This window comes from Kiloniella litopenaei (assembly GCF_000982415.1).
GTDB lineage: Bacteria > Pseudomonadota > Alphaproteobacteria > Kiloniellales > Kiloniellaceae > Kiloniella > Kiloniella litopenaei.
In genome coordinates, this window is the sequence record NZ_LANI01000034.1 from 1 (window position 1) to 42,230 (window position 42,230).

43 protein-coding genes are annotated in these 42,230 nt (G+C 45.9%); 26 read left to right on the forward strand and 17 right to left on the reverse strand.

The window, feature by feature from the left end:
* From WH95_RS21815 to WH95_RS18940, 5 genes are all read right to left on the reverse strand, one after another.
* Positions 1–1,305, reverse strand: a 1,305-nt coding sequence (locus WH95_RS21815) for a nitrate- and nitrite sensing domain-containing protein (protein WP_157846022.1), incomplete at its 3' end; no start/stop codon positions are given.
* Positions 1,306–1,486: 181 nt separating this feature from the next.
* Entirely contained in the window at positions 1,487–2,059 is a 573-nt protein-coding gene (locus WH95_RS18925; protein ID WP_052742159.1) for a chemotaxis protein CheW, read from the reverse strand.
* Between the two features lie 6 nt (positions 2,060–2,065).
* On the reverse strand, positions 2,066–4,336 hold the full coding sequence (locus tag WH95_RS18930) for a chemotaxis protein CheA (protein ID WP_046509974.1): 2,271 nt from the start codon (positions 4,334–4,336) through the stop codon (positions 2,066–2,068).
* 113 nt (positions 4,337–4,449) lie between these two features.
* Complete coding sequence (locus WH95_RS18935) at positions 4,450–4,815, reverse strand: response regulator (RefSeq protein ID WP_046509975.1); 366 nt, start codon at positions 4,813–4,815, stop codon at positions 4,450–4,452.
* A gap of 3 nt (positions 4,816–4,818) precedes the next feature.
* Positions 4,819–5,115 (reverse strand): STAS domain-containing protein, encoded by a 297-nt coding sequence (locus WH95_RS18940; protein WP_046509976.1) that lies wholly within the window; start codon positions 5,113–5,115, stop codon positions 4,819–4,821.
* Between the two features lie 693 nt (positions 5,116–5,808).
* Between WH95_RS18940 and phnD the strand changes: the two genes are divergently transcribed.
* The 4 genes from phnD (at position 5,809) to phnE (WH95_RS18960) (ending at position 9,293) form a co-directional block, all read left to right on the forward strand.
* On the forward strand, positions 5,809–6,786 hold the full coding sequence (gene phnD / locus WH95_RS18945; protein ID WP_046509977.1) for a phosphate/phosphite/phosphonate ABC transporter substrate-binding protein: 978 nt from the start codon (positions 5,809–5,811) through the stop codon (positions 6,784–6,786).
* 79 nt (positions 6,787–6,865) lie between these two features.
* The gene (gene phnC, locus WH95_RS18950; RefSeq protein ID WP_046509978.1) at positions 6,866–7,672 is read left to right on the forward strand and encodes a phosphonate ABC transporter ATP-binding protein; all 807 of its coding nucleotides are present in this window, start codon (positions 6,866–6,868) and stop codon (positions 7,670–7,672) included.
* Positions 7,669–8,475 (forward strand): phosphonate ABC transporter, permease protein PhnE, encoded by an 807-nt coding sequence (gene phnE, locus WH95_RS18955; RefSeq protein ID WP_046509979.1) that lies wholly within the window; start codon positions 7,669–7,671, stop codon positions 8,473–8,475. Before phnC ends, phnE (WH95_RS18955) begins: the two co-directional genes overlap by 4 nt.
* Positions 8,475–9,293, forward strand: coding sequence for a phosphonate ABC transporter, permease protein PhnE (gene phnE / locus WH95_RS18960; protein WP_046509980.1), 819 nt, complete (start codon positions 8,475–8,477; stop codon positions 9,291–9,293). The genes phnE (WH95_RS18955) and phnE (WH95_RS18960) overlap by 1 nt, the downstream gene beginning before the upstream one ends.
* Positions 9,294–9,386: 93 nt before the next feature.
* Here phnE (WH95_RS18960) and WH95_RS18965 read toward each other — a convergent pair whose 3' ends face one another.
* Entirely contained in the window at positions 9,387–10,100 is a 714-nt protein-coding gene (locus tag WH95_RS18965) for an SDR family NAD(P)-dependent oxidoreductase (protein WP_052742160.1), read from the reverse strand.
* A gap of 102 nt (positions 10,101–10,202) precedes the next feature.
* On the opposite strand from WH95_RS18965, the gene WH95_RS18970 reads away from it, so the two are divergent.
* Positions 10,203–10,670 carry a flavodoxin family protein gene (locus WH95_RS18970; protein ID WP_046509981.1) on the forward strand — a complete coding sequence of 156 codons (468 nt, stop codon included), beginning with the start codon at positions 10,203–10,205 and terminating at the stop codon, positions 10,668–10,670.
* 46 nt (positions 10,671–10,716) lie between these two features.
* Here the strand turns inward: WH95_RS18970 and WH95_RS18975 are convergent, their stop codons facing one another.
* A complete protein-coding gene (locus WH95_RS18975) occupies positions 10,717–11,640 on the reverse strand; it encodes an NAD(P)-dependent oxidoreductase (protein ID WP_046509982.1) in 924 nt (307 codons plus the stop codon).
* 87 nt (positions 11,641–11,727) lie between these two features.
* Positions 11,728–12,912 carry a mandelate racemase/muconate lactonizing enzyme family protein gene (locus WH95_RS18980; protein WP_046509983.1) on the reverse strand — a complete coding sequence of 395 codons (1,185 nt, stop codon included), beginning with the start codon at positions 12,910–12,912 and terminating at the stop codon, positions 11,728–11,730.
* A gap of 170 nt (positions 12,913–13,082) precedes the next feature.
* On the opposite strand from WH95_RS18980, the gene WH95_RS18985 reads away from it, so the two are divergent.
* A complete protein-coding gene (locus WH95_RS18985; protein ID WP_052742161.1) occupies positions 13,083–13,991 on the forward strand; it encodes a LysR substrate-binding domain-containing protein in 909 nt (302 codons plus the stop codon).
* A 15-nt stretch (positions 13,992–14,006) separates the two neighbouring features.
* On the opposite strand, the gene WH95_RS18990 is transcribed toward WH95_RS18985, so the two are convergent.
* Positions 14,007–14,900, reverse strand: coding sequence for a DMT family transporter (locus WH95_RS18990; RefSeq protein ID WP_046509984.1), 894 nt, complete (start codon positions 14,898–14,900; stop codon positions 14,007–14,009).
* Positions 14,901–14,956: 56 nt separating this feature from the next.
* A complete protein-coding gene (locus WH95_RS18995) occupies positions 14,957–15,454 on the reverse strand; it encodes an Lrp/AsnC family transcriptional regulator (RefSeq protein ID WP_046509986.1) in 498 nt (165 codons plus the stop codon).
* 170 nt (positions 15,455–15,624) lie between these two features.
* Between WH95_RS18995 and WH95_RS19000 the strand changes: the two genes are divergently transcribed.
* Complete coding sequence (locus tag WH95_RS19000) at positions 15,625–15,939, forward strand: hypothetical protein (RefSeq protein ID WP_157846023.1); 315 nt, start codon at positions 15,625–15,627, stop codon at positions 15,937–15,939.
* An 8-nt stretch (positions 15,940–15,947) separates the two neighbouring features.
* Here WH95_RS19000 and WH95_RS19005 read toward each other — a convergent pair whose 3' ends face one another.
* Positions 15,948–18,026: an oxidoreductase gene (locus tag WH95_RS19005; RefSeq protein WP_046509989.1), complete on the reverse strand. Its 2,079-nt coding sequence runs from the start codon at positions 18,024–18,026 to the stop codon at positions 15,948–15,950.
* 248 nt (positions 18,027–18,274) lie between these two features.
* Between WH95_RS19005 and WH95_RS19010 the strand changes: the two genes are divergently transcribed.
* The 7 genes from WH95_RS19010 to speB all read left to right on the forward strand — a co-directional run bounded on the left by WH95_RS19010 (position 18,275) and on the right by speB (position 25,095).
* Positions 18,275–19,288: an ArsJ-associated glyceraldehyde-3-phosphate dehydrogenase gene (locus WH95_RS19010; RefSeq protein ID WP_046509990.1), complete on the forward strand. Its 1,014-nt coding sequence runs from the start codon at positions 18,275–18,277 to the stop codon at positions 19,286–19,288.
* Between the two features lie 69 nt (positions 19,289–19,357).
* Positions 19,358–20,590, forward strand: a complete 1,233-nt coding sequence (gene arsJ / locus WH95_RS19015; RefSeq protein WP_046509991.1) for an organoarsenical effux MFS transporter ArsJ — start codon at positions 19,358–19,360, stop codon at positions 20,588–20,590.
* A gap of 125 nt (positions 20,591–20,715) precedes the next feature.
* On the forward strand, positions 20,716–21,858 hold the full coding sequence (locus WH95_RS19020) for a TRAP transporter substrate-binding protein (RefSeq protein WP_082114251.1): 1,143 nt from the start codon (positions 20,716–20,718) through the stop codon (positions 21,856–21,858).
* Between the two features lie 217 nt (positions 21,859–22,075).
* Entirely contained in the window at positions 22,076–22,693 is a 618-nt protein-coding gene (locus WH95_RS19025; protein ID WP_157846024.1) for a DUF1007 family protein, read from the forward strand.
* Complete coding sequence (locus tag WH95_RS19030; protein WP_046509993.1) at positions 22,687–23,673, forward strand: nickel/cobalt transporter; 987 nt, start codon at positions 22,687–22,689, stop codon at positions 23,671–23,673. Before WH95_RS19025 ends, WH95_RS19030 begins: the two co-directional genes overlap by 7 nt.
* A gap of 119 nt (positions 23,674–23,792) precedes the next feature.
* A complete protein-coding gene (locus WH95_RS19035; protein ID WP_046509994.1) occupies positions 23,793–24,110 on the forward strand; it encodes a hypothetical protein in 318 nt (105 codons plus the stop codon).
* Positions 24,111–24,276: 166 nt separating this feature from the next.
* Positions 24,277–25,095 (forward strand): agmatinase, encoded by an 819-nt coding sequence (speB, locus tag WH95_RS19040; protein WP_046509995.1) that lies wholly within the window; start codon positions 24,277–24,279, stop codon positions 25,093–25,095.
* 72 nt (positions 25,096–25,167) lie between these two features.
* Here the strand turns inward: speB and WH95_RS19045 are convergent, their stop codons facing one another.
* Positions 25,168–27,246, reverse strand: coding sequence for a methyl-accepting chemotaxis protein (locus WH95_RS19045; protein ID WP_046509996.1), 2,079 nt, complete (start codon positions 27,244–27,246; stop codon positions 25,168–25,170).
* Between the two features lie 448 nt (positions 27,247–27,694).
* Entirely contained in the window at positions 27,695–28,615 is a 921-nt protein-coding gene (locus tag WH95_RS19050; protein WP_046509997.1) for an NADP-dependent oxidoreductase, read from the reverse strand.
* 98 nt (positions 28,616–28,713) lie between these two features.
* Between WH95_RS19050 and WH95_RS20830 the strand changes: the two genes are divergently transcribed.
* Complete coding sequence (locus WH95_RS20830) at positions 28,714–29,295, forward strand: TetR/AcrR family transcriptional regulator (protein ID WP_052742162.1); 582 nt, start codon at positions 28,714–28,716, stop codon at positions 29,293–29,295.
* A 27-nt stretch (positions 29,296–29,322) separates the two neighbouring features.
* Here WH95_RS20830 and WH95_RS21755 read toward each other — a convergent pair whose 3' ends face one another.
* Positions 29,323–29,574 carry a DUF1289 domain-containing protein gene (locus tag WH95_RS21755; RefSeq protein ID WP_113772060.1) on the reverse strand — a complete coding sequence of 84 codons (252 nt, stop codon included), beginning with the start codon at positions 29,572–29,574 and terminating at the stop codon, positions 29,323–29,325.
* Between the two features lie 210 nt (positions 29,575–29,784).
* Between WH95_RS21755 and WH95_RS19065 the strand changes: the two genes are divergently transcribed.
* The gene (locus tag WH95_RS19065; protein WP_046509999.1) at positions 29,785–31,446 is read left to right on the forward strand and encodes an adenylate/guanylate cyclase domain-containing protein; all 1,662 of its coding nucleotides are present in this window, start codon (positions 29,785–29,787) and stop codon (positions 31,444–31,446) included.
* A 25-nt stretch (positions 31,447–31,471) separates the two neighbouring features.
* Here the strand turns inward: WH95_RS19065 and WH95_RS19070 are convergent, their stop codons facing one another.
* Positions 31,472–31,936, reverse strand: a complete 465-nt coding sequence (locus WH95_RS19070; protein ID WP_046510000.1) for a tetratricopeptide repeat protein — start codon at positions 31,934–31,936, stop codon at positions 31,472–31,474.
* 259 nt (positions 31,937–32,195) lie between these two features.
* Between WH95_RS19070 and WH95_RS19075 the strand changes: the two genes are divergently transcribed.
* Positions 32,196–32,993, forward strand: a complete 798-nt coding sequence (locus WH95_RS19075) for a class I SAM-dependent methyltransferase (protein ID WP_046510001.1) — start codon at positions 32,196–32,198, stop codon at positions 32,991–32,993.
* 32 nt (positions 32,994–33,025) lie between these two features.
* Here WH95_RS19075 and WH95_RS19080 read toward each other — a convergent pair whose 3' ends face one another.
* A complete protein-coding gene (locus WH95_RS19080) occupies positions 33,026–33,628 on the reverse strand; it encodes a regulatory protein RecX (RefSeq protein WP_204247842.1) in 603 nt (200 codons plus the stop codon).
* Between the two features lie 50 nt (positions 33,629–33,678).
* Between WH95_RS19080 and WH95_RS19085 the strand changes: the two genes are divergently transcribed.
* From WH95_RS19085 to WH95_RS19125, 9 genes are all read left to right on the forward strand, one after another.
* A complete protein-coding gene (locus WH95_RS19085) occupies positions 33,679–33,960 on the forward strand; it encodes a TfoX/Sxy family DNA transformation protein (protein ID WP_046510003.1) in 282 nt (93 codons plus the stop codon).
* Positions 33,961–34,061: 101 nt separating this feature from the next.
* Positions 34,062–34,886, forward strand: a complete 825-nt coding sequence (locus WH95_RS19090) for an ABC transporter permease (protein WP_046510004.1) — start codon at positions 34,062–34,064, stop codon at positions 34,884–34,886.
* 4 nt (positions 34,887–34,890) lie between these two features.
* Complete coding sequence (locus tag WH95_RS19095; RefSeq protein WP_052742164.1) at positions 34,891–35,718, forward strand: ABC transporter permease; 828 nt, start codon at positions 34,891–34,893, stop codon at positions 35,716–35,718.
* A gap of 122 nt (positions 35,719–35,840) precedes the next feature.
* Positions 35,841–36,809 (forward strand): TraB/GumN family protein, encoded by a 969-nt coding sequence (locus WH95_RS19100; protein ID WP_046510005.1) that lies wholly within the window; start codon positions 35,841–35,843, stop codon positions 36,807–36,809.
* A gap of 71 nt (positions 36,810–36,880) precedes the next feature.
* On the forward strand, positions 36,881–37,828 hold the full coding sequence (locus WH95_RS19105) for a TraB/GumN family protein (RefSeq protein ID WP_046510006.1): 948 nt from the start codon (positions 36,881–36,883) through the stop codon (positions 37,826–37,828).
* Positions 37,829–37,966: 138 nt separating this feature from the next.
* On the forward strand, positions 37,967–39,145 hold the full coding sequence (locus WH95_RS19110) for an aspartate aminotransferase family protein (protein WP_046510007.1): 1,179 nt from the start codon (positions 37,967–37,969) through the stop codon (positions 39,143–39,145).
* A 30-nt stretch (positions 39,146–39,175) separates the two neighbouring features.
* A complete protein-coding gene (gene argF, locus WH95_RS19115) occupies positions 39,176–40,084 on the forward strand; it encodes an ornithine carbamoyltransferase (RefSeq protein WP_046510008.1) in 909 nt (302 codons plus the stop codon).
* Between the two features lie 18 nt (positions 40,085–40,102).
* A complete protein-coding gene (hslO, locus tag WH95_RS19120; protein WP_046510009.1) occupies positions 40,103–41,065 on the forward strand; it encodes an Hsp33 family molecular chaperone HslO in 963 nt (320 codons plus the stop codon).
* A gap of 132 nt (positions 41,066–41,197) precedes the next feature.
* Positions 41,198–41,791: a hypothetical protein gene (locus WH95_RS19125; protein ID WP_046510010.1), complete on the forward strand. Its 594-nt coding sequence runs from the start codon at positions 41,198–41,200 to the stop codon at positions 41,789–41,791.
* Between the two features lie 93 nt (positions 41,792–41,884).
* Here the strand turns inward: WH95_RS19125 and WH95_RS19130 are convergent.
* The coding region (locus tag WH95_RS19130; RefSeq protein WP_157846026.1) for a TRAP transporter large permease subunit at positions 41,885–42,230 on the reverse strand (346 nt) is incomplete at its 5' end.

The following is a 42,230-nucleotide window of genomic DNA, read 5'->3' on the forward strand; positions in this document are numbered from 1 at the left end:
ATCCTTGCGGATATCGGCTTCTCCTGCGCGCATCATGTCTAGAACAGCATCGTTCATATAGATGATGTCAAAGTCATTGTCCGCCACCATCACATTGGCCTTACAATTGTCCAGGGCTGATTTTATCCGAAGATTTTCAGTCGCTATCAGTGCGCTTTTTTTGGCTTCTTCAGTGAAAGCAACGAGCGCATTGCTTAAGATACCGATTTCATCTTTGCGGCTTGGATCAATCTTGACTTGGGCGTCCTGATCTACAACGATTTCAACAAGATTGGCCAAAGAGCGGCTGATGCCGATAACGATGATGGTGCCTAGACCAATGGCAAAGGTCAGTAATAAAATAGTACTAATCAAAAAGACTAGTTCGATATTGTAGGCGTCATCTCTAATGTGGGTAATATCTTCGATAAGAGAGTCTTCAGCTTTGATTTCAATTTCTCTTAATATGTTAATGCGAGAAGAGGTTACGTCGAAGAATTCTTGCCCACTGATACCCCTTAGGTCAAAAGTGTCGGGATATTGCGCGATAACGTCTCGCATATCTGATAATCTCTGGGATACAGGGTTTGCAAGAAGATCATTATATCGTGAGTTTTGTTTGTCAGAAGCATAGTTTTGAAAGATCCAGAAATAGCTTTGTTGTTTGCTGATCAGACTTGATATTTGTCTGTATTGATCGGTGTCAAAAGATCCCGATGTAAAGCTGGCAGTACCTATGGCGCGTTCAATACCGGCATTTTCTTTTGCCTGTAGCAAGGCAATCAAAGCTGTGATTTCATTGGATATGCCACCATCTTTGCTTTGATGAGGCATTTCTGCGATCAGATCAATCAAGCTTGCGATCGTTCTGGAATAATAACTGGCCATCTCTTTGGCCGATAATTCTATATTGATAACAGATGACCGATACTTTTCTAGTTCACGTGCTGTCGTCTGAACCTTATCAAGTTTGCTGATAAAACGGTCATTATCTGCGTGGGCGATAAGGTTTGTGAGTTGTGTTTGAAAAGCTTTTTGTGATTCATTTGTCCGGCGATGGCTATCGTCAAGCTGATTTTTGAGGGCACTTGAGCCATTTGCGCCAATGTAGCTTGCTGAGGCTCCTCTCTCTGCTTGTAGATTGTGAATATAAGCGCTCAGATCTGGGGCGGATTCTGCAATATTGAGAATCTTTTCCATAGAATTCACCGTCGCATTCTTTTCGAGCAAGGTGTAGGTGGAGTAGAATAGTAGGCCAAGCACTGGTGCGAGTAGCGCTATCCCAAATTTAAACTTTACTGGTAAGTTGTTTAAAAAAGTGACCATTGTATCTCCGTCCTTATTTTGGCTTGGTCTTAAGGACCAATTTATTTTTCGTTTCTCGATTACGACGAAGGCTTCTTGGGCAAAACCATTTGATTAAAGGTTTAGTGGTTTGCTGCTAGATCCTTCTTTGGTTGTATTTTTTGTTAAAAAAATTGTTTCAATTTGTGTTGTTTGTTCGTCGTTATGTTTCATCCATTTTGCTCATCGCTATACCGCTATCAATCATCTTGGCATCAAAGAGGCGTTCTTGATTAAGCAGGGCAACCATTCGTTCTTCGATAGTGACCAAACCGGATAGGTATTCTTCTTCGATAAGCGTTTCCATTTTTGGAACATCGCGAATGTCAGAGTTGGAAACGGTGAGGATGTCAGAAACTGTGTCGACAAGAATACCGACCATTCTGTTTTTTACGGCAATAATGACGATGACATGCAGGTTTGTGGCTTCTGTTTTTCCAAGGCCAAAACGACATCTAAGATCAAATATCGGAACAATGACACCACGAAGGTTTAAGACACCGCGCATATATTCGGGTGTATTGGGTAAAAGTGTAGTTTCTACCCACCCCTTAATTTCGCGTACCGACATGATATCAACGCCATATTCCTGATCACCAACGGTAAAGGTGATGAACTGGTGGTGACTATTATCTTCCGCCATAGCAGCTTCACCCGGGGGATGGCCTTGTGAATTAGGTTCGCCCTGTGCAGGTAAGTTATTTTTTTCCTGTGTTACGAGGCTATTACTTTCCATCCGCGCTTACTCCATTACTTCGTATTTTCGCGTTTCGTCTTCCGAGTGATCGTCAGCAGGAAGTGCTGATTTGTTATCTGTCAAAGAGGCCTTAAGCTGGTTCGGGGGATCTATCTTTTGTGGCGCTTTTTCTGTGTCTAATAAGCCAGTTTGTTCTGGGGGCTCATGTTTGTGGCTTGCTTGTCGGGCCATTGCGTCCAGGCCATCTACATCAAGGATGAGGGCAACCATCCCGTTTCCGAGGATCGTTGCTGCCGAGATCCCTGCGACAGGGTCGTAGTTTTCCTCCAGGCTTTTAATCACAACCTGTTGCTGCCCAAGAAGTTCATCAACCAAAATGCCAACTTGTTTTCCGCCTTCAATCTCAACAACGACAACAAGGGCTTGGCTTGGATCTCTTTGAGCATCGGGAATGTTGAAAAGACGATGTAATTTGACAAGTCGAATGTATTCACCACGCAAAGCGACAACTTCGGCACCATTCGAAAGCTTGTGAAGTTCTGTTTTTGTCGGGCGTAAGCTTTCGATAATCGCGGTTAAAGAGATAATGAATTTTTCTTTTCCGACGGCAACGACCATTCCATCTAACACAGCGAGTGTCAGAGGAAGTGACATAATAAACTTGGTTCCTTTTCCCGGTGTGGACTGAACGGAAATTCGCCCCCCAAGGTTACTGATGTTTCGTCGAACAACATCCATGCCAACACCCCGGCCGGAAACATCTGTGACTTCTTCCGCGGTTGAAAAACCGGGACTGAAAATCAAGTCATCTATTGCTTCGTCAGAAAGGTTTTCATCGGGGCTAATTATACCTTTTTCAATGGCTTTGGCCTTTACACGTTCGCGGTTAATGCCACGGCCATCATCTGTAACGATGATATGAATGCGACCTGACCGATGCTCTGCGGATAACGTGACCGTGGCGAGTTCGGGCTTCCCTGCCTTCACACGATCGGCTGGTGTTTCCTCAATCCCGTGATCCAGGGAATTTCGTATCATATGGGTCAGTGGATCAGAAAGTTGTTCGATGACAGTTTTATCAACTTCTGTGTGTTCGCCGGATGTCTCTAGCTCAACTTTCTTGCCAAGCTTTGTTGCCAGCTCTCTTACTAGGCGTGGGATGCGCGCGAAAACGGACTTAACCGGCTGCATGCGCACGGCCATAACCGATTCTTGAATTTCCCGTGTGTGCATACCAAGGTCTTCGAAACCTTTTGCCATAAAAGCAGCAAGTTCGGAGGGAAGGTTATCAACCTGTTGGCGCAACATTGCCTGGGTAATCACAAGTTCTCCGACCATGTTGACCAAACGGTCGACACGATCAAGTTCTACACGAATTGAAGAAACGCGCTGAGGGGCCTGATTATTACCTGTCGGCGTTGGTTTTCCAGAAGGTGGCGTTGGAATTGTTGGGGCCTGCATGGCCTCAACAGCTTGCTGTTTGGTGGCTTCAAGAGATTTCTTCGTGCCGCTGTCAGAAGGACTTTCAGAAACGAGTTCGGGCGAAGCTTGTTCTTGTTTTTCTGTCTTTGCTTCGGTTTCGTTGTGTATTTTTATCTCAAGGTCACAATCCTCTGTGACGAATTCGAAAACCTCTTCTACGTCCGATAAGCTACAATCCGATACAAGTTCAAAAACCCAGGAAAAATAAGCTTCATCAGAGATTATTTTCTGAATGGAGGGCAGGCGGTCGGTGTTCACTGTCGTAGTAAGCTGACCAAGTTCTTTCATCTCGCGTACAAGAAGGAGAGGTTCATTGGCGTGTTGTAATAGTTCAGGCTTGGGAATGAAGGAAATAATATATTTTTGAACCCTTTTTTCGCCAGAAGTGACGGTTTCACTTTCGCTGGGTTCGGACGATGTGTTGGCGGGTTGATCAAAAGCAAGCAGGTTCAGTTTGTTTTTGACTTCTATAAAGTCTTCTTCGGGGAGTGTTGTTCCGTTTTGGGCGGCCTGAATAAGGTTTGTTAGAATGTCGTTGGCTGAAAGTAACAGCGTAACGATGTCTTCTGTAATTTGAATTTCACCCTGACGCATTCGGTCGAGTAGGGCTTCGTATATATGGGCAAAGCCAACGAGTTGATCGAAACTAAAAGCGCCCGCACCACCCTTTACAGAGTGGACGACACGGAAGATGGCATTCAGGTCTTCTGCATCAACGCTCTCTGGGTTGTGTTGCAAGTCGGCAAGTCTTGTTTCTGCATCTATCAGCAGTTCAGCGCATTCTTCAAAATAGGTTGCTTTGAACTGATCAAGATCAAAATCGTTGGTACTCACTTTTCCCCCTTTTTACGAACAATTCGTAGATCGGCGATTAAATGATAATGTCCTGTACCAAAATTTATTTCAGGAACCAGATCGGGTGGTGCGAGACACCCGATGGGTTTGCATCATGGGCAAACTTTATTTACTACTTGAAGCAGCTTTTCGGGGTTGAAAGGCTTCACGATCCAGCCAGTAGCCCCGACGCTTCGGCCTTCATTTTTTTTGTTTCCATCAGATTCCGTCGTCAGAACCAAAATAGGTGTTAGTCGATGCGTTGGATTAGATCGAATTTCTTTGCAAAGTGTCAGCCCATCCATGTTGGGCATGTTTACATCTGTTATAACCAGATCAACCCGATCACCGCCAAGAACGCGAAGGGCCTCACAGCCATCTGCGGCTTCGAGGACGTTGTGTCCTGCGCCTTTTAGGGTGAAGGAAACCATATCCCGCATTGTTTTTGAATCATCAACAGTTAAAACTTTTAACCCCATTTTTTAGCTCCGCATTGTGATTTTGGAATAAAGGCCGAGATCTTTGAAGGCTGTGACCAAAGCGTCTGAAGCTTCTGTGATCTGGAAAGCGCGATCAGCTTCTATACAGCTGACAGCCGCGGAATGAATAATTTGCAGACATGCGGTAGAAGCTTTTTCCACGCCCTGGGCATTAATGTTGAGATCCAAGCTTTGATTGTCGGCATCGACAAATAAGGCGAGCAATTCTTCTGCAACAAAAATGTCCAAACTTGGCGCTAATTCAATTGTCGCTGTTTGGTCGGATACTTCCAATTTCATAGTCGTGTAGTACCCCCTGAAGTGAGGAATTAAACTCGTACCGTACTGATGAAAGTTATGCATACCCGTACAAAATGCATTCTATGAGTGTGGGCTTTATTCGTTAATAAGCTCTTAAGTGTGCTTAGTAGCTTTATAAATAACCGTTTTTAATTAAATTTTTCCTATCTGCTAAAATTAGGATATTTCTTTTTCGGTTTAAATGGAGTTAGAGTTTGTTTTTCTGTAAGTGGTTGATTTTAAATGGTGAGTTTATTTTTTATATAATTCTTGGTTATGATTTGATTGATTTTTTGTTCGTTTCTCAACTCAAATTTTTTTTAAATAAAACAGAGCAGAACTTCGTTCATGGTGATTAAATTTTGGGTTCGAAAAAGGGATCAATAAAAATCTATGAAATTAATGTTTCATTCCTTATGGTTGTGGTCATGTTTGGTGTGTCGTTGGTTTTTTTAATCGTTAAGATTTGTCTTTGTTTTACTGGCACTTATGCTGACCAGGTTTAGATTTTTACATTTTTCTGAAAACTGTGTTTCAAATGAAAGTGTATTGTGCTTCAATTGAAACTATTGGATGGGAAAAACAAAAATAAACTCATCTTTATTTGTAAAAGTCACCTTGAGCGTAAGTGCGTTTGATGTAATGCGCACTTTTAAACAAACAATGGGCGATACAATACTAAGGGAGGTATTGATGAAACTTCGGGATATTCTATTTGGTTGCGCCAGTGTGCTGGCCTGTCTTTCTGTGAATCTATCAACTGCGACGGCTGAGGATTGTGCCCGTGGTGATCTGGATACGCGCTTTTGTGATGTAGATGGCGATTTGGTTGCAGATACACCAACAGATCCGGCGAAACAACTGGACCCAGATACACTTATTTTTGCTTATACACCTGTTGAAGATCCAGCTGTTTATAAAGAGGCATGGTCTGATTTTCTTGATTATCTAGAAGAGAAAACCGGTAAAGATGTGGTTTTCTTTCCAGTCCAATCAAATGCAGCTCAAATCGAAGCTATGCGATCTGGTCGTCTTCATATCGCAGGTTTCAACACGGGATCTAATCCGCTAGCAGTGAACTGTGCTGGTTTTAAACCATTTACGATTATGGCACGGGAAGACGGCAGTTTTGGATATGAGATGGAAATCATTACCTATCCGGGTAGTGGTATTGAAAAGGTTCAGGATTTGAAAGGTAAAGCATTGGCTTTTACCTCACCGACATCAAATTCTGGGTTTAAAGCGCCGTCAGCAATTCTCAAGGCTGATTTTGATATGATAAAAGATCGCGACTTTGAGGCAGCATTCTCTGGAAAACACGATAATTCTATTCTTGGTGTTGCCAATAAAGATTATATCGCGGCTTCTATCGCAAACTCTGTGAAGTTTCGCATGATCTCGCGGGATGTGATTAAGGAAGATCAGGTTAAGACAATCTATAAATCGCAGACATTCCCGACAACAGGTTTTGGGGTAGCTTATAATCTGAAACCGGAACTTCAGGACACAATTAAGGATGCGTTCTTCAGTTTTGAATGGGCGGGAACATCTTTGGAAAAAGAGTTTAAGAAATCCAAAGAAAGTCAGTTCATACCAATGACATACAAAAAATTCTGGGATGTTATCCGCAAAATTGATGCGGCTAACAACGTTTCTTACGCTTGTAAATAACTAAAATCTTGAACTTTTTTGTAACAACCCGACACCTTTCATGGTGTCGGGTGTGTTTTTCATATGACAGGTAATTAGCATGTTACACCTGAATAAACTTACCAAGCAGTATGCAACGGGTGATATGGCTCTCAAGGGGGTCGAGGTTGAGATTCCCAAAGGGCAGGTTGTTGCGTTAATCGGACCATCCGGGGCAGGAAAAAGTACGCTTATTCGCTGCATAAACCGCTTGGTTGAACCAACATCGGGCAGTGTTACGCTTAATGGTAAGGAGCTGACAAAACTTGGTTCTGGTGCATTGCGTCAGGCTCGGCGCCGTATGGGAATGATCTTCCAGGAATATGCGCTTGTAGAGCGACTTACAGTGATGGAGAATGTTCTTTCCGGGCGTCTAGGGTACGTTGGGTTCTGGCGTTCCTTTTTTCGTAAATACCCGCAAAGCGATGTTGACGAAGCCTTTCGTTTGTTAGAGAGGGTTGGTCTTGATCACATGGCGGACAAACGCGCCGATGAACTGTCAGGGGGACAGCGGCAACGTGTAGGTATTGCCCGAGCATTGATTCAAGATCCAGAACTATTGCTTGTGGATGAGCCAACAGCTTCTCTTGATCCAAAAACATCTCGTCAGATTATGCGCTTGATCTGCGAACTATGTGCTGAACGTAATCTGGCAGCAATCATTAATATTCATGACGTTGCCTTGGCACAGATGTTTGTCCAGCGTGTCATTGGCTTGCGGTTTGGGGAAGTTGTTTATGATGGCCCTCCGGATCAGCTTAAGCCTGAAACCTTGACCGAAATCTATGGTGAAGAAGACTGGGAAGCCACAATCGAAACTGTTGACGAGGATGAAGACGAAGAGGCAGCACAGGGAGCTGTCGCATGAGTGTTTCCATGACGGCTTCGAGAAAGTGGCGAAAGCCCCCGATGATCAAAAACCCACTTATGCGTTGGGGGCTGATTTCCGGGTGCTTGATTTATCTTGTACTGGCGTTTGGTTCTTTTGATGTTAACTGGGCGCGTGTTTATGAAGGGTTGGACCGTGGCTGGCAATTCATTCTTGCCTTTTCCCAACCGGATTTTTTAAGCCGAAAATCAGATATTATCGATGGCATGGCCGAATCTGCCATCATGACGATCACATCGACAGCTTGCGGTATCTTGATTTCTATTCCAATCGGTCTTGGGGCTGCGCGTAATATCGCACCGTTACCTGTATATCTTGTGTGTCGAGGAATTATTGCTATTTCCCGTGCCTTGCATGAAATTATCGTCGCAATTCTATTGGTTGCGATCTTTGGATTTGGTCCTTTCGCGGGTTTTGTGACTTTGTCTTTCGCGACAATCGGCTTTCTTGCAAAGCTTTTGGCTGAGGACATTGAAGATACTGATCGTTCACAGGCCGAAGCAATCAAGGCGACCGGGGCAAGCTGGTGGCAATGGGTTACCTATGGCATTCAACCACAAGTCATGCCGAGGTTGATTGGTTTGTCTATGTACAGATTGGATATCAATTTCCGTGAATCAGCGATTCTTGGTCTCGTTGGCGCCGGGGGTATTGGCGCGACCCTGAATACGGCGTTTGATCGTTACGAATTTGATACGGCGGCTGCAATTATAATTATGATTATTGCGATTGTTATGCTGCTTGAATATCTATCGGGCGTTATTCGGGCGAGGTTACAATAATGGCTGTATCTATAAATAAAAATGGTCAGAAAATCTGGGCTGTTCGGGACAGGAATACACAGCTAACACGATGGTTTGTGTATTTTGTTGCGGTCGCTTTGATCGTGTACTGCTGGCAAACAATTTCAGAAGCCACGACTTGGTTTTTTGTTGTGGATGCCCCGCGAATCGCTGGTGACATTACCAGCCGGGCCATGCCGCCTAAATGGTCGTATATCAATGAGCTATGGAAACCACTTTGGGACACGATCAATATCGCCACGATTGGTACTGTTATGTCTTTGATCATCGCGGTGCCTGTTGCCTTTCTGGCGGCGCGTAACACAACACCGCATCCCATTCTGTGCCGCTGGCCTGCTCTCTTGATTATTGTTTCATCGCGATCAATCAACTCATTGATTTGGGCGCTGTTGCTGGTGGCGATTATTGGTCCCGGTATTTTTGCGGGAACCATTGCCATTGCTCTGCGATCCATTGGATTTTGCGCCAAGCTCTTGTACGAGGCGATTGAAGAGATCGATGAGAAGCAGGTCGAAGCGATAACAGCAACAGGGGCAAGCAGATGGCAAGTCATGGCCTATGCGATTGTGCCTCAGATAATGCCGTCATTTGCGGGAATTACCGTTTTCCGTTGGGATATCAATATTCGTGAGTCAACGGTTCTAGGGTTGGTCGGTGCCGGTGGGATTGGCCTTCAGATGCAATCTTCGCTTAACGTTCTGGCGTGGCCGCAGGTTTCCTTGATCCTGTTGGTTATCTTTGCAGCTGTTATTCTTAGTGAAATGGTTTCGGCAAAAGTTCGTGCGGCGATTATTTAATCGACGAATACCGTTCATACAAACAAAAGGCCCCGATAATGATTTCGGGGCCTTTTGTGTTTCGGCCTTTTGTGTTTCGGAAAGATGTTGAATTTACAGATAATCATTAATACTGCGACCAGAGACATGTCCCCACAGGATTTTTTCGTCTGTGAGCATACGTTCGATCATACTGGCGGCATCGCCCGGTGTCATTGCCACTTCTAAATCTCTGTCGATACCAGCTGTTGAATACATATTGGTATCAACCTTTCCCGGATAGAAACCCATGACGCGAACACCTTTGGGGGCGCATTCAACCTCCATACATCCTGTAAAGCCCCTTATGGCCCACTTGCTTCCGGCATAGACGGAAATTGATTTACGGCAATAGAGAGCGCCGGTTGACACGACGTTGATAATTGCACCTGATTTTCGTTTTAACATACCAGGTAATACTGCATGGGTCATAAACATGGTGCCGAGAGTATTGGTTTCCATAACAGAACGAATGTCGGCTATGCTATAGTCCTCGAAAGAGCCTTCCAGCCAAATGCCAGCATTGTTAACCAATCCCCAGATTGGTCCGATGTCCTGTTCCAGTGTTTCTATTATTTGTGCACAATCTTCTTCATTGGCAACATTAAGCTGATAGCCGGGTATATTCAGTTTTTCGGCGCTGGCTTTGACTTTCTCGGGGTTACGGCCAGTTAAAATAGGGCGGTACCCGGCATTTTTTAGTTCTTCGACTGTTGCCAAGCCAATGCCGCTGGTCGCACCTGTAATCAAAACAATTTTATTCTGGGTAGATGTTTTTTGTTGGGGCATATTTGAAGGGACTTTCGAAATAAATCTGAAAATAGTTTGATAAGTGTTATCCTACTGGTATCGCAGCAATAAGTGTAGTCATCCTTTTCAAGATTTTGCCTTATGAATAAAAGCCTTCTTATCGTCGCTCATGTTCCTTCGCCAAATACAATGGCATTGCGTGATGCTGTGGTGAAAGGGGCCAGCCATCCCGATATCAAGGAAATAGATGTTGTGGTTCGAACGCCTTTTGAAGCGTCCGCTGAAGATGTGCAGAAGGCAGATGGTATTATATTGGGGACTACAGAAAATCTGGGCTATATGAGCGGGGCATTAAAGGATTTTTTTGACCGTATCTATTACCCCTGCCTAGAAGTTAAGCAGGGTCTGCCCTATGGTGTCTATATCAGGGCTGGGCACGACGGAACAGGTACCAAGCGTGCGGTTGAGACAATTATTACAGGGTTGCGATGGAACCCTGTACAGGAAGAGGCCTTGATATGTCGTGGTGATTATAAGCCAGACTTTGAAGACCAGTGCGAAGAGCTGGGCATGTTGATGGCGGCAGGTTTGGAAGCGGGTATATTTTAGTTGGCATCGTTTCGTTTTAGCTTTTAAAAGCTATTTTTTGATATGGTTACCCCGCATTTTCTTCGGTTAGCTCGACAGGGTAGCCTTCTGCACGCATGTCGATGCCACAGGCCTGTTCGATCATTCTGGCGACTTCCGGGGATTGAGCGTTCCCCCCAAATAACCCCTTTGCCCGGCGATAAATCTGTTGCGTAACGCTGCCAAGTTCCAGCGGAACGCCTGTTTTCTCTGCGATGCCTTGGGCAAGGCCCAGATCCTTCAAGACGAGATCGATAGGGAAATTGACGTTGTAACTACCACTTAGAATGAGCTTTGATTCGGTTTCATGGGCAAAGGAGTTGCCCGAACTATGACGAATGCCTTTCCAGATGGCATCCATGTCGACACCGTATTTGCGCGCAAGCATCATGCCTTCACTTGCAGCCACAAGGTTGATGAAAGCAAGCATGTTTGTGACAACCTTCACGACGGTTGCGTGACCTGTGGGGCCCATGTAGAGGATCTCGCCCCCCATGATTTCCAACACAGGTTTGACCTTGTTGTAAATGGTTTCTTCACCGCCGACCAGAATGGTAATGAGACCCGAGTGTGCTCGATGAACGCCACCGGTAACGGGACATTCCAATGCATCGATGCCTTTCGTTTTTGCCAGATCAGTCAGACGTTGCAGATCCTCAAAATCTGTGGTGCTCATTTCTATCCAAGTTGCCCCGGGGGCCAGATTTTCAAAAACGCCGGTATCACCCTCTACGACAACTCGAGAGGCCGCCGGGGAGGGAAGGGCCGTAATAACGATCTCGGCATCCCGGCAGGTTCCCGCAATATCATCTGACCATTTGGCACCAGCTTCCAGCAACCGATTTGCCGCTTCTTTGTTGAGATCTGTTACCGTGACATGGCATCCTGCTTTGACAAGGTTCATCGCCAGTGGTTCACCCAGACTGCCCAGACCGATAAAACCAATTTTCATGATACGCGCTCCCTTAATGCTCGGCCATCATAAAAAATAGGGCCAATACTTCTTTTTATTAAGTTTTATAAAGTCAGGGCGTTGAACTCAGACAGGGTCTGGATGCATATCCAAATGAAGTGCAGTCCCATTGTAGGGATTGGCTTCAGCAACCTGTTCGTCCAGCTCAACGCCGATCCCCGGTTCTTTGGACGGGATGATATAGCCGTCTTCCCAAGCCATAGGTTTTTTCAGAATTTCGGAATGGAAGCCTTGCCACTGCTGGATGCTTTCCTGAATAAGGAAGTTCGGGCTACAGGCGCCGATCTGTACATTGGCGGCCCCTTCAATTGGACCGCAGTAGAGATGCGGGGCGATTTGTGCATAGCTTGCTTCTGCCATGGCTGAAATCTTTTTGGCTTCGAGAATGCCGCCAACCCGTCCCAGTGCAAACTGAAGGATAGACGCCGCGCCACTTTGCAACACGCGCTGGAATTCATATTTTGTTGCCAGACGTTCGCCTGTTGCAACAGGAATGGACGTGCCCCGTGCGACCTTGGCCATTTCTTCCTGATTGTCTGGTGGTGTCGGCTCTTCAAACCAAAGTGGATCATAAGGTTCCAGACGTTTTGCCAGCCTGATTGCCCCGGCTGCAGTCATTTGACCGTGGGTTCCGAACAGGAGGTCGCATCTATTCCCAACGGCTTCACGAATTTTGCGGACAAATTCTTCAGAGCGATCCAGCTCTTCCAAAGAAAGCTGCCGTGGGTCAAAGGCGGTGTAAGGCCCTGCGGGGTCAAACTTGACTGCCGTAAAGCCTTGTTTTGCGTAATCTGCGGCGCGTTCTGCGGCAAGATCCGCATCCATATAAACATCGGTTGTGTCGCCGTCTTGTGGATAGAGGTAGGTATAGGATCTTAGTTTCTCATGAACCTGTCCACCAAGAAGCTCGTAAACGGGCTTATCCAGAGCTTTGCCAATAATATCCCAAAGGGCTGTTTCGAGGCCACTCAGGATACCCATCGTCGAAATGTCGGTTCGCTGTGTGAAGCCCCCGGAATAAACCCGACGCCAGAGTGTTTCAATTTTGAAAGGGTCCATGCCTTCGACGTGACGCGAAAACATGTCCTCGATCATGAGCTCGACAACTTTGGGGTGGAAGGGGACGGAATAAACTTCGCCTATCCCCTCTATCCCGGTGTCGGTTGTGAGTTTCGTGAAAATCCAGTACTTGCCACCAAAATGAGGAGGAGGATTGCCGACAACAAATGTTTTTAACTCGGTAATTTTCATTTTGGCCTCAATCTGATTGCGCTGATCGGTCAGTTGTCATTCTTGTTTCATCAACAATGAGCCTATCAAAAAAAAATCGCAATTGATGTTTTTAAGCCAAGTGGTTCAAAAAATATTCCAATTGTTTGTGTGCTGTGGGATTACTATCTGATTGGTTTTGTCTTGGGGTCATGATGACTGAACAGATAGATTTAAAAAAGCTGCCCCCTTTGAAGGCTCTAAAGGGTTTTGAAGCAGCAGCAAGGATCCTGAGTTTCAGGGGCGCGGCAGAGGAGTTAAATCTGACGCATACAGCGATCAGCCATCAGATTAAGGTTCTGGAAGAAGATCTTCGGGTTAAATTATTTCAACGGGACGGTCGGGGCGTAAAGCTGACAACTGAAGGGCAGCAGTTTTATCTTGTGATCCGAAATATTCTTGAGCAGTTGATTTCTTCTTCTGAATCTCTGCGGTCTAACAGACAAGGGCAAAAATTACGCGTTCAGGCTTTCGTGACTTTATCCATTCGCTGGCTAGCAAGGCGTATGTCCCGATTTCGGGCATTATATCCTGATCTGGATGTGCAAATCACATCCAGCATCCTCGATGGAACGTTTGATGAAACAAATGAAGATGTGGGGCTTATTTATAGTCCGGTCCCGGTAGCGAAACATCTGCACTGGATACCTTTGTTTGGCGCAGACCTTATTCCGGTTTGCAGTCCTGATCTTTTGTCGGGAAAAGGAGAAATCTCTGCAGAGGAATTGCTGAACCTGCCACTTTTAGAAGTTTATACCGCAGATAATCATTGGGAGGAATGGTTTCGGTCGCTTGGGATTTATGCGGAAGTATCCCGCAATTCAATTGCCGTTGATACCGTGGCAATCGCATTGGAAATGGCGCTGGACGGGGAAGGTGTGGCTATGGTCAATGGTCCTTTTGCAAATAGTGACCTAAAAGCGGGGCGTTTGGTGCTTCCTGTCGATCATACGGCAAAGGCGCCCGGCGGATGGGGGATTGTTTGCCGACACGACCTTAAGGATACACCCAATATAAAGGCATTTACGTCCTGGTTGCTTGAAGACGTAAATACTTATTAGTGCTGGTTTCAAATACTATTTGTAGGCTTTGGATATGGTAATCAGTCCCATGCCAGCAAGAACAATTACCCCCGCAACAATCATGTGCAGGGTCAAGGGTTCATCAAACACGGTTACTGTTGCAAAGACTGCCAACACAGGAACAATAAGTGTTAAGGGGGCAAGAAAAGAGATCGGTTGCCGCCGTAACATCCATGCCCAGGAGCCATGAGCGATAATGCTTGATGCTATGGCTGCATAGGCAATGCCAAGCCAGCTTTCTATGCTCGCTTTTTGTAAGGTTTCCGGGATTGGCGCTTCCATTGCGAGAGCCATTCCAAAGGAGAAAGGAATACCCAGGGCGGAAGACCAGCAAATAATCGCGAGGGGTGATATTTGATTTTTCCCGCGAACCAGAACCATATATGTGCCCATAAAAAATGCAGAGCCAAGACCAGCGATAAGGGCGTCAAGAGTGTCGAAAAAAGTTGGTTCATAAAACAGAAAAACGATACCGAAAAAGCCAATAATCAGTCCGCTGATACGTTTAATGCCGGGTGTGTCTTTGAAGAAGATCCAGGCGAGGAGTACGGAAAAGGCGGGACCAACTTGTATGATGACAGAGATTGCCCCGACACTGGCTGTATTCTGGATTGACCAGAAGAGTAATCCAAAATGACCGGGCACAAGTGCTGCACTGATTAACAATAAAGAGCGAAACTGACCTTTGGGAAATTTAACAAAAGGCACCAGAAGCAAAACGATGATGCTAAAACGAACACCCAGAGCCGTCCATACAGGAAATTCATCGACACTGACTTTGACTGCGATGTAGTTCAATGCCCAAAGCATGAAGATCATTGCCAGCACACTGTAGTCTATTAATCCAACAGGTTGATCTTTGCCGAATGGCGTTGTCTTTTGGGTCATCTTTTACTTTCATCACGATGCTGTCTTGTCTGATGTACTTTGAAAATCAGACAGGCTTAGTCGGCTTGGTTTCCCTCAAGATAAAGGTGATCAAGAGGCAGGCTGGTGGTATCGACAAAACGGGTTAGGGCTGTTGAAGAGCTAATTTCCTGAACGCCTTCGATTTGCGATAAATCTTGCCAAAAGAAACGTTCATAATCCTCAATATCCTTAACGATGATCTTTAGCAAGAAATCAACGCTGCCCATAAGGGTATGGCATTCAATAACCTGTGGAAACTTTTGCACTGCCTTAACAAAATCTGGCAAGGCATCCTTTACGTGGTGATGCATCTTGACCTGGGCAAAAACGGTAACGCCAAGGCCAATTTTCTTTTGATCAATGATGGCGACACGGTCCTTGATGACGCCTTCATCAAGCAGGCGCTGAATGCGACGCCAGCATACTGACTTTGACGATCCCAGTTTTTCGGCAAGCTCGGTCACCGGGATGGTAACGTCTTTTTGCAAGCATTCGAGAATACCTATGTCGAGTTTGTCCAGCTTAATGGTCATTTTTCCTGAAAATTTTTACTGATTCGGAATTTTGTTTCAAATAATAGCATGTTGAAAGTGTATTGGGGAAGAAATACCTGTCCCTTTCCGGGATACTGTTTTTATCTGGGGAAAGATTATGATCTTCACCTCTAATGAAGAAACGAGTGATCGTCAGCGGGATGAATTTTGTGCTAAATACACCAAGTGAAAATACACGGGTCGAGTTTGATATCGACGCGATGAGTGAGCCCAACACCCTGTTACGGGTACTGGAGTACTTTGCCTTGATTGGCGCGACGCCAAGTCATGTAAAGGCAGATGCTAATGCGGACGGTACTCAACGTATTTCTGTCATTGCCGAGGGACTATCACAGCAACGGGCCTATATCCTTGCAGGCAAGATCAACGAAATCTTTACAGTGAATACGGCAAGTTATGTCGTTAAGCCTGTTGAGGCACGAGATGATAATCCTGGCCAATCCGATATACGGATGTGTGCCTGATCATTGGGTCAGGAAACCAAACCCGGCCTTTCTCCCTCAAACAGAGCAGTATCCCAACTTTCTCCTTCCAGACATCTCGCGGCCAGATGGCCGTAATAAACTGCTGATGCCAAAGACCCCGGAGAATAGGCATCTCCTGTAACTTCCAGTGTCTTGATGCCGGCTTGTTCCAACCTGTCAGGATCATGTCTTAGCTGATGGTACAAAGTGTCATTGGCATCCCTTGCGGTCACAAGTAACATGCAGTCACCTGTGATGTTTTTGGTTTTGCCTGTATAGCTACACGATAGCTCTATCTGATTTTGGGCAATATTTGATACAGCCTGATTTGTGATGAGTTCTACACCAAGATTGATAAGCCTTGCCTGTATTTTCTCCTGTTCAAGCGTGTATTCACTCCACGCTGATACCTTTGCCGCTGGTGTAACCAGTGTTACCTTTTTCCCCTCGCTCACAAGCTTTTCAGCGAGTACGCCACCCATGTAATAGTGATCATCATCAAAGATGATAATGTGTCCCGTTGGACTTTTTCCGTTCATCATATCATCAGGGGTAAAGATTGGCAGACTATCCAGCCCCGGAATGGGGTGATGATGATGTCGTCCGGTACCATCGCGCCGCCAACGAGAGCCGGTAGCAAGCAGAACATGTGGAAAACCAAAATCCAGTATGGCGGTTTCATCAAGCGGACTGTCTTTGTATATTTCTACATTGGCCATCTGGGTGAGGAGATTGACACGGTAGTCCCGAACCCGGGCATAGCTGAAAAGACCGGGAAGCTGGCTTTCCTTTGTTGCCCGCCCGCCAAGATCTTGTCCTGCTTCTGCCAAGGTGACCTGATAGCCTCGGTTGGCAAGTTGCAGGGCTGCTTCAAGTCCAGAGGGGCCAGACCCGACCACAAGTACCGAACTGTTCGATGCCTTTGGTTCAATCTTTTCCGGGTGCCATTTTCGCCGCCATTCTTCACCCATTGTCGGGTTTTGTGTGCAGCGAATGGGAACACTGAGATTGTCGCCACTGACACAGATATTACATCCAATGCATTCGCGTATTTCATCAATGCGTCCCTGGGCAATTTTGTTTGGTAAGAAGGGATCGGCAATCGATGGCCGTGCGGCACCGATAATATCAAGAACGCCCCGCTTGATTTGGGAAACCATGGCATCAGGTGATGTAAATCTACCGACACCAACAACCGGTTTTGTGGTCAGAGATTTCACAAAAGATGTGTATTGTTCTTGATAGCCTTCGATTGGCTCGAAGCGTGCGGTTGACGAGTCATGGGACCATCCACTGATGTTTACATCCCATAGATCCGGCAGTTCGGCGAGAAGTCCTACGACTTCCTGTGCTTCACCCTCTGAAGTCATGCCGTGTTTGCCCATAAGTTCATCAACGGCAAAGCGAAAGGCTATGGCACATTGGTCACCAACAGCTTCTTTCACCTCGGAAATCACTTCACGGGTAAGGCGCGCCCGGTTTTTCAGGGAACCGCCATAGTCATCGCTGCGGTGGTTATAGCGTGCCAGCATAAAATGCATGAGGGTCGTCATACAGTGGCCCGCATAGACATAGATAATGTCATAACCTGCATCGCGTGCATTTAATGCGGCCTGACGATACCACCTTCGAAAATTCTTGATATCGGTTAAATCCATCGCGCGTGCATGAACCGGATCATAGGCATCGACAGGGATGGCGGAAGGGGCCATCGGGGGCAGTCGCGATGTTCTGTTGGGGGCATGGAAGCCATTGTGAACAAGCTCGATACCTGCAAGTGCGCCGTGTTCGTGGACAGCCGATGTCATTAACTGATGGGCGGGAATATCGGATTTATCCCAAAGTCGTCCTTCGATATAAGGCGATATTTCCGAAGAGGGGTGAATTTCTACCTCTTCTGTACAGACAGCCGCCCAACCGCCTTCTGCCTTGATCCCGCGCATGGCAGCAAGGCTTTGCGGGCGGGCATACCCCAGTCCATTACAATGTGGCACCTGGTAAAAGCGATTTTTAAGCGTAACAGGGCCAATTTTAATCGGCTCGAAAAGGATATCATACCGAGAATTGCGAACGTTCGAGGAGGACATATTAGGTTTCCGGATATCTGCTGACGTACTTGCGGCTTGTTGCTTTAAGCTCATTACAGTGATGATGTCAGAAGCCAGTAAGAGACACCAACAAGTTTTGTTTATGGTGCTTTTGTTTTGCTAATGGTGATTTCAGTGCGATGTTTGGGAAGCCGTCATGAAAAATTCATTTGCTTTATAATGTATTTCGAATATTTTCGAAATAATGTTTGTACGAGATTTATCTCAAGCGTGGAAGGATCAAAAAAGTGGCAGTACGTGTAGGTATCAATGGCTTTGGCCGTATGGGGAAACTTGTGCTGCGGGCTGCGTGGGACATGGAAGGTATCGATATTGTCCATATCAATGAAATCAGTGGCGGTGTCGAGTGTGCTGCACATTTGTTGGAGTTTGATACGGTTCATGGCCATTGGAATAAGTCCATTGATGTTGACGGAAATAACATCATTGTCGAAGGGCAGGCGATCAGCTTTTCCGAAGAAAAAAATATTTCGCATGTCGGGTGGGCTGACCGCGGTGTGGATGTGGTGCTTGAATGTTCCGGTAAATTCAAAAGCCGAGAAGTTCTAACGCCTTATCTTGATGAAGGGGTCAAAAAGGTTCTGGTGGCTGCGCCTGTCAAGTCCGAAGGAGTGCCCAATCTGGTCTATGGTGTTAATGACGCGCTTTATGACCCTGCGAAAGATGATATTTTGACGGCGGCATCCTGTACGACGAACTGCATTGCCCCTGTGATCAAGGTAATCCATGAAGCGCTGGGTATCGAACGTGGGTCGATAACAACGATACATGATGTTACCAACACACAGGTCATGGTGGATGCTCCGCATAAAGACTTGAGGCGGGCACGATCAGGACTTAATTCTTTGATCCCGACAACGACGGGGTCTGCAACCGCGATTACAATGATCTACCCTGAGCTAAAAGGGAAGTTGAACGGCCATGCAGTAAGAGTCCCCCTTCTGAATGCTTCGCTAACTGACTGTGTCTTTGAGCTGGCGCGGGATACAACAGCGGACGAAGTCAATCAGCTCTTCCAGGCTGCCGCCGACGGAGAGTTAAAAGATATCCTCGGGTTTGAAAGCCGACCGCTTGTCTCGACTGATTTTGTCAATGATCCCCGGTCTGTAATCATTGATGGGCCCAGCACGATGGTTGTGGATAAGCGCCATCTCAAAATCTATGCCTGGTATGATAATGAATGGGGATACGTCAATCGTATGGCAGATCTACTGTCCATGATCAGCCGTGATCTTCATTGATGCAAAAGGCCATGCGTCAGGTCCGTCAGAGATCTGAGCATTTGGTGCAGGAACTGACAGGTAAATTCTATGTCTGATTTGCGAAGCTATGGTGCAGTAACCGCCGCCTATTGGGGTTTTACCCTGACGGATGGTGCCTTGCGCATGCTGGTGTTACTGCACTTCCATCGTTTGGGCTTTACACCACTTGATTTGGCCTATCTGTTTCTACTTTACGAGGCGATGGGCATTGTAACCAATTTTGTCGGTGGTTGGATTGCGGCACGTTTTGGCCTTCGGCTGACACTTTTTTTAGGCCTTACCACGCAAATTGTCGCCCTGGGATTACTCTCTCAATTGCGTGCAGACTGGTCGGTAGATTTTTCTATCATCTATGTTATGGGGGCACAGGCTCTGTCGGGTGTCGCCAAAGATTTGACCAAGATGAGTTCAAAGTCTGCCGTAAAGCTCGTGGCTAAGGATGATGGTAAAGACAAAGGAACACTGTTCCGATGGGTAGCCATTTTAACCGGTTCCAAGAACGCCCTCAAAGGTCTCGGCTTTTTACTTGGTGGCGTTTTGCTGGAGTGGGTTGGATTTGAAAACTCTCTACTTTCAATGGCGTTGGGACTTGTCGCTGTTCTGGGGGTGACGTCGCTGGTGGTTAAGGTTGACTTGGGAAAGGCGAAACAAAAAATCCGCACCAAGGAACTTTTTTCAAAATCCAGAGCGATAAACATTCTCTCCTTCGCGCGTATTTTTCTCTTTGCAGCAAGGGACGTGTGGTTCGTGGTCGGGTTGCCTGTTTTTCTCTATTCTTCTCTGGGATGGTCTTTTGATGAAGTGGGGGCTTTCATGGCGCTATGGGTGGTTGGTTATGGTATTGTTCAGGCGCTGGTACCCAAGCTGACAAAAAAAGTGAAAGACCCCCGCTCCGGGGTTGAGGCTGCGCGTCTGTGGGGGGGCGTATTGGCGGTTTTACCTGCCGTGATTGCTATTGTCCTGTGGCAGGATTTATCTTTTTCAGGCGCTTTTCTTCTGATCGGGCTTCTTGTCTTCGGCTTTGTCTTTGCGGTTAATTCTTCGTTGCATTCCTATCTGATTGTTGCCTGTTCTGATGCAGACAAAGTGGCGCTGAATGTTGGGTTCTATTACATGGCCAATGCAATTGGACGCCTTGTTGGAACCTTGCTTTCCGGGCTGGTTTTTCAATACGCTGGTCTTGAAGCTTGCTTGCTTGCCTCAACGGTGATGCTTGTTATTGCAACTTTTACAGCTTTTTTTCTGGAACCGGAAAATCCCTCTGTTTCATCGATGGTTTAAGTGTTTTCAGTTCAAAGCGGGCCAAAGCTGCTTCGAAGTTATTTTTGTGTGATTGACCTTCTATGGCATTGCGTCTGATAGAGGAGAAGGTAAAGTGGTTTCTCGTATAACCTATGAGGGCCGCTATGACCGACAAAAAGATCACAACCGGAATTCGTAAAAATCAAGATCAGCAGTCCAAGGTTCTGGACCGCAGGCAAGCTCTTGGTGCTTTGGTCACAGCGGGTGTCGCGACACTTGCTGCCCCTGCAGTTGTTAAGGCCCAGGATACGATAACCTGGAAGATGGCCATGAGCTGGCCCCGTAACTCGCCCGGTGTGGGGATGAATGCCCAACGATTGGCCGAGATGATTACAACAATGTCCGGTGGTCGCTTGCAAGTTGACGTCTATGCAGGTGGAGAGCTGGTTCCCCCCTTTGAAGTTTTTGACGCGGTTTCAAATGGTGTTGCCCAGATGGGGCACGCAACCCCTTATTATTGGCAGGGGAAAGACAAGGCCTTTCATTTTTTTACGGGTGTTCCTTTTGGCTTGAGTGTTGCTGAATACACGGGGTGGCTTTATTTCGGCGGTGGTCAGGATCTTTGGCAAAAGGCCTATGAACCTTTTGGTGTTTTACCTTTTTATGCTGGATCTTCCGGGCCGCAGGCCGGGGGGTGGTTCCGTAAAGAAATCAACAGTCTGGAAGATCTGCAAGGCATCAAGATGCGTATTGCGGGACTTGGCGGTGAAGCCATGAGGAAGTTGGGTGTGAATGTTGTTTTGATGCCACCGGGTGAAATTTTTGCGGCTATGAAGTCCGGTACTGTTGATGCTGCGGAATGGGTTGGCCCCTGGAACGATATTGCCTTTGGTCTTTATAAAGTAGCGAATTATTACTACATGCCTGCCTTCCATGAAATTGGCCCCGCGCTGGAAGCAACAGTGAACAAAGCTGCGTATGATGCTTTGCCTGATGACTTGAAAGAGATTGTTAAGCGCGCAGTTATGGCATCGGCGAATGAAAGTTACGCTGATTTTACCTATGGCAATGTAAAGTCTTTTGAACCCCTGTTGGCAAAAGAAGGTGTTGAGCTACGCCAATTCCCGGATGATGTGATGAAGGCGCTCTATAAAGCGTCGGAAGAAACACTCACTGAAATCAGCGAAACAAGCCCGTTGGCAAAAGAAATTTTCGATAGTTTTGTTGCCTACAGGAAAGAAGCTAATAGCTATGCCAAAGCATCTGAACTTGCGGCGCTTAAAATGCGCGCCAAAGCTATGGAGTAGATGTGAAAATAGCCTTTTATTCTTGATAGGGGTGTGAAACCGATAACTTGTATTTTTAAAATGTTATAATATAACTATTGTCGTTTTGCCGTCATAATTTTATGTAACATGAAATGACGATTGGCCCTTAAAGGAAAAGGTTAGAGTGATTTTTTGCATACGCAAGAGCATGCGCTGGATTAAAAGAAGTTGGAGACAGGTATTTCGTACGAGTCTTTTGCTTATCTTATTTTATCCTTCTTATGCGCAATCCCATCCGCATGTTTGGGTTGATGCTGCGGTTATTATTCATCGGAATGATGCTGGTGAAATATCGGCGCTGGAACCTGTTTGGATTTTTGATGATCTCTATACAGCATCTTTGTTGCCTGATTTGGATCAGGACCAAAGTGGTGAAGTAGAGAAAGCAGAGCTATTGACCTTTGCTCGCGATGCTATTGGAAACTTGCAGGAGTGGGATTATTTTTTGAAGGTTAAAAGGGATGATGAATTCGGTCCTCTTTACAGGAAAGAAATAATCGCTGATGCAGATGTATTAAACAATCGCCTTTTGTTGAGGTTTAAGCTGGATCTTGAAAAACCGGTTGCTCTTGGAACTTCTGTCCAGATGCAAATGTATGATCCGTCCTATTTCATTGCCATGGATGTTATCGAAAATCATGCGGTTTCTTATCTTCCGGCGGCGATGAATGCCTGTACTCATAGTGTTACCCATCCAGATGATAATCTAGAGGACGGAACGACGCTTTCCGATTTGGTCTTCAGCGATGAAGAAGTGGCACAAAATCCTGATTTAGGATCAATTTTTGCCAAGACGGTGACCGTTACATGTTAAAATCATTTAGACTAAACACAAAGTTTGCCGCAGCTATTTTCAGTGTCTTGGTTCTCTTGTTCTTATTGGCTGGGATTACTGCATTACTTAATGTTTTTTCTGTCGAAGATCAGTCTTTAATTGATTTTGCGCTGAATGAAATTCGCCTCCAGCAAAGAAGTTTTTCAGACCTTTTGGGGCAGGGTGTACGGGCGCTTGGGGATGATATCGGTTTTGATTCTGTACTTTATCTTGTCTGGATTTGCTTTCTTTATGGAATATTCCATGCCCTGGGACCCGGCCACGGGAAAGCTGTTATTGCCAGCTATACCTTGACCACGGACACCAAGGTTTTACCCGCAGTATTATTATCCATGGCGTCCTCTTTTGTTCAGGGACTAACTGCCATAATAATCGTTGGGGCATGTTATTTTCTTTTGGAAACAAGCGTACGTAGTACATCGCTCGCAATTGAGGATGTAATGGAGCCACTTAGTTATGGTGCTGTTACGATTGTCGGACTTGTTCTGATTTGGCGTGGTATCAGGGGTGGCGGCCATGCAGGATGCGGGCACGATCATAGTGGAGATGATGCAGGAGGGCATCATTCTTGTTGCGGTCATAAAAAAGGTAAGTCGGAACCTGCCTCTGTTGAGGTGAAAGCAAGCAAACGGGATCTGGTTGCAATCATTCTCGCTATTGGTATTCGGCCTTGTACAGGGGCGTTGCTTGTTCTCATTCTCGCATTTGTTCTTGGGCATTGGGCGGGGGGCTTGGCCGCGGTTATGGCAATGTCTTTTGGTACTGGCATAACGGTGTCTCTTTTGGCGATTGGTGCACGTGGTATTCGCTTTCCGCTGATGAAAATCATGGATGAAATTGGCGTACATGTGGGGTATTTCGGACGCTATATTTCCCTGCTTGGGGGGATCGTTATCGTGGTGATTGGCCTGTTTCTTTTGGCTGATACACTAATGACACCCAAACATCCATTCGGCTAAAGGTAGCTGTCTTGCCTGGGCAGATGGTGTTGAACTTCGTGATATAACCATTCTGGGGTAAACTGCTGTTTAGAAAGCAAGATAAACTTTGACCGATGGGGTGACCCAAGAGGACGAGTATGTCGGATTTATTTAAACAGGCATTTACTGTTGCAGGTATGATTGGCTTCGTTTTTTTGACCTTTCTTGGCATGTCAATTATTACGGGGCACTTCAACTCTATTCTGTTAAAGCAGCGCAAATTCTGGAAAGATCTTTGCGGAGGCCGAGGGGATGCACCTGTTTGTATTCTGGCAATAACGGCCCTTGGATTAGTTGTTATCGGATATGGTGTTGAAAGCCCGTGGATACTGGGCGTTGGCCTGAGTACAACGGTGTATTGTTATATTAAATACAGGGAAACAACGGTTACTGATCCCTTCGATGATAAGGAGTAACCGCCTTAGTTAATCCCTGTGTATCATCTTATCCCGTGTATCACCTTACCCCGGGTATAATTTTTACCCTATGTATCATTTTTACTAGGCTTGACCTGGTTCTTTAAGGGCATAAGCTGGCCCCGAGACAATTCACTTGCGACAGACAAATTGATCAGGGGTGGTAATGGATCTAAGGAATATTAAACAGGGTGATCTCGCTGTATTGGGGTTACCAGTCGATCACAACTCATCTTTTATGACGGGGCCTGCCATGGGGCCACAGCGTATGCGCGAAGCTTTGCATTGTGGTTCTGCCAATCTTACCTGTGAAAATGGGCATGATCTGGGGAACGATAAAAGGTGGAAAGATCTTGGTGATTTGGTTTTTGAAGACACAAATACCGCAATCGCAGAGATTGAAACCCGGGCAGGTGAAATTATTGCCACGGGTGCAAAGCTTTTAAGTATCGGCGGCGATCATTCCGTCTCAGCGCCTTTGCTGCGGGCGCACAGTAAACGCTATCCGGACCTTAATATCCTTCATTTTGATGCTCATTCCGATTTGTATGATGAAATGCAGGGCAATAGGGATAGCCATGCCTGTCCATTTGCAAGGGCGATGGAAACGGGCCGTGTAAAACGCCTTGTCCAGGTCGGCATACGTACCTTGAACAAACACCAGCAAGAACAGGCAGAAAAGTTTGGTGTTGAAATTATCGCAATGAAAGATTGGCATCCGGGGATAACGTTCAATTTTGACGGACCTGTGTATCTGTCGGTTGATTTGGATGTTTTCGACCCGGCTTTTGCGCCTGGGGTTTCACATCATGAACCCGGTGGTATGTCTGTGCGCGATTTAATCAATACGTTACATAAGCTGGATACTGATTTGATCGGGGCAGATATCGTGGAACTTAATCCCCATCGGGATCTTGTTGGTATGACAGCGATGGTTGCGGCTAAGATGACGAAAGAAATTTCCTCAAAACTGCTGGCCGGCTAATTTTGATTTAAACAGATAAAAAAGGCCTGCAAAAATGCAGGCCTTTTCGTTGATAGAAGCTATTTCACGCTCTCAAGCGCTGCGCACTTCTGATACGAGCCTTGAAGCTTCTTCGTTCAGGGCCTGGACTTTTTTGTCCAGATTGTTGATTGTTTCAACAACAGAATGTGCGGCGGTATCGGTCTGGATTGATACCTCGTCAACACCGGAAATACTCTCCAGAATTGAACCGACACCAGAAGCGACCAGTTGAATTTTGGATGAAATATCCTGTGTTGCCGAACCCTGTTCCTCAACAGCACCAGCAATGACAGTGCTGATCTCATCAATTTTGCCGATAACGGTGCTGATGTGACCAATAGATTCAACGGCATTCTTGGTTTCGTTCTGGATAGCGATAACCTGCTGTTCGATCTCACCCGTAGCATTGGATGTCTGTGTTGCCAGTGATTTAACTTCACTTGCAACAACGGCAAAGCCTTTACCAGCTTCCCCGGCACGGGCGGCTTCGATTGTCGCGTTAAGTGCCAACAGGTTGGTTTGCTCTGCAATATCAGAGATGAGCTTTAATACCTCTCCGATGCGTTGAGCGGCCTGTGCAAGAGACTGCACATTTTCATTTGATCTACTGGCTTCAGCAACAGCCTCGCTGGTGATCGATGTGGCTTGACCAACTTGACGTCCGATTTCGCCCACAGAAGCGGCAAGTTGTTCAGACGCACTGGCAACGGCCTGTGCGCTTTGATTTGCTGTGTCTGACGATGATGATGCTTCGGACGCACGGGTTCGGGTCTGTTGGGACATTACGTTCATGTTGTCAGCAAAGGATTTCATATCATTTACCGAAGTCTCAATATCGTCGATCAAGGTACTAACACCTTGTTGGAACCGAGTTGCAACCTGATCCAGAGTCGCTTTCTTTTCAGCTGCGGCAGCTTTTTGCAGTTGTATCTGTTCTGCTTCTAAGCGCTGTTTGTCCAAGGCGTTTGTACGGAAAACCTCGACAGTTCTGGCAATTGCACCAATTTCATCGCTTCGGTCTCGCGCTGGAATCTGAATATCTGTCTCGCCCTCGGCAAGGCGTTGCATGCTATCGGTTACTTTTCGTAGTAGCGACATCGCTTTGGTCCCAATAAGACCATTGATCGCAATCACTGCGATGACAACCAAAAGAGAAAGAAGAATTGTCAGATTTCGTGAATCATTAGCCGATGCCATGATTTCACTTTCCGGGGCGGAGACGATAACGCCCCAGATCGCGTCACTTTTACCAAATGTGACGGGCTGTACCGACAGGTATCTATCACCGCCGACGGATGAATCATTTATGTTCCCATAAAAGCTTTTCCCCGCAGCCAATTCCTTGAGAACTGTCGCAAGGGCTGTACTTTTTTCGATGGTTGCCAGTTTTTTATCATCTGGGTGTGAAATCCACATACCCGTGGAAGTGATAAGAGAAACTGTTCCGCTTTCAAATAGTTTTAATTCTGACAGACGGACCTGAATGTCTTTAAGGGCCATATCGGTTGTTGCGACACCGACAGCCTGATCCTTGGCGTTAAAAATGGGAACGGTAGCTGTTGTCATAACAACATCTTCCCCGTTTACCGGATACACGTAGGGTTCCGTTACGACTTCCTGTTTTGTATTTTTGGGGAGATCATACCAGAGTTCTGATCCACTATCACCGCCAAGCGCGAGCGGTTCCCAAGCAACGCCGCCGTTGCCATCTTGATAAAAATAAGGGAGTAAACGTCCCGCTTTATCGTTGTAACCCTTTCCGGCAAAATCATTGTCATTGCCCCCCACGTTACTGTCAAAGCCCACGGCGCCGCCTACTAGATTGGGGTAACGACGAATCGTATTTTCTACGATTTGGGCAAAGCTATCACGATCGGTCGAACCATTTCTGAGAGGGCCTTCAATCGCATTTGCCATACCACGGGCTGCAACGAGCGCTTCTTCAATATCAAGCTGAACATCCAGTGCGTATTGTGCTGACAGACTGGATAGATAGCTTTTGGCATTATCCTGTGCATTTTGATATTGGCTGACTGTTGAATAGGAAATGACAGCTGCAAATCCAAGAATAACCATAATCGCTGTCAATCCAACAAGCCTGAAGCTCAGGCTCTGGAAGGCATTTTTCATGTTTTTTACCTGTGTTTGTCGATGGTCATCATCTTCTTCATTCTGTGCTGATCCATCTGTTCGGAAAGTTTAGGAACAGGCATTATTGAGGGCAAAAGACTAAAGAAACGTTTAATTTAAACGTAATACTTGTATTTATTTCTGTGCTAGAGAATTGAGAGTGGTTTATTCACATCACAACCCCGTATTTCGTCCTGTTTTCTCTTGGCTCAAAGTTGATTGGTTCTTTCAAAAATAAAATCTTGAAGCCTATCACTCTATCTTTGGTAGAGAGGATTTTGGTTCTTTTGGAACATAATTATTAATATAGGAGAATTCGATCTGATTCATTTAATATTAATTATTTGAGAACTTCATTGCTTCAAAATTTCATATAAGAGAGGCCGATAAAAGGTTGGTAACAGGATCTGATACATCAAAGCAGATCCTGTTAATACAATAGTCGAAATTACCAGTTTAAAATGATCCGTCCGCGCTTGCCGCTTTTTTGTAGGTGCGTGAGAGCCTCATTGTATTTGTTAAAGCGATAGACTTCTTCAACAACAGGTCTGAGGGCTTTGTTTTTTAACAGAGGTTCTACTGATTTCAGTCGGCTTGTATCGCCATGCATTACCATCAGGTAGGCGATGTGTTGGTCTTCTGATGTACCTCCATTCTGATCGTTTGGCAGTGCCGGAATAAACTTCCCTGAAGCGCTCAGGAGAAAGCGGCAGTCCTCAAGGGTAAAGCGAGTGGAGAAGTCCAGAATAAGGTCGTAATTTCCTTCCAAATCACTTAGTAATTTTTCGGTGTATTCGTATGCTTCATCTGCACCCAGGTCTTTTAGGAAATCGGTATGTCCCTTTCCGGCAAGCGCTGTAGTATGATGCCCCCTTTGTTTTGCCAACTGTGTTGCATAGACGCCCACTCCACCAGAAGCACCGATAATTAAAACCTTTAAATCAGATGCTTTGGGGGAAAGATCTTCATAGATGGAAAGGGATGTCAGAACACCGATTGGTAGGGCTGCTGCTTCTTCAAAGCTCAGATCTGACGGTATTGTCGATATATATTCTTCGGGCAGGGTGATATATTCAGCGTGGGTTTTACAGCCCGTTATTAAGTGTGCATAGCCGTAGACGCGTTCGCCAATGTTGAATTTTGTACCGCCTGTCTCAAGGGTTCCTGCGAATTCAAGACCTGTTTGGACGGGATGATCAAAGCCGTACTCCTTGAAATAACTATCATATATGCCTGCTGCGCTTTCCAAATCATAAGGATTAAGCGAAGCGCTATGTACTTTGATGAGGACTTCCCCCTTCCCCGGTTTTGGTTTTTTAAGACCATCGGTGAGAACAATGGTTTTTTCGTTGACGATTAAGCCTTTCATGACTTCCCTCATGGTATATGTTGTATCGAGAACATTATTTAGGTCATTAGACCTAAATTTCAATAGGGCTTAGAAAAGAACTGAAAAAGGTGAGGCCTGTGCCGACATCAAGAGAGCAGCAAAATAATTTGAAAAGGGCAGCAATTGCAGCGGCAACGCTCGCACTTCTTGAAGAATATGGTGGTGAAGGTTTGTCGATGCGACGGGTTGCCGAGCGATCCGGAATGAGCCTCGGCAATCTTCAATATCATTATAAAAACAAAGAAGAGCTATTAAGTGCCATCCTCCATAATTTTCTCACAGAGTACCTGGATGAAAATTGGGGAGAGCGAACGAATTGCTCTCTGGAGCAGATTTTTATAGAAATTCTTACTCACGATAGTTTTGATAGCTGTGCAGTTGTTTTTAAAGAACTCTGGTCTCTATCCACACGGCATGATGCAATTGAAGTCATGCTTGATACGTTTTATCAGCAAACACACAAACTTTTTTGTCAGCTATTAACCATGTCTTGTCGTGTCTCTGTCGAACATGAAAAAATTACCCGAATTGTAAATATTCTTTTGCCGTTTTTTGAAGGGTATTGTGTGACCCAAAAAGCTTTACGAGCAGATCCCAAAATCCTGGCAAAAGATCTGGCAGCTCTTGTGGAGAGTTTTATAGAAGCGGGTGAAAAATAAAATCAGATGAACGTGATCGCGATCTAACTAAGCAACCATGCCAGTCCGTCGTTGGTTGATTGATTCCAAAAGGTCTTTTTTTTCATCCCCAGTCATGATGACCCAGTCTCTGATCTCGTCGATTGTACGATGACAGCCAATACATAGTTGTGTCAGATCATCCATCTGGCAGACCGATGTACAGGGAGATGGAATAGAAGAATCAAGTTCTTGAAGAAGCTTTTCGCGCCGCTTTTTACGACGAGCGGCTCTTTCTTCTCTGGATAATCTTGATGTCACGATACTTGTTTCCTGCACTGGATATCATTCCTATTCCCTATTATCCTACTTATCTATTAATTAATTACTCGTTCTTTTCGCGACAAGAATTTATAACTAGAACGACAATAAGCCCGGATAATTAAGGAAAAGTGCATGTTTTTATTGCTGGACGGCCCTTATCTTTGGGGCAAAGAAATAATAAAGAGATAGAGAGAAGGGTAAAACTATATGGTTCGGACAATTCGTCTCTATGGTGGGCTTGTACTTTTTATTTACATACTAACCCATCTTTTGAACCATGTTCTCGGGCTTCACTCTATCGCAGCTATGGATGAGGGGCGCAAAGCTTTTTTGGCTTTGTGGCGTAATCCGGTTGGCACTTTGCTTCTGTACTTTTCTTTATCCTCACATATGGCTCTTTCTTTGTGGGGTGTTTATCAGCGACAGCATTTACATATGAAGTTTTGGGAAATGGCCCAGCTTCTTTCTGGTTTGCTTATTCCTTTTCTATTGATTCTGCATATCTTGGGTACCCGGTTTGCACATGAAATCTATGGTGTTGAAGATAATTATTTTTACGTGCTTTATGTCTTGATTGTTTACAATCTTGATACTGGCCTGCGACAGGCTGTATTGATGATTTTGGCCTGGGTGCACGGTTGTGTCGGTATTCACTATTGGCTCAGATATAAACCCGCTTATGAAAACTATAAATCGCTGGCACTTTCGTTTGCCGTGGTTATTCCTGTGCTTTCCATGGCGGGGTATTATGTTGCGGGCCTTGATATGCTTAAGCTGGCCGATGACCCCGAATGGTTGAAATCATTCTTTGGCGGTTACAATCTGCCTACGGCGGAAGAAGCACAGGAAATTTACGACCTGGAGAGAATTATTCAATGTGCCTTTGCTGTGGTGATTATTGTGATTGTCGTCGGGCGTTGGGCACGGTTTGCTATTCAGCGATGGCAAGGTACTTTTAAGGTTACGTACCCCAACGGCAAGTCGTTTCGCGCGATAAAGGGCACAAGTTTACTTGATGTAAGCCACCTGAATAATATTCCCCATGCAGCAGTTTGTGGAGGGAAGGGACGTTGTTCTACCTGTCGCGTTCGGGTTGGTAAGGGGTTGGACCATTTGCCTGAAAGTGAAGCCGGTGAACTGAAGGTGCTTACCCGGATCGCTGCGTCAGATAATATGCGTTTGGCGTGCCAGACCTATCCCATTTCTGATGTCGAGGTGACACCTTTATTACCTGCGAAAAGTGGTTTGAAGGCAGCCCGACGGGAGCACAGTTCAATTTCACAAGGGCAGGAACGTGAAATTGCCATACTATTTGCTGATATTCGTGGATTTACGACCCTTTCTGAAAAGAAGCTTCCCTATGACATCGTGTTCATTCTGAATCGCTATTTTGAAGCAATGGGAACTGCAGTCGAAGAGTCTGGCGGACGTCTGGATAAATTTATTGGCGATGGTGTTATGGCGCTTTTTGGCATTGATCGCGGTGTGGAAACGGGGTGCAAAAATGCTTTGCGAGCAGCACGACGAATGTCCGAAAAGCTGGATGAACTGAATGCACATCTTGCCCATGAATTGCCCGAACCTCTTCGTATTGGCATAGGTGTTCACACGGGACCGGTAATCGTGGGTGAATTGGGGTGGGGACAGGCAACATCTATTACGGCAATTGGTGATGCCGTGAATACCGCCAGTCGTCTAGAGGGAATGACCAAAGATTTGAAAGCGCAGCTTGTTGTATCTCAACCACTTGCAAAAATTGCCGGGGTCAATCTGGATGACTTTCCCCGGCAACATATTCAGGTCAGAGGGCGGCAGGACGGAATGGATATCTGGTCACTTGAAAGTGCAAAGGATCTACCCGCGGTCTGACGCAGAGTTTTATTTTGAGTTAGTTTTATTGAGTTTGTTCGTAAGCTTCGATAGCTTCTTTGAGTGATGTGTATTCATCGCATCCAAAGGTGCAGCTTTTATCCAGCACTTCCAAACGTTCTTTTGCTTTGGCTGGCTCATTAAGTTCCAGATAAAGTTGACCAAGATATTCATTTGCTCCGCGATGTCGCGGGTTCAAATCGAGCGCTTTGGTGTAATAGCCAAGGGCAACATCTTTGTTTCCCATTTTACGCTGGCTGTACCCCAGCATGTTATAGGCATCTGCATTATCCGGTTCTGCTTTTATAGCCTTTTGCAGCAAAGGTTGTGCGTCGCTGTATTTTTTATTTTCAATCAACTCAATCGCATTTTTCAGGTCTGTGTTTGAGTTATTGCTCCAGCTACCACTGCCCGCGGCCAAACTTGGACCGGTTATACTCAATAGGAAACCGAGAAGCGAAATTGCTAAGGTGATTGTCTTTATTTTCATGTGATCTGTTCCCCTTGGTAATATAATCGCGTTGGTTTTAGGGTTCTGTTGTCCTATAGTAATGATTGTAGGTTTTGAGCAGGTTTTCAATGATCTATTGATCACATTATTCTGACATAAAAATAATGAATAAATTTCTGCTTCAGGTGTTAAGGCTCTCTTATGCTTTAAATAGCAGGGCATTGGCGGACACCAACGCAATCAAACTTGCCATCCGGTAAGTTCGAGCTTTCAAGAATATTATTGATGGAAAAGAAAAATGCGGGAAATCGGGAAAGTAAATTCTGATGGAATAGATTTTGGAAAAACTGCTCAGGATTACGCTAAACACAGGGCCGGATTTCCTGCAATTGTTTTTGATCTTTTACAAGAGCGGGGGATCGCTATTCCGGGACAATCCCTTGTTGATTTGGGAACTGGGACAGGAACCCTTGCCCGTGGATTTGCGGCACGGGGCGTCGACGTGATCGGGGTTGATCCTGCTGAGGCTATTTTGGAACAGGCGCGATTAATGGCGCAGGACGAAGGCGTTAGTGTTACTTTTCAACGGGGGAGTTCAGAAGAAACAGGTCTTGAAAGTGGCCGTTTTGACGTAGTAACAGCGGGGCAATGCTGGCATTGGTTCGAAGCCGCAAGGGCCACAAAAGAGTGCCAGAGGATACTCAGGCCCGGGGGGTATCTGGCTATTTGCCATTTTGACTGGCTTCCTTTGCCAGGCAATGTTGTATCGGCCACAGAAAGCCTTATCCAAAAGCACAATCCGAGGTGGGGGATGTCGGATGGAACCGGGATCTATCCGCAGTGGACGATTGACATGGCAAGGGGTGGCTTTGAAGAGATTGAAACCTTTAGTCAGGATCTGCTCGTTCGCTACAGCCACGAAGACTGGCGCGGGCGTATCAGGGCTTCCGCAGGTGTTTCAGCTTCCTTGTCCCCTGAAGATGTTGTTGCCTTTGACAAAGAGCATGCCGATTTGCTTCATCGAGAATTCCCCAATGATCCCTTGTTTATTCCGCACCGGCTGTGGTGTGCTGTTGCCAGAAAACCTAGAGAATAAAACTGACTGGCAAGGTAAGTCCCGGTCGAAAGCTAGAGTCCTGCCTCGCTTTCCAGCTCTTCAATATCATCGGCGAGAATGACGCGTTCAGCGATGGCAAACGAAAAGCCTTTGCGGCCAAGTGCGGCAAGGTCCTTGTCGCGGCGTTCTTCCCGTTTATCATCTGTTCGGTAAGGGCCAAGGCGGCGTCTGCGCGCATAGGAAATCGCAGCTTCCAGATCGGGATTACTACTCTCTTCACGGATAAGGTCTATGGCAGTGTTAATGTGATGTTCGGGGACGCCTTTGACCGATAGGTCTTGTCGTATCGCGCGAAGAGACATGCCTTTGCGATGTAAACTGCCACTTCGTCCCTCGGCATATCGTGCGTCGTTCAGGAAGTTCAAATCACGAAACTTTGTGATCAGACCTTCAATGATCTCTGCCCCTTCTTGAGGGATTGTTCCGTGTTCTTTGGCCGAGAGGTTTACTTTGCGCATAAGATAGCGACGCAAGCCGGCCTCGGTCGTTGCGTAGCGTTCCAAATAGAACCTGGCAACGTTGCCCAGATATTTTGCTGTGGCTTTGCGCGGGACTTTGCGTTTGGGTTGTTCGCGGTTGTTTTTTTCTGGCCGTTCCATCATGTTCTTATACATGCCACGGAGAGGTTCCGGGGCCAATTGTTTTGTCGAAAATTTATTTCATAATGAATCCTGCTTCAAAAGAAGAGCTTCTTGCCCTGAAAAATCTGGGCCCTAAATCGGTTGCTCAATTGGTCGATATTGGCATTACGTCTTCTGATCAATTGATTGAGCTCGGCACAGAAGAGGTGTTCAGGCGGTTGTATTTTCGATTTTGCGATGAACAGCGACTTTCAGTGAACTATCTCTATGCATTGGAAGGGGCGATCATAGGCTGTGATTGGCGCTTAATACCTATGGACAGGAAGCAGGAACTCAAGAATTTGCTAAAAGGTTTAAAGTCCTAGATCGTTTATTTGGTGTTTCTTCATTGAGGCGGGAAATAAAAATGGCAAAAATAAGAAGTAATTAGGATCTTCCCCTTGAAGCCAGTGGAATGGTTGCGTAAATGTGTCGCATGGCTTTGATCGATCAAAAACTCACCCAAATCGCTCCCCGTACCATAGGTCGTGTGAACACCCTTGGTCTGTGGACACTCTACAGCCGTGAAGTAAAACGTTTTTTAAACGTTTTTACACAGACGCTTATGGCCCCGGTTATCACAACGCTGTTGTTTTTGGCAGTGTTTGCGCTGGCACTTGGTGGCCTGGGTCGAACGGTGGGTGGTGTTGACTACATTACTTTTCTTGCGCCTGGTCTGATGATGATGACCATGACGCAAAACTCTTTTGCCAACACATCTTCGTCCATTCTCATTGCCAAGGTTCAGGGGAATATTGTTGATATTCTCATGCCCCCTTTGGCGCCTTGGGAAATGGCGCTGGGCATTGCGGCGGGTGGAATAACCCGTGGTCTGATGGTCGGGCTCACAGTGTTTTTCGCCATGATGCTATTTTTGCCAGTTTCTATGGCGCACCCTTTATCAGTGCTGTGGTTTGCGATTAATGCCTGCATGATGTTGTCTCTTTTGGGTATGTTGGGAGGAATCTGGGCGCAAAAATACGATCATATTGCTGCAGTGACCAACTTTATCATTACGCCACTATCCTTCCTTTCTGGAACATTCTATTCGATTGACCGCTTGCCTGACACCTGGGTTGCTGTGGCGCATTTCAACCCTTTCTTTTATATGATTGATGGGTTTCGTTACGGTTTTATCGGCCATGCTGATGGAAATATTTTGATCGGGGCTATTCTGTTACCTGTGGTTAATCTTATTCTATGGTTTGTCACGCATCGCTTGATTGCCACCGGCTATCGTTTAAAGGCCTGATGGTATGAGTGACACAACGCCAGATCAAAGTAGCAATATTGTGCACAGTGAAGGCGTGCGTATTATCGCATTCTTAAGAATATGGACTTTGTTCTACCGTCGTGGTGTTGTTCGGTTTATGAGGTTTTGGGTCGAGAGCCTTCTGGGGCCGATGGTATCGACCATGCTGTTCATGACCGTATTTGCTCTGGCTCTGGGGCCAGATGGTGAAATGGTCCCAGGGCTTTCTGCCCTGCAGTTTATTGCCCCCGGCCTTGCGGTTTTTGTGCTGTCGCAAACAGCTTTTCAAAATGTCTGTTTCATGCTGATCATCGACAAGCAGGAAGGGGTGATAACCGATGTTCTTATGGCACCTCTGTCTCCTATCGAGCTCTTATTTGGCTACAGCTTGGCTGGTATTGCGAATGCGCTTCTTGTCGCGCTTTTACTTTTGGGGGCCATGACGGTCTTTACCGGACCGATGCTTTATAGCCTTGGTGTGACGCTTTTCTTTGCGATTTCTGCTGCACTGTTGTTTTCCATGATTGGTGTTCTTGTCGGTCTTTGGTCTGACAAGTGGGATCAGTTCTCTTTGGTGGATAATTTTCTTGTCCTCCCTCTTGGACTTTTATCCGGCACGTTTTTCACTTTGAATCGTATCCCTGAAAGCTGGCAATGGCTTTTCGAAGCCAACCCCATGTTCTGGATCATCAGCGGATTTCGCTATGGCATTACCGGCTATGGATCTGTTGAAGATTTAATCTGGCAGGGTGGAACGCTTGTGTGCTTGATTTTGATTATGGTGTTCTGCGGCTGGCTGTTGTTCAAACGCGGTTATAAAATCAAGAGCTGACGGGCTGCTTCGGCCTTATCTTTTAGACTGCATTTGATCTATTTTTCACTTTTTATAAGGAAGTGATTGTTAGGTTATTCTCATACGATGAGTGTGTAATCTGCACAGTATGAGAGCGTCCGATGACTTTTCGCTGCTATAAGATTCTAGTTATTCTTATCTTTGCCAGCCAAGTACTGCTTTTGGGTAATGCGTGGGGAGATGCAACTATTCCCTATAGCAAGGGATTATTCTGGAAAATTGAAAAAGGGAACCGTGCACCCAGTTATCTTTTGGGTACGATGCATGTCACAGACCCCCGTGTTCTCAAGATAAAAGACCGGGTTGAGCCATATATTGCAAATGCGGATCTTTTGAACCTGGAAATAGATCTTACGCCGCGTGAAGCTCGAGAATCATATAATGTCCGGATTAGAGATGACGGTAAAACGCTGGACGAGGTTTTACCCCAAGATCTGTATGAAAAAATAGTCCGTATCGCTAAAAAGCAAAATGTAGAAGAGGAGATCTTGCGAACCTTCGAGTTGTGGGCAATTTATCCGATTTTGAAGGCTCTGCCAAATGATCCTGATCAGGAAAAACGGGAAAGCGGCGATGCCGTACTGGATTTCCAGTTGGGGGCTTTGGCTCATGAGCAAGGGGTTAAAGTGAATGGTTTAGAGACTGTTCGAGAACAGCTTTCTGTTTTTAGAGATCGAGATCGTAAAATTTATTTGGATGCAATGATACGAGCGCTTGAAAAACCTGAAGCTGAACAAAAACATGAAGATTTGATGGAGCAGTACGTTCAAATGTATCTTGCTGAGGATACAAACAGCTTCTATCAGACCCTTCTGGATGATTTAAAAGAAGAGCCGCCTGAAATGTATGACATTTGGATAACGCGGCTTTTAGACAAACGAAACCTAAACATGATAAATGGTATGACGAAGGGGCTGATAAAAGGGAACTCGTTTACAGCTGTAGGAGCGCTTCATTTACCGGGCGAAAAGGGGATTTTAAATATGCTTGTGCAGCGGGGATACCAAGTTTCCCGAGTACCATGCAAAGATGGTGAAAAAAGTAGTTTTTGCCCAAATCAAGACATGTAATTTGCACGAATATCTGTAACAATGGCCTAAATTCAACGTGGTTTATTTAACTCATTCCTTCAGGAATCAAGATGGCTTTGTCGCAGATTGGCCAATACCGAAAATTGGCTGAAAATATGTTTTTTGATCGTTTCTTTCTCAGTGTTTTATTTTTACTTACGGTTGTTTTTACGTGGCAGTCCAGTGTTGCTGAACCATTAAGTAATGGCGATGCAGTGTTGTGGAAGATTGATAAACAAGGCGTTCAGCCAAGTTATATATACGGGACATTGAACAGCAGTGATCGCCGGGTTGTTGATGCCGGGGCTTTTACGCATACCATCTTGAAAAACGCTGATTATCTTATGGTTGATATCCTCGATGATGATGCGATCAAGCAAAAGCTGTTTAGCGTGATGCTGTATAATGATAACCGCCGATTAAGAGACCTTGTCTCGCCAGAAACCTTCGAAAAAATCAAGGTCATTGGTTATGAGTATGGATATTTGGCCCGACAGATGGATGTGCTAAAACCTTGGGCCGCGCGGGTTGTCTTTTCGTCCCCTCCGTCCGAAGCATCACGTATTTCGTTGGGGATAAGAACGCTTAATCAAACATTTCAGGATGCCGCCAAAAAGCTTGGAATAGAAATCTTGCAATTACAAACTATCGAAGAGCAGCTTCAAATTGCGGATGCATCAAATGAAGCTGATCAATTAAGATTATTGGATACATTACCCGCTGATATTCAAACTGTGGAAGCGATCTACCAAACCCGAATTAATAATTTCCTCTTGCAGTCATCCGGCGCTCTTTATCAGGAAGTTCTGGATGAGATATCTGTCTTGCCACCGGAATCACAGGCAAGCTATATGGAAAGTCTTGTTTATGGCCGTAATCTTCAAATGGTTTCACGCATGGGCGAGACCCTTGAAAAGGGAAATAGCTTAGCTGTGATTGATGCGGTCTATTTGCCGGGGCAACAAGGCGTTTTGAAGCTTTTGCAGGATAAAGGCTTTACCATCACACCAGTGAAATAGATTTATCTGCTAAAAACCTTGTGAATCCTGCTTGTTCAGGTTGACAGGGGGCATTGATATTGGGTTAATACGTTGCTCCGGGGTGACTGACTGTCGCCCCGGGCTTTGTTTTTTCAGCAGATATAAAAGAGAGATACCATGAGTGACGCAGTAATGCCCACCTACGCACGTATCGACCTCGCATTTGAGCGGGGCGAAGGTCCTTATTTATACACTGCTGAAAACCGACGATATCTTGATTTTGCTGGTGGTATTGCGGTTAATTCGCTGGGGCACAGTCATCCAAAGCTGGTTGCTGCACTAGAGGAACAGGGGCGTAAGCTGTGGCATGTCTCTAATCTCTACAGAATTACAGGCGGGGAAACACTGGCAGAACGTCTTGTTGCGAACTCTTTTGCTGACAAGGTTTTCTTTACCAACTCTGGAACCGAAGCGTTGGAAGGTGCCATTAAACTGGCACGCAAGTATCACAGCCATAATGGTAATCCGCAGAAGTACCGGATCATCACCTGCGACAGTGCTTTCCATGGTCGGACCATGACAGCTCTTTCAGCCGCCGGGAATGCCAAGCATCTTGATGGTTTTGGTCCGCAGACACCCGGATTTGACCACGTTGCTTTTGAAAACCTTAATGAGTTGCGTGCCGCTATTGGTGATGAAACCGCGGCGATAATGGTTGAACCAATCCAGGGTGAAGGTGGTATCCGTGCTGCATCCATGGACTTTTTGAAAGACTTAAGAACCGTTTGTGATGAATTTGGTCTCTTGCTGATCTTTGATGAAGTTCAGTGTGGTAATGGTCGTACCGGGAAACTCTTTGCGCACGAGTGGGCTGACATAGAACCTGATGTTCTGGCGACAGCTAAAGGGCTTGGCGGCGGTTTCCCAATGGGCGCATTCATGGCAACCAATAAAGCTGCTGCTGGTATGGTGCCGGGTACCCATGGCAGTACATACGGCGGTAATCCCTTGGCTATGGCGATCGGGAATGCTGTTCTGGATGTCTTGCTCGAAGATGGTTTTATGGAAAGTGTTATTTCCATTTCGGATTACACACGCACCAAATTAGAAAACCTGGTTGCTAATAATCCCGCGATCTTTGAAGAAGTAAGAGGCGCGGGCCTTATGCTTGGGTTAAAATGTCGTGTGCCCAATACAGATGTAATTGCAGCCATGCGCGAAGGCGGTCTTCTCAGTGTTGGTGCTGCGGACAATGTGATCCGATTATTGCCACCGCTTGTTATCGAGCGATCCCATGTTGATGAAGCTATCGCAATTCTCGAAGACGTCTGTAAAGGAATGTCCCAGGCAGCCTGATGAGGCGCCGGGACTTAAAGGTGTAATAACATGACAAGTACCAAACATTTTTTAGATCTAAATCGGTTTGAAACCAGCAAACTCCGGGAGATCCTGGGGTATGGATCCAAGTTAAAATCCGGGGAGATTTCCGGTCGCCCGCTAGAGGGTAAATCTCTGGCGATGATTTTCGAAAAACCGTCAACCCGTACCCGTGTTTCCTTTGAAGTTGGTATTAATCAGCTTGGGGGAAATGCGGTTTTGCTTGATCCCAGCAGTTCACAGATGGGACATGGCGAAACCATCGCGGATACCGCCCGGGTTCTGTCGCGTTTTGTGGACGCAATCATGATCCGGACATCGTCCGAAGAAATCCTTCATGAATTGGCCGAGTATGCGACGGTTCCTGTTATCAATGGCCTGACAGATGAATCGCATCCATGTCAGTTGATGGCTGATGTTATGACGTACGAGGAACATCGTGGTGCGATTGCGGGTAAAACAGTGACCTGGTGCGGAGATGGTAATAACGTTGCGACATCGTGGATACATGCGGCGACACGCTTTGATTTTGAATTGAAATTGGCTACACCGGCCGAGCTGGCACCGGATCAGAAAGCTCTTGATTGGGCAAAATCTCAGGGTGGGAAAATTTCGGTTACCAGATCAATAGATGAAGCTGTGGAGAATAGTGATTGTATTGTTGCCGACACATGGGTATCCATGGGCGATAAGGACGCTGCGAACCGTCATAACCTGTTAAAACCCTATCAGGTTGATGAACGGGTAATGTCCTTGGCTAAAAATGACGCGTTGTTCATGCACTGCTTACCCGCGCATCGTGGCGAAGAAGTTGTTGCAGATGTGATCGATGGCCCACAATCCGTTGTATTTGACGAAGCTGAAAACAGATTACATGCCCAAAAAGGTATTCTCTATTGGTGTATGAGTAACCTTTAAGGGCGTTGGAGACGAAAGATGAGTGACACCGTTGGGGAAAATGTTGAGACCGGGTTTTTAAGGGATGATGTTATTCAGCCCTTTTTGCTTGAATCAAGCGGGATCAGGGGGCGCGTTGCCCGCATGGGGCCGGCTATTGACGAGATCCTCAAACGCCACAACTATCCACAAATTGTGAATGAGTTGTTAGGCGAGGTTCTTGCCCTGACGAGTGTCCTTTCTTCGCTAATGAAATTTTCAGGCTGTTTTACTTTGCAAAGCAAAAGTGATGGCCCGGTAAAAATGCTTGTCAGTGATATGACGTCCGAAGGTGTTATCAGAGGATGCGCCGGGATAGATGAAGTGGCATTGAAAGAACTGCTTGATAAAACGGAAGATCATTCAACTCTGTCGCTCACCGATTTGACGGGCAAAGGCTATATTGCCTTTACTGTGGATCAGGGTGAGCATATGGAACGATACCAAGGAATTGTTGAGCTGGAAGGCGACAGTCTATCCGAATGTATTCAAGGATATTTCAAACAGTCTGATCAGATCAATACAGGTGTTCTTGTAAAGGTCGCTCAAAATGAGGGATCTTGGCATGCTGGTGGCATGATATTGCAATACGTACCGGGTGATGGCGGGATCAATCAGCAAGCTGACAAGGATGACGACGAAATTAAGGAAGATTGGCAACGATCCATGATTTTGATGTCCAGTTGTACAGAAAATGAACTGTTGGACCATGATCTTAGTATTTCTGATTTACTCTATCGTCTATTTCATGATGAACAGGTCAGGGTTTATGATCAGCGACCAGTGAAAGAAGGATGTCGCTGTTCACGGGAAAAGCTGGCCAATGTAATCAAAACTGTTTCGCCAGAAGAAGTTGATTCTTACAAGGTTGATGGCGTTATTGATGCTAGGTGTGAGTTCTGTGGTCGCTCATATGTTTTTGACGATGCTGCGATTGCTGAGATTCAAAACGAAACAATCTGAACGAAATTAACCTTATGAGCCAAAGGCCTTTGTCATGCCATATTGTGTTTGTAGGTATTAGGTTGATCTTGTCCTGTATGTTTTTTGGGTTCAGGCAGAATTCTCATGTTTGTGCAGAGGTGAAATTTCAGAATGTTAAGTCGACGGTCATTTGTTTTTAGTGGATTAGCCCTTGGTGGCGCAGTTCTATCGGGGTGCAAAACGGCTCCCTCTAGCTATGAATATGCCGAGCTTACCTATACACATTTGCCACCTTATAATCTTTTGGTGCAGGACGTCGTGGTTGATCAGGCTTATGTCAGCCCGGCAAAATCACCGAATGTTGAACACCTGTTTGATATTCCCCCGGCGCAGGCATCCGAACGTTGGGCGAGGGACAGACTGTATCCGCAAGGTAACAGCAATGTCCTGAATTTTGTTATTAAAAACGCGGCGGTGACTGAAAGTAAACTGGAACAGCAAAAGGGTATTACGGGATTGTTCACGTATGATCAATCCGAACGCTACACTGGTGTGCTAGAGGTGGAATTACAGGTTTTGAATGATCAGGGCTTTAAGGAAGCATCTGTGATCGCCAAGGCAGAGCGCTCTGTCACTGTTGCTGAAAACATCAAACTGCGGGATAGAGAGAAAGTTTGGTACAAGCTAACAGAAGATTTGATGATGGAAATTGACCGTCAGCTGCAACAGGGAATTGCTAAGCACCTTAGCCACTATGTCCTATAGTTGGTAAGAAGTTATTTGGTTTGTTGGAAAACAAAAAAGCCGCTGAAGTTTATCTTCAGCGGCTTTTTTTGATGTATCTTCAGGCTGTTTTATTTAGCCAAAGATGACTTTCGGTAACCATGTCGCGAGTTCTGGAAAGAGCGCCAGAATAAGTAAGGCGATGATCTGGATAAAGACAAAGGGAATGACACCCTTGTAGATCTGCATGGTCGTGACTTCCTTTGGTGCCACGCCCCTTAGGTAGAAGAGCGCAAAGCCAAAAGGCGGTGTGAGGAAGGATGTTTGCAGGTTCATTGCCATCATCACGCCGAGCCATACCGGGCTGATATCACTCATCAACAGGATTGGGGCAACGATAGGCACCACGACGAAGGTGATTTCAATAAAGTCGAGGAAGAAACCAAGGACAAACATCACCAGCATCACGATCACAAGCGCA

Bases quoted from the DNA above. Each gene is read 5' to 3' on its own strand.
- WH95_RS19075 (WP_046510001.1), top strand. From the start codon at position 32,196: ATGCGGGAAATCGGGAAAGTAAATTCTGATGGAATAGATTTTGGAAAA.
- WH95_RS18985 (WP_052742161.1), top strand. From the start codon at position 13,083: ATGATGACTGAACAGATAGATTTAAAAAAGCTGCCCCCTTTGAAGGCT.
- WH95_RS19090 (WP_046510004.1), top strand. From the start codon at position 34,062: ATGTGTCGCATGGCTTTGATCGATCAAAAACTCACCCAAATCGCTCCC.
- WH95_RS19070 (WP_046510000.1), bottom strand. From the start codon at position 31,936: ATGAAAATAAAGACAATCACCTTAGCAATTTCGCTTCTCGGTTTCCTA.
- WH95_RS19100 (WP_046510005.1), top strand. From the start codon at position 35,841: ATGACTTTTCGCTGCTATAAGATTCTAGTTATTCTTATCTTTGCCAGC.
- speB (WP_046509995.1), top strand. From the start codon at position 24,277: ATGGATCTAAGGAATATTAAACAGGGTGATCTCGCTGTATTGGGGTTA.
- WH95_RS19080 (WP_204247842.1), bottom strand. From the start codon at position 33,628: ATGTATAAGAACATGATGGAACGGCCAGAAAAAAACAACCGCGAACAA.
- WH95_RS19045 (WP_046509996.1), bottom strand. From the start codon at position 27,246: ATGAAAAATGCCTTCCAGAGCCTGAGCTTCAGGCTTGTTGGATTGACA.
- WH95_RS19050 (WP_046509997.1), bottom strand. From the start codon at position 28,615: ATGAAAGGCTTAATCGTCAACGAAAAAACCATTGTTCTCACCGATGGT.
- argF (WP_046510008.1), top strand. From the start codon at position 39,176: ATGACAAGTACCAAACATTTTTTAGATCTAAATCGGTTTGAAACCAGC.
- WH95_RS18935 (WP_046509975.1), bottom strand. From the start codon at position 4,815: ATGGGGTTAAAAGTTTTAACTGTTGATGATTCAAAAACAATGCGGGAT.
- WH95_RS18975 (WP_046509982.1), bottom strand. From the start codon at position 11,640: ATGAAAATTGGTTTTATCGGTCTGGGCAGTCTGGGTGAACCACTGGCG.
- WH95_RS19125 (WP_046510010.1), top strand. From the start codon at position 41,198: ATGTTAAGTCGACGGTCATTTGTTTTTAGTGGATTAGCCCTTGGTGGC.
- WH95_RS18970 (WP_046509981.1), top strand. From the start codon at position 10,203: ATGAATAAAAGCCTTCTTATCGTCGCTCATGTTCCTTCGCCAAATACA.
- WH95_RS18995 (WP_046509986.1), bottom strand. From the start codon at position 15,454: ATGACCATTAAGCTGGACAAACTCGACATAGGTATTCTCGAATGCTTG.
- WH95_RS19105 (WP_046510006.1), top strand. From the start codon at position 36,881: ATGGCTTTGTCGCAGATTGGCCAATACCGAAAATTGGCTGAAAATATG.
- WH95_RS19035 (WP_046509994.1), top strand. From the start codon at position 23,793: ATGTCGGATTTATTTAAACAGGCATTTACTGTTGCAGGTATGATTGGC.
- phnC (WP_046509978.1), top strand. From the start codon at position 6,866: ATGTTACACCTGAATAAACTTACCAAGCAGTATGCAACGGGTGATATG.
- phnE (WP_046509979.1), top strand. From the start codon at position 7,669: ATGAGTGTTTCCATGACGGCTTCGAGAAAGTGGCGAAAGCCCCCGATG.
- arsJ (WP_046509991.1), top strand. From the start codon at position 19,358: ATGTCTGATTTGCGAAGCTATGGTGCAGTAACCGCCGCCTATTGGGGT.
- WH95_RS19085 (WP_046510003.1), top strand. From the start codon at position 33,679: ATGAATCCTGCTTCAAAAGAAGAGCTTCTTGCCCTGAAAAATCTGGGC.
- WH95_RS19030 (WP_046509993.1), top strand. From the start codon at position 22,687: ATGTTAAAATCATTTAGACTAAACACAAAGTTTGCCGCAGCTATTTTC.
- WH95_RS18925 (WP_052742159.1), bottom strand. From the start codon at position 2,059: ATGGAAAGTAATAGCCTCGTAACACAGGAAAAAAATAACTTACCTGCA.
- WH95_RS19020 (WP_082114251.1), top strand. From the start codon at position 20,716: ATGACCGACAAAAAGATCACAACCGGAATTCGTAAAAATCAAGATCAG.
- WH95_RS18990 (WP_046509984.1), bottom strand. From the start codon at position 14,900: ATGACCCAAAAGACAACGCCATTCGGCAAAGATCAACCTGTTGGATTA.
- WH95_RS19110 (WP_046510007.1), top strand. From the start codon at position 37,967: ATGAGTGACGCAGTAATGCCCACCTACGCACGTATCGACCTCGCATTT.
- phnE (WP_046509980.1), top strand. From the start codon at position 8,475: ATGGCTGTATCTATAAATAAAAATGGTCAGAAAATCTGGGCTGTTCGG.
- WH95_RS18940 (WP_046509976.1), bottom strand. From the start codon at position 5,115: ATGAAATTGGAAGTATCCGACCAAACAGCGACAATTGAATTAGCGCCA.
- hslO (WP_046510009.1), top strand. From the start codon at position 40,103: ATGAGTGACACCGTTGGGGAAAATGTTGAGACCGGGTTTTTAAGGGAT.
- WH95_RS19095 (WP_052742164.1), top strand. From the start codon at position 34,891: ATGAGTGACACAACGCCAGATCAAAGTAGCAATATTGTGCACAGTGAA.
- phnD (WP_046509977.1), top strand. From the start codon at position 5,809: ATGAAACTTCGGGATATTCTATTTGGTTGCGCCAGTGTGCTGGCCTGT.
- WH95_RS19065 (WP_046509999.1), top strand. From the start codon at position 29,785: ATGGTTCGGACAATTCGTCTCTATGGTGGGCTTGTACTTTTTATTTAC.
- WH95_RS18965 (WP_052742160.1), bottom strand. From the start codon at position 10,100: ATGCCCCAACAAAAAACATCTACCCAGAATAAAATTGTTTTGATTACA.
- WH95_RS19005 (WP_046509989.1), bottom strand. From the start codon at position 18,026: ATGTCCTCCTCGAACGTTCGCAATTCTCGGTATGATATCCTTTTCGAG.
- WH95_RS18980 (WP_046509983.1), bottom strand. From the start codon at position 12,912: ATGAAAATTACCGAGTTAAAAACATTTGTTGTCGGCAATCCTCCTCCT.